Annotated in this window: 56 protein-coding genes, 1 pseudogene and 1 riboswitch (2 of these 58 cut by a window edge); of the genes and pseudogenes, 31 read left to right on the top strand and 26 right to left on the bottom strand. The window is 63.8% G+C overall.

Annotated features, from left to right (window positions below):
* Positions 1-678, bottom strand: partial view of a YihY/virulence factor BrkB family protein gene (locus EB231_RS08535; RefSeq protein ID WP_056576173.1) — the 5' portion only. It extends 174 nt beyond the left edge of the window; only the first 678 of its 852 coding nucleotides appear in the window; the start codon lies at positions 676-678; the stop codon falls past the left edge of the window.
* A 58-nt stretch (positions 679-736) separates the two neighbouring features.
* Here EB231_RS08535 and EB231_RS08530 point away from each other — a divergent pair, with 58 nt between their 5' ends.
* From EB231_RS08530 to EB231_RS08500, 7 genes are all read left to right on the top strand, one after another.
* Positions 737-1,603, top strand: a complete 867-nt coding sequence (locus tag EB231_RS08530) for an SDR family oxidoreductase (protein ID WP_172348425.1) — start codon at positions 737-739, stop codon at positions 1,601-1,603.
* A gap of 26 nt (positions 1,604-1,629) precedes the next feature.
* Complete coding sequence (locus EB231_RS08525; RefSeq protein WP_027031242.1) at positions 1,630-1,821, top strand: twin transmembrane helix small protein; 192 nt, start codon at positions 1,630-1,632, stop codon at positions 1,819-1,821.
* A gap of 19 nt (positions 1,822-1,840) precedes the next feature.
* Positions 1,841-2,422, top strand: a complete 582-nt coding sequence (locus EB231_RS08520; RefSeq protein ID WP_172348424.1) for a cob(I)yrinic acid a,c-diamide adenosyltransferase — start codon at positions 1,841-1,843, stop codon at positions 2,420-2,422.
* 31 nt (positions 2,423-2,453) lie between these two features.
* Positions 2,454-3,254 carry a rhomboid family intramembrane serine protease gene (locus EB231_RS08515; protein ID WP_172348423.1) on the top strand — a complete coding sequence of 267 codons (801 nt, stop codon included), beginning with the start codon at positions 2,454-2,456 and terminating at the stop codon, positions 3,252-3,254.
* Positions 3,255-3,488: 234 nt separating this feature from the next.
* Complete coding sequence (locus EB231_RS08510; RefSeq protein ID WP_096450679.1) at positions 3,489-4,238, top strand: electron transfer flavoprotein subunit beta/FixA family protein; 750 nt, start codon at positions 3,489-3,491, stop codon at positions 4,236-4,238.
* Between the two features lie 20 nt (positions 4,239-4,258).
* A complete protein-coding gene (locus EB231_RS08505; protein ID WP_172348422.1) occupies positions 4,259-5,188 on the top strand; it encodes an electron transfer flavoprotein subunit alpha/FixB family protein in 930 nt (309 codons plus the stop codon).
* Between the two features lie 116 nt (positions 5,189-5,304).
* On the top strand, positions 5,305-6,183 hold the full coding sequence (locus EB231_RS08500) for a 3-hydroxybutyryl-CoA dehydrogenase (RefSeq protein WP_172348421.1): 879 nt from the start codon (positions 5,305-5,307) through the stop codon (positions 6,181-6,183).
* Between the two features lie 19 nt (positions 6,184-6,202).
* Here the strand turns inward: EB231_RS08500 and EB231_RS08495 are convergent, their stop codons facing one another.
* The 3 genes from EB231_RS08495 to EB231_RS08485 all read right to left on the bottom strand — a co-directional run bounded on the left by EB231_RS08495 (position 6,203) and on the right by EB231_RS08485 (position 9,534).
* On the bottom strand, positions 6,203-8,182 hold the full coding sequence (locus EB231_RS08495; RefSeq protein WP_246740897.1) for a PAS domain S-box protein: 1,980 nt from the start codon (positions 8,180-8,182) through the stop codon (positions 6,203-6,205).
* A gap of 160 nt (positions 8,183-8,342) precedes the next feature.
* Positions 8,343-8,981, bottom strand: a complete 639-nt coding sequence (locus EB231_RS08490) for an NrsF family protein (RefSeq protein WP_172348420.1) — start codon at positions 8,979-8,981, stop codon at positions 8,343-8,345.
* Position 8,982: 1 nt separating this feature from the next.
* The gene (locus EB231_RS08485) at positions 8,983-9,534 is read right to left on the bottom strand and encodes a sigma-70 family RNA polymerase sigma factor (RefSeq protein ID WP_172348419.1); all 552 of its coding nucleotides are present in this window, start codon (positions 9,532-9,534) and stop codon (positions 8,983-8,985) included.
* A gap of 444 nt (positions 9,535-9,978) precedes the next feature.
* Between EB231_RS08485 and EB231_RS08480 the strand changes: the two genes are divergently transcribed.
* The 5 genes from EB231_RS08480 to EB231_RS08460 all read left to right on the top strand — a co-directional run bounded on the left by EB231_RS08480 (position 9,979) and on the right by EB231_RS08460 (position 16,345).
* Positions 9,979-11,025 (top strand): hypothetical protein, encoded by a 1,047-nt coding sequence (locus EB231_RS08480; RefSeq protein ID WP_172348418.1) that lies wholly within the window; start codon positions 9,979-9,981, stop codon positions 11,023-11,025.
* Between the two features lie 9 nt (positions 11,026-11,034).
* Positions 11,035-12,387, top strand: coding sequence for a hypothetical protein (locus EB231_RS08475; RefSeq protein WP_172348417.1), 1,353 nt, complete (start codon positions 11,035-11,037; stop codon positions 12,385-12,387).
* 120 nt (positions 12,388-12,507) lie between these two features.
* The gene (locus EB231_RS08470) at positions 12,508-13,515 is read left to right on the top strand and encodes an iron ABC transporter substrate-binding protein (RefSeq protein ID WP_172348416.1); all 1,008 of its coding nucleotides are present in this window, start codon (positions 12,508-12,510) and stop codon (positions 13,513-13,515) included.
* A gap of 173 nt (positions 13,516-13,688) precedes the next feature.
* Positions 13,689-15,266: an ABC transporter permease gene (locus tag EB231_RS08465; protein ID WP_172348415.1), complete on the top strand. Its 1,578-nt coding sequence runs from the start codon at positions 13,689-13,691 to the stop codon at positions 15,264-15,266.
* Complete coding sequence (locus EB231_RS08460; RefSeq protein WP_172348414.1) at positions 15,263-16,345, top strand: ABC transporter ATP-binding protein; 1,083 nt, start codon at positions 15,263-15,265, stop codon at positions 16,343-16,345. Before EB231_RS08465 ends, EB231_RS08460 begins: the two co-directional genes overlap by 4 nt.
* Positions 16,346-16,445: 100 nt before the next feature.
* Here EB231_RS08460 and ugpC read toward each other — a convergent pair whose 3' ends face one another.
* From ugpC to EB231_RS08440, 4 genes are all read right to left on the bottom strand, one after another.
* On the bottom strand, positions 16,446-17,546 hold the full coding sequence (gene ugpC / locus EB231_RS08455; protein ID WP_172348413.1) for a sn-glycerol-3-phosphate ABC transporter ATP-binding protein UgpC: 1,101 nt from the start codon (positions 17,544-17,546) through the stop codon (positions 16,446-16,448).
* Between the two features lie 11 nt (positions 17,547-17,557).
* A complete protein-coding gene (locus EB231_RS08450) occupies positions 17,558-18,472 on the bottom strand; it encodes an ABC transporter permease subunit (protein ID WP_172348412.1) in 915 nt (304 codons plus the stop codon).
* A 7-nt stretch (positions 18,473-18,479) separates the two neighbouring features.
* Positions 18,480-19,364: an ABC transporter permease subunit gene (locus tag EB231_RS08445; RefSeq protein WP_172348411.1), complete on the bottom strand. Its 885-nt coding sequence runs from the start codon at positions 19,362-19,364 to the stop codon at positions 18,480-18,482.
* Positions 19,365-19,530: 166 nt separating this feature from the next.
* Positions 19,531-20,883 carry an extracellular solute-binding protein gene (locus EB231_RS08440; RefSeq protein WP_172348410.1) on the bottom strand — a complete coding sequence of 451 codons (1,353 nt, stop codon included), beginning with the start codon at positions 20,881-20,883 and terminating at the stop codon, positions 19,531-19,533.
* A gap of 563 nt (positions 20,884-21,446) precedes the next feature.
* Between EB231_RS08440 and EB231_RS08435 the strand changes: the two genes are divergently transcribed.
* The gene (locus EB231_RS08435; RefSeq protein WP_172348409.1) at positions 21,447-23,897 is read left to right on the top strand and encodes a sensor domain-containing diguanylate cyclase; all 2,451 of its coding nucleotides are present in this window, start codon (positions 21,447-21,449) and stop codon (positions 23,895-23,897) included.
* Positions 23,898-23,959: 62 nt separating this feature from the next.
* Here the strand turns inward: EB231_RS08435 and tlpA are convergent, their stop codons facing one another.
* Positions 23,960-24,640: a thiol:disulfide interchange protein TlpA gene (tlpA, locus tag EB231_RS08430; RefSeq protein ID WP_172348408.1), complete on the bottom strand. Its 681-nt coding sequence runs from the start codon at positions 24,638-24,640 to the stop codon at positions 23,960-23,962.
* A gap of 37 nt (positions 24,641-24,677) precedes the next feature.
* Here tlpA and argH point away from each other — a divergent pair, with 37 nt between their 5' ends.
* The 6 genes from argH (at position 24,678) to EB231_RS08400 (ending at position 31,893) form a co-directional block, all read left to right on the top strand.
* Positions 24,678-26,078 (top strand): argininosuccinate lyase, encoded by a 1,401-nt coding sequence (gene argH, locus EB231_RS08425; protein ID WP_172348407.1) that lies wholly within the window; start codon positions 24,678-24,680, stop codon positions 26,076-26,078.
* 93 nt (positions 26,079-26,171) lie between these two features.
* Positions 26,172-26,378 (top strand): hypothetical protein, encoded by a 207-nt coding sequence (locus tag EB231_RS08420; protein WP_172348406.1) that lies wholly within the window; start codon positions 26,172-26,174, stop codon positions 26,376-26,378.
* A 69-nt stretch (positions 26,379-26,447) separates the two neighbouring features.
* The gene (lysA, locus tag EB231_RS08415) at positions 26,448-27,716 is read left to right on the top strand and encodes a diaminopimelate decarboxylase (protein ID WP_172348405.1); all 1,269 of its coding nucleotides are present in this window, start codon (positions 26,448-26,450) and stop codon (positions 27,714-27,716) included.
* A gap of 28 nt (positions 27,717-27,744) precedes the next feature.
* Positions 27,745-28,686: a threonine/serine dehydratase gene (locus tag EB231_RS08410; protein WP_172348404.1), complete on the top strand. Its 942-nt coding sequence runs from the start codon at positions 27,745-27,747 to the stop codon at positions 28,684-28,686.
* Positions 28,687-28,879: 193 nt separating this feature from the next.
* A complete protein-coding gene (locus EB231_RS08405; protein ID WP_172348403.1) occupies positions 28,880-31,480 on the top strand; it encodes a TIGR02302 family protein in 2,601 nt (866 codons plus the stop codon).
* 41 nt (positions 31,481-31,521) lie between these two features.
* Entirely contained in the window at positions 31,522-31,893 is a 372-nt protein-coding gene (locus EB231_RS08400; RefSeq protein ID WP_172348402.1) for a glyoxalase superfamily protein, read from the top strand.
* On the opposite strand, the gene EB231_RS08395 is transcribed toward EB231_RS08400, so the two are convergent.
* Positions 31,890-32,753, bottom strand: a complete 864-nt coding sequence (locus EB231_RS08395; RefSeq protein WP_172348401.1) for a LysR family transcriptional regulator — start codon at positions 32,751-32,753, stop codon at positions 31,890-31,892. The genes EB231_RS08400 and EB231_RS08395 overlap by 4 nt on opposite strands.
* Positions 32,754-32,976: 223 nt before the next feature.
* Between EB231_RS08395 and EB231_RS08390 the strand changes: the two genes are divergently transcribed.
* Positions 32,977-33,924 (top strand): DMT family transporter, encoded by a 948-nt coding sequence (locus EB231_RS08390; RefSeq protein WP_172348400.1) that lies wholly within the window; start codon positions 32,977-32,979, stop codon positions 33,922-33,924.
* Here EB231_RS08390 and EB231_RS08385 read toward each other — a convergent pair whose 3' ends face one another.
* The 3 genes from EB231_RS08385 to EB231_RS08375 all read right to left on the bottom strand — a co-directional run bounded on the left by EB231_RS08385 (position 33,925) and on the right by EB231_RS08375 (position 35,627).
* The gene (locus EB231_RS08385) at positions 33,925-34,296 is read right to left on the bottom strand and encodes a response regulator (protein WP_010911735.1); all 372 of its coding nucleotides are present in this window, start codon (positions 34,294-34,296) and stop codon (positions 33,925-33,927) included.
* A 120-nt stretch (positions 34,297-34,416) separates the two neighbouring features.
* Complete coding sequence (gene hpt / locus EB231_RS08380) at positions 34,417-34,959, bottom strand: hypoxanthine phosphoribosyltransferase (protein WP_172348399.1); 543 nt, start codon at positions 34,957-34,959, stop codon at positions 34,417-34,419.
* A 23-nt stretch (positions 34,960-34,982) separates the two neighbouring features.
* A complete protein-coding gene (locus tag EB231_RS08375; RefSeq protein ID WP_172348398.1) occupies positions 34,983-35,627 on the bottom strand; it encodes a hypothetical protein in 645 nt (214 codons plus the stop codon).
* A gap of 189 nt (positions 35,628-35,816) precedes the next feature.
* Between EB231_RS08375 and ftsE the strand changes: the two genes are divergently transcribed.
* The 3 genes from ftsE to EB231_RS08360 all read left to right on the top strand — a co-directional run bounded on the left by ftsE (position 35,817) and on the right by EB231_RS08360 (position 38,298).
* Positions 35,817-36,476: a cell division ATP-binding protein FtsE gene (ftsE, locus tag EB231_RS08370; RefSeq protein ID WP_010911739.1), complete on the top strand. Its 660-nt coding sequence runs from the start codon at positions 35,817-35,819 to the stop codon at positions 36,474-36,476.
* Entirely contained in the window at positions 36,469-37,461 is a 993-nt protein-coding gene (locus EB231_RS08365; protein WP_172348397.1) for a cell division protein FtsX, read from the top strand. The genes ftsE and EB231_RS08365 overlap by 8 nt, the downstream gene beginning before the upstream one ends.
* A 111-nt stretch (positions 37,462-37,572) precedes the next feature.
* Positions 37,573-38,298, top strand: coding sequence for a YdcF family protein (locus EB231_RS08360; protein ID WP_172348396.1), 726 nt, complete (start codon positions 37,573-37,575; stop codon positions 38,296-38,298).
* A 16-nt stretch (positions 38,299-38,314) separates the two neighbouring features.
* On the opposite strand, the gene EB231_RS08355 is transcribed toward EB231_RS08360, so the two are convergent.
* The 3 genes from EB231_RS08355 to EB231_RS08345 form a co-directional block, all read right to left on the bottom strand.
* On the bottom strand, positions 38,315-38,947 hold the full coding sequence (locus tag EB231_RS08355; RefSeq protein ID WP_172348395.1) for a pyridoxamine 5'-phosphate oxidase family protein: 633 nt from the start codon (positions 38,945-38,947) through the stop codon (positions 38,315-38,317).
* Positions 38,948-39,032: 85 nt separating this feature from the next.
* Complete coding sequence (locus EB231_RS08350) at positions 39,033-39,503, bottom strand: nuclear transport factor 2 family protein (RefSeq protein ID WP_172348394.1); 471 nt, start codon at positions 39,501-39,503, stop codon at positions 39,033-39,035.
* Between the two features lie 59 nt (positions 39,504-39,562).
* Positions 39,563-40,114: a carboxymuconolactone decarboxylase family protein gene (locus EB231_RS08345; RefSeq protein WP_172348393.1), complete on the bottom strand. Its 552-nt coding sequence runs from the start codon at positions 40,112-40,114 to the stop codon at positions 39,563-39,565.
* Between the two features lie 100 nt (positions 40,115-40,214).
* Here EB231_RS08345 and EB231_RS08340 point away from each other — a divergent pair, with 100 nt between their 5' ends.
* Positions 40,215-41,120, top strand: a complete 906-nt coding sequence (locus EB231_RS08340) for a LysR family transcriptional regulator (protein WP_172352845.1) — start codon at positions 40,215-40,217, stop codon at positions 41,118-41,120.
* A gap of 78 nt (positions 41,121-41,198) precedes the next feature.
* Complete coding sequence (locus EB231_RS08335) at positions 41,199-41,987, top strand: lysophospholipid acyltransferase family protein (RefSeq protein ID WP_172348392.1); 789 nt, start codon at positions 41,199-41,201, stop codon at positions 41,985-41,987.
* 19 nt (positions 41,988-42,006) lie between these two features.
* Here the strand turns inward: EB231_RS08335 and EB231_RS08330 are convergent, their stop codons facing one another.
* The 3 genes from EB231_RS08330 to EB231_RS08320 all read right to left on the bottom strand — a co-directional run bounded on the left by EB231_RS08330 (position 42,007) and on the right by EB231_RS08320 (position 44,317).
* On the bottom strand, positions 42,007-42,633 hold the full coding sequence (locus tag EB231_RS08330; RefSeq protein ID WP_172348391.1) for a LysE family translocator: 627 nt from the start codon (positions 42,631-42,633) through the stop codon (positions 42,007-42,009).
* Between the two features lie 91 nt (positions 42,634-42,724).
* Positions 42,725-43,672, bottom strand: a complete 948-nt coding sequence (locus EB231_RS08325) for an aldo/keto reductase (protein ID WP_172348390.1) — start codon at positions 43,670-43,672, stop codon at positions 42,725-42,727.
* Between the two features lie 123 nt (positions 43,673-43,795).
* Positions 43,796-44,317 (bottom strand): gamma-glutamylcyclotransferase, encoded by a 522-nt coding sequence (locus EB231_RS08320; RefSeq protein ID WP_172348389.1) that lies wholly within the window; start codon positions 44,315-44,317, stop codon positions 43,796-43,798.
* A gap of 135 nt (positions 44,318-44,452) precedes the next feature.
* Here EB231_RS08320 and EB231_RS08315 point away from each other — a divergent pair, with 135 nt between their 5' ends.
* Together EB231_RS08315 and EB231_RS08310 are read left to right on the top strand one after the other, a co-directional pair.
* Positions 44,453-45,451: a DUF2125 domain-containing protein gene (locus tag EB231_RS08315; protein ID WP_172348388.1), complete on the top strand. Its 999-nt coding sequence runs from the start codon at positions 44,453-44,455 to the stop codon at positions 45,449-45,451.
* A gap of 7 nt (positions 45,452-45,458) precedes the next feature.
* Positions 45,459-46,388 carry a sugar kinase gene (locus tag EB231_RS08310; protein WP_172348387.1) on the top strand — a complete coding sequence of 310 codons (930 nt, stop codon included), beginning with the start codon at positions 45,459-45,461 and terminating at the stop codon, positions 46,386-46,388.
* Here the strand turns inward: EB231_RS08310 and EB231_RS08305 are convergent.
* Entirely contained in the window at positions 46,385-47,320 is a 936-nt protein-coding gene (locus tag EB231_RS08305; protein ID WP_172348386.1) for a prephenate/arogenate dehydrogenase family protein, read from the bottom strand. The two genes, EB231_RS08310 and EB231_RS08305, sit on opposite strands and share 4 nt — an antisense overlap.
* Positions 47,321-47,358: 38 nt before the next feature.
* Positions 47,359-48,468, bottom strand: coding sequence for a histidinol-phosphate transaminase (gene hisC, locus EB231_RS08300; RefSeq protein ID WP_172348385.1), 1,110 nt, complete (start codon positions 48,466-48,468; stop codon positions 47,359-47,361).
* 147 nt (positions 48,469-48,615) lie between these two features.
* A riboswitch (SAM riboswitch) is annotated at positions 48,616-48,693 on the top strand.
* Between the two features lie 107 nt (positions 48,694-48,800).
* On the opposite strand from hisC, the gene metX reads away from it, so the two are divergent.
* Complete coding sequence (metX, locus tag EB231_RS08295) at positions 48,801-49,970, top strand: homoserine O-acetyltransferase MetX (protein ID WP_172348384.1); 1,170 nt, start codon at positions 48,801-48,803, stop codon at positions 49,968-49,970.
* 58 nt (positions 49,971-50,028) lie between these two features.
* Positions 50,029-50,643 (top strand): methionine biosynthesis protein MetW, encoded by a 615-nt coding sequence (gene metW, locus EB231_RS08290; protein WP_172352844.1) that lies wholly within the window; start codon positions 50,029-50,031, stop codon positions 50,641-50,643.
* Between the two features lie 12 nt (positions 50,644-50,655).
* On the opposite strand, the pseudogene EB231_RS08285 reads toward metW, so the two are convergent.
* The 4 genes and pseudogenes from EB231_RS08285 to EB231_RS08270 form a co-directional block, all read right to left on the bottom strand.
* Positions 50,656-50,739, bottom strand: a pseudogene (locus EB231_RS08285) (DUF1330 domain-containing protein); the annotation flags it as partial.
* A 141-nt stretch (positions 50,740-50,880) separates the two neighbouring features.
* Positions 50,881-51,678: a DUF1194 domain-containing protein gene (locus tag EB231_RS08280; protein ID WP_172348383.1), complete on the bottom strand. Its 798-nt coding sequence runs from the start codon at positions 51,676-51,678 to the stop codon at positions 50,881-50,883.
* 85 nt (positions 51,679-51,763) lie between these two features.
* Entirely contained in the window at positions 51,764-53,578 is a 1,815-nt protein-coding gene (locus tag EB231_RS08275) for an ABC transporter ATP-binding protein/permease (RefSeq protein WP_172348382.1), read from the bottom strand.
* A 118-nt stretch (positions 53,579-53,696) separates the two neighbouring features.
* On the bottom strand, positions 53,697-54,485 hold the full coding sequence (locus tag EB231_RS08270; RefSeq protein WP_172348381.1) for a class I SAM-dependent methyltransferase: 789 nt from the start codon (positions 54,483-54,485) through the stop codon (positions 53,697-53,699).
* 164 nt (positions 54,486-54,649) lie between these two features.
* On the opposite strand from EB231_RS08270, the gene gloB reads away from it, so the two are divergent.
* Both gloB and EB231_RS08260 read left to right on the top strand, forming a co-directional pair.
* Positions 54,650-55,417 (top strand): hydroxyacylglutathione hydrolase, encoded by a 768-nt coding sequence (gene gloB, locus EB231_RS08265; RefSeq protein ID WP_172348380.1) that lies wholly within the window; start codon positions 54,650-54,652, stop codon positions 55,415-55,417.
* Between the two features lie 22 nt (positions 55,418-55,439).
* A complete protein-coding gene (locus EB231_RS08260) occupies positions 55,440-55,880 on the top strand; it encodes a cupin domain-containing protein (protein WP_172348379.1) in 441 nt (146 codons plus the stop codon).
* On the opposite strand, the gene EB231_RS08255 is transcribed toward EB231_RS08260, so the two are convergent.
* A protein-coding gene (locus tag EB231_RS08255) for a lysoplasmalogenase (protein ID WP_172348378.1) crosses the window boundary here: on the bottom strand, positions 55,855-56,400 show its 3' portion. Its footprint extends 129 nt past the window's final position; the window shows 546 of its 675 coding nt (coding positions 130-675); its start codon lies off the right edge, out of view; it ends in the stop codon at positions 55,855-55,857. The genes EB231_RS08260 and EB231_RS08255 overlap by 26 nt on opposite strands.

Raw genomic sequence — 56,400 nt, 5'->3', positions numbered from 1 at the left:
CGTCGAGCCGATAAGCCACGCCGCCAGCGTGAAGACGATGCCCGGCACCAGCGAGACGAAGCGGCGCTTGCCGGCCGGCAGCCAGTAGTGCACGGCAAACAGCCCGCCGATGATGACGGTTGAGGCAATGACGTAGCGCCACAGTGTGATCGTGCCGGTATAGGGCTTGATCCACTCGAAATGGGCTTCCGCCAGCCGCGCCAGCAACGGCGCGAACACCAGGAGCACGCTGATCGCCAGGAACCCGGCGGTGGCGATCAGCACGAAGAAGATGCTCTGCACACGACGATAGATGATGCCGCGCGTCTCCGTGACGCGATAGGCCCGGTTGAGCGACGTGCGCAGCGCCTCGATGCCGTTCGAGGCAAAGTAGGCGGCGAGCAGCACGCCATAGGTCAACAGGTCGGTGCGCCGGACGGTCAGCACATTCAGCACCTCATGCGCAATCGGCTTGGCGATCTGATCGGGCCAGGTGTCGAAGACCAGGTGCACGGCCGTGTCGGCAAAGGCCTCGGCGCCAAGGAAGCTGCCCAGCGTCGTGGCGAAAATCAGGAACGGAAACAGCGCCATCAGCGAAGTGATCGCCAGATGGCTGGCCATCGCCCAGCCGTCATCGGTGTTGAAATGACCGAGCGCGTCGTAGAGCACGCGGCGCAGGGCGACAATATTCCGCAGCAAAACGCGCGCTCCCCTTCGATTGTCTAGACGCCGCGAATATGGGAAGTGAATGCGGCAAATGGCAACCCTTCGTCAAACCACGAATTCTCCAGCGGCGGAGTTGCGCACCGTCATCATCACCGGCGCGTCTTCGGGGATAGGTGCCTATTGCGCCCGAGCGTTGAAGGCCGAGGGCTGGCGGGTGTTCGCGACGGCGCGCAAGCCGCAAGACATCGCAGCCCTCGAAGCGGACGGCATCGAGGCTTTTTACCTCGACTACGGCGAACCGGATTCTATCGCCGCCCTGGTGACTTCAGTGCTCGAACGCACCGGCGGCCGGCTCGACGCCTTGTTCAACAATGGCGCCTACGCGCAGGCCGGTGCGGTCGAGGACCTGTCGGTGGCCGCGCTCAAGGAGCAGTTCGAGGTCAATTTCTTCGGCTGGCACGATCTGACCCGCCGTCTGGTCCCGGTGATGCGCCGCCAGGGTCACGGCCGCATTGTCCATTGCTCATCGATACTCGGCCTCGTGCCGGTGCGTTTTCGCGGCGCCTATTCGGCGTCGAAACATGCGCTCGAGGCCCTGATGCTCTGCCAGCGCCAGGAACTGGAAGGCAGCGGCATTCATGTTTCGCTCATCGAACCGGGACCGGTGAAATCGAAGATCGCCAGCAACGGCCTGCCCTGGTTCCTGAAAAACATCGATATCGAAAATTCCGTGCACGGTGCGGACTATGCCGCGCAGTTGGAACGGCTGCGGGCCGGCGGCAGCCAATCGGCGCTGAAGCCTGGGCCGGAAGTGGTCCACAAGGTTCTGCGCCATGCACTTCTGTCGCGGCGCCCGCGCCCGCACTATGTGGTAACGGTGCCGGCCAGGATCGGCGCTGCATTCAAACGCATCCTGCCGGCATCGATGCTCTACCGCCTGATGGCCAAACGCGCCTGAACGCGAAAACAACTGGAAACGCAACAATGGCAACCGTCTTCAATATCCTCGCCATTCTGGTCATGGCCGCCGTGGTGATCGTGCTGATCCGGGGCCTCATCAACATGATGCGCGGCGGTTCCGGCGTCACCTCGAACAAGCTGATGCAGGCACGCGTCATGCTGCAGGCCGTGGCGCTGGTGCTGATCCTGCTGGCGGTGTATTTCACCCGCAAATGAGGACCGTTGGGGAGGCGATGTGGTCAAGCTCAACAAGATCTACACCCGCACCGGCGATGACGGCACAACAGGACTCGGTACTGGCGAGCGGCGGCTGAAATCCGACCTGCGGGTGGATGCCTACGGCACGGTCGACGAGGCCAATGCCTGCATTGGCGTTGCCCGTGTCCACACGGCAGCGAACCACCCGGCGATCGATGCCATGCTTTCGCGCATCCAGAACGATCTGTTCGACCTCGGTGCTGACCTTGCCGTACCCGACGACGGCAAGCCGCTTGGCTATGAGCCTTTGCGGATCACGCCCGTGCAGACCGACCGTGTCGAAAAGGACATCGACCTCCTCAACAAGAATCTGCAGCCGCTCAAATCCTTCGTGCTCAACGGCGGCACGCCGGCTGCCGCTGCCCTGCATCTTGCCCGCACCGTGGCACGGCGGGCCGAACGGCTGATGGTGGCGCTCGCTCAAGATCCGGGCGAGCATGTCAATCGCGACGGGCTGAAATACATCAACCGCGTCTCGGACTTCCTGTTTGTCGCCGCCCGGGCGGTCAATGACAATGGAAATGCCGACGTGCTATGGGTTCCCGGCAAGAACCGCTGAACGGACCGAAAGCGGGAGGGGCCAGACACGCATGTTCATCCCGCTTTACGACACCAACAGGCTGCGCCACATCCGCCTGCAATATGTGACGATCGGCCTGATCGTGGTCAACGCGCTGGTCTATTGCGTCACCGCGCTCGGCGGCGAGAACTTCACCAACGCCGCCGTGCTTGGCCTCGGCTTCATCCCGTCCGTCGTCCATGACACGGCCGAACTCGACCCTCGCTTTGTCGTCATCCCCGAAAGCCTGAGCTACCTCACCTATTCCTTCCTGCATGCCGACATCTTCCACCTTGGCGGCAACATGCTGTTCCTGTGGGTGTTCGGCGACAATGTCGAGGATGCCCTCGGCCACATCCGCTACCTCATCTTCTACCTCCTGTGCGCCGTCGCCGGCGCCGCCTTCCAGAGCTTCGTCGCCTGGGACTCGCAGGTGCCGCTGATCGGCGCCTCCGGCGCCATCGCTGGCGTGGTCGTCGCCTACCTGATCCTCTATCCCAGGGTGAAGGTCTGGGTGCTTGCCTTTGCCCGCATACCGCTGCGCATTCCGGCCTTCATCCCGCTTATCCTGTGGGTGCTGTTCCAGGTCTTCATGTTCGCTGCTGGTGGCGAGGATCAGATTTCCTGGGCCTGCCACATCGGCGGCATCATTGCAGGCGCGGTGCTGGTGCTTGTCCTGCGCAGCCGCGGCGTGCCGCTTTTTGCCGGCGCCGACGAGGATACCGTGGCTCCCGCTCCCGACCAGCCACCGGTCGCGGCTCAGCCAGCGGCGCCCGAACCACCCACCACCACGGCGCGTTGGGGCCGGGGAAACCCTGCTGGCCCAAACTGAACCGATTTGACCCGCTTTCAGCGTATTGACGTCAAGGGTTGCCCCAACTACGGAAACGTCTCCGTCCGAGCCCAAGGCTGTTAAGGAGCAGTCAAAGACGGGCAAAGACCAGAATTTCCATCCGGCCAGAATTCCGTCTGGCCGGAATTCAGTCAGGAATGTCGGCTTTCGACAACTCAGAACGGGCGCAGGCTGTTATAGCGCGCCCAACTAGCGTGAAGAGGTGACAGGCAAATGAAGATCCTTGTGCCCGTGAAGCGGGTTGTGGATGCGAACGTCAAGGTTCGCGTGAAGGCTGATGGTTCGGCGGTTGAACTCGCCAACGTCAAGATGGCGATGAACCCGTTCGACGAGATCGCGGTGGAAGAGGCGATCCGGCTGAAGGAAGCCGGCAAGGCCGAGGAGATCATCGTCGTTTCCATCGGCCCGCAGCAGGCGCAGGAAACGCTCCGCACCGCGCTCGCCATGGGCGCCGACCGTGCCATCCTGGTCAAGACCGACGAGCAGACGGAGCCGCTCGGCGTCGCCAAGGTGCTGAAGGGCGTCGTTGACGCCGAACAGCCCGGCCTCGTCATCCTCGGCAAGCAGGCGATCGACGACGATTCCAACCAGACCGGCCAGATGCTGGCGGCCCTGCTCGGCTGGGCGCAAGGCACCTTCGCTTCCAAGGTCGTGCTCGACGGGGACAAGGCCAAGGTGACACGTGAAGTCGACGGCGGCCTGCAGACGGTGGAACTGAAGATGCCGGCGATCATCACCGCCGACCTTCGCCTCAACCAGCCGCGCTATGCCTCTTTGCCCAACATCATGAAGGCCAAGAAGAAGCAGCTCGACGAGAAATCGCCGGCCGACTACGGCGCCGACGTCAAGCCGCGCCTCAAGGTCATCAAGACCGAGGAGCCGGGTGGCCGCAAGGCGGGCGTCAAGGTCAAGAGCGTCGCCGAACTGGTCGACAAGCTCAAGAATGAAGCCGGCGTGCTCTGAGATCGGAAGGAACAGATAAAATGGCAATTCTCCTCATCGCGGAACACGACAACGCCACTCTTTCCGACCAGACCGCCAAGGCGCTGTCGGCAGCCCTGCAGATCGGTTCGGACGTGCATGTGCTGGTGGCCGGCAAGGGCGCCAAGGGCGCTGCCGACGCTGCCGCCAGATTGAAGGGCGTGAGCAAGGTGCTGCTCGCCGAAGCCGACGAACTCGCCGAGCGCCTCGCCGAACCGACGGCAGCCCTCGTCGTGTCGCTGGCTGGCGGCTACGACACCATCATCGCGCCGGCGACTTCGTCGGGCAAGAATGTCGCGCCGCGCGTCGCGGCGCTGCTCGATGTCGCGCAGGTCTCCGAGATCATCGAAGTGGTCTCGCCTGACACCTTCAAGCGTCCGATCTACGCCGGCAACGCCATCCAGACGGTACAGTCGACCGACGCCAAGAAGGTCATCACCGTGCGCACCGCCTCCTTCCAGGCGGCGCCCGAGGGCGGCTCTGCCGCTGTCGAGACCGTCAAGGCGGCGGCCAATCCGGGCCTGTCCTCCTTCGTCGAGAACAAGCTGTCGGAGACAGATCGTCCGGAACTGACCTCTGCCAAGATCATCATTTCGGGCGGTCGTGCTCTTGGCTCGTCGGAGAAGTTCCAGGAGGTCATCCTGCCGGTCGCCGACAAGCTCGGGGCCGCGGTCGGCGCGTCCCGCGCCGCCGTCGATGCCGGCTATGCGCCGAACGACTGGCAGGTCGGCCAGACCGGCAAGGTCGTCGCTCCCGATCTCTACATCGCGGTCGGCATCTCCGGCGCCATCCAGCACCTCGCCGGCATGAAGGACTCCAAGGTCATCGTCGCCATCAACAAGGACGAGGAGGCCCCGATCTTCCAGGTTGCCGACTATGGCCTCGTCGGCGACCTCTTTGTCATTCTGCCGGAGTTGCAGAAGGCGCTTTGACGCTCTCTGGCAAAGCGTATTAAATGCTTGGGGTGGGGTAGACGAAGTCGCCCCGCCCTTTTAGTTTGCACCGCACAAAAAGCAGGCTGCAAAGGCCTTTTGACGGGATCGGTGTAATGAGCAAGATCGAGACGATCGGCATCATCGGCGCGGGCCAGATGGGTGGGGGTATCGCCCATGTCTCCGCGCTTTCGGGCTACAAGGTGCTGATCTACGATATATCGCCCGACCGCATCGAGAAGGGCATAGCCACCATCAGCGGCAACATGGCCCGCCAGGTGGGCTCCGGCAAGCTCGACGAGAAGCTGCGCAACCAGGCAATGGCGCGCATTGCCTCGGCACCGGCGATGGCCGATCTCGCCGGCGCCGATCTGGTGATCGAGGCGGCAACCGAGGACGAAACCGTCAAGCGCAAGATCTATGCGCAGCTCTGTCCGCAGCTCAATCCCGAAGCCATTCTGGCGACCAACACCTCGTCGATCTCGATCACCCGGCTTGCCGCGCAGACCGACCGGCCGGAGCGTTTCATCGGCATACATTTCATGAATCCGGTGCCGCTGATGAAGCTGGTCGAGCTGGTGCGCGGCATCGCCACCGAGGACCAGACCTTCGAGGCCGCGAAGGCCTATGTGAAGCAGCTCGACAAGACGATCACGGTCTCGGAGGACTTCCCGGCCTTCATCGTCAACCGCATCCTGCTGCCGATGATCAACGAGGCGATCTACACGCTCTATGAGGGTGTCGGCTCGGTCGACGCCATCGACACCGCAATGCGGCTCGGCGCCAACCATCCGATGGGGCCGCTGCAGCTGGCCGATTTCATCGGCCTCGACACCTGCCTGTCGATCATGCAGGTACTGCATGATGGCCTGTCGGATTCGAAGTACCGGCCCTGCCCGCTGCTGGTCAAATATGTCGAGGCCGGCTGGCTCGGCCGTAAGACCGGGCGTGGCTTCTACGATTATCGCGGCGAGCATCCCGTTCCGACGCGCTAGAGTATCCGCCGGCCGCCGCTCACGACGCTGCGGCGAGAGGCTTGGGCGCTTCCGACCCGTGGTCGATGATACTGCCGTCCGGCGCCACGCAGACGCATCCGCGGCCGGCGGCCTTGGCCGCATAGCAGGCGGCGTCGGCCCTTGCGATGATCTCATCGGCTTCGCCGCAGTCGGCATTGATCGCCGCCAGCCCGATACTGGCGCCGATCGCGTGCGGCCGGCCATCCCAGGTGAAGTTCAGGCCGGCTATCGCATCGATGATGGAGCGCGCCGCGATCCTGGCACCGGCGGTCGAACCAGATTTCAGGATGACGGCGAATTCGTCGCCCCCCAGGCGTGCGACGATGTCCTCGGGACCAAGCACGCCGCGTACGGCCTCGGCGACCTGCTTCAGCAAGGCGTCTCCGGCGGCGTGACCGCCCGTGTCGTTGACCAGCTTGAAATGGTCGAGGTCGATGAACATGAACTGATGGCCGCCCCCAGCTGTCGTGCCGTCCTTGCGCGCCTGCTCGACCAGTTTCTCCATCGTTCGGATGAAGCTCGAGCGGTTGGCAAGGCCGGTCAATGCGTCATGCGCCGCGGCGTGGGCAAGCTGACGCTGCAGCGCGCGCGCATCGGTGAAGTCCTGGAAGACGATGACCAGCCCGCAGAATTCGTTGCGCTCGTTCATGATTGGCGACACGACCTGGCGGATGCTGCAGCGTGTGTTGTCGCGGCGGATCAACACGGCGCGGCTGTTCTGGTCGGAGGGAACCTCCCCGCTGATTGCCGGCCGCGTCACGCCGATCCTGTGACCCGTCTCCTCGTCGACCGCCCAATAGACATGGCCGAGCGTCTTGCCGAGAGCCGCCTCGCCGGAAACGCCGGTCAGCTTCTCGGCAACCGGGTTCATGAAGGTGACGCGGTTCGCCGCATCGGTGCAGATGACGGCATCGCCGATCGACTGCAGCGTCACCCGCAGCCGCTCCTTCTCATCGGCCAGCATTGCCGCCGATACGGTCAGACGCTCCTCGATCTCCTTGCGCCGGGTGATGTCGGTCAAGCTGCCGATGGCCCTGATCAGACGCCCATCCTCGTCGCGCTCGATGGCCTTGCCGCGGTCGAGTATCCAGATCCAGCGGCCGTCCTTGTGGCGCATCCTGAATTCGGCTTCGAAGAATGGGGTCTTGCCGTCAACGTGGGCACGATCCGCTTCGGCGACGGTCTCGCGGTCGTCGGGATGGATCATGGTCAGCCAGTGGTCAGGATCACCATCAAGCTCGCCCTCGTCGAAACCCAGCATCTTGACCCAGGTCGAGGAATAGGTTGTGCCGCCCTTGCGCATGTCGAGGTCCCACACGCCCTGACCGGCGCCGGCGAGCGCGAAATTCCAGCGCGTCTCAGCCTCGGCGATGCGCGCCTCGGCCTGCTTGCGCGCGTCGATGTCCTCGATCTGCGAGACGAGATAGAGCGGGCGACCGCTTTTCTCGTCACGAATGACGGAGCCGGCAAGATGCGCCCAGACCGGCGTGCCGTCCTTGCGCAGATAGCGCTTCTCGAAGTGAAACGCATGGGCGGTCCCTGCTTTCAGACGGTCCATCGTTTCGCGTCCGATCTGCAGATCGTCGGGATGCGTGATCTGGAAAAAGGTCAGCGCCTCGATCTCGTCGCGGCTGTAGCCAAGCATGGTGGCGAAGGCCGGATTGGCTTCGAGAATGCGCCCATCCAGCCCGACAATGGCGATGCCGATCGCCGAATCCTGCATGGCCCGGCGAAAGCGCTGCTCTGCCTCCGCCATCTGTCGTCGATCTTCCGAGATGCGGCCGATGGAAAGGTAGGCGAAGAAAAGCGCGCAGACTGTCACAGCTACCGATACCTGGAGACAAAGTCTGAGCGTTTCCGCGCCAAGATCCAGCCTGGACAGCACAAACGAGGCCGACACCACGCCAAAACCGGCCACAAGCAGCGCCAGCGCTGCATGCTTGTAGGGTCCCGGCCCGATCATTCCTCGCAAAGTCACGATCTGTACCACCCCCGTGGGCAATCGCTTTTTTCCGTTAAACCCTGAAGGATCGATTTTAAGGAAAGGTTGCCCCGGGGCACTGGCGACATGCCAATCGGCAAACAATTGCCGGCATGATTAAGGATCGGTATGCGCGAGGGTGGTCGCAGGTATCCTGTTACCAGCGCACGAAGAACCGCCCGCCAAGCGCGCCAAGCAAGGCGAGCGCAGCGATCGCGATCGTGTACCACGTGGCGACGAAAAGCGGCGAATCGTCGAAACAGTGCGCGGCGTAGAAGGTCGCCGCCAGTCCGCCGGCGAGTAGCCCCGCGACGGCGCCGGCAAGCACCGGCCGCGTCGGCGCGCCGTAGCGCAGCATCCACAGGAAGATCGCCAGCGGGCCAATGCCGATCAGCGGAATGAAGCTCATGCAGATCATCATGTTGGAACCGATCATGCGCGTGCCCCACAACGCTTCCGGCACCATGAAGAGCTCCAGAACCACCGCCACGGCCACCAACAGCGGCGCGGCAACCATCCCCGCCATCGCCAGACCTGTCGGGGCACCTGGCGTCGACAAAGCGCGGATCAGGGCGAAGGCACTGACCGCCAGCACGATGGTGAAAACGAATTTCGACAGGAAGCGCATCGTATGTGCGGCCACCATGAAGTCGGGGCGTGGGCCGATCGTCAGCAGGAAAACGACTGCCGCGATGACAATGGCCGCACCGGCAGCCAGCCACCAGGCCGAACGCAACGGCATCGCCTTGCTGCTTGCATCGGCGTCGAGCGCCTTGATGAGATCTTCGGTCCTCATGTCATTCCCGCCCGAATCGCCCCTGCCCAAATCGCCTGGCTATGGCGGCAAGCCCGCGATGCAGCGACACACGCACCGCCGTCTCGCTGATGCCGAATTTCGCAGCCGTCTCGCCGATCGAGCGGCCTTCCACGGATACGGCCGCGACCACGGAACGCTGTGCCGGAGGCAACCCGTCCAGGGCCCGGTTGATGTCGCGCTCACTGACGGTTTCGGTTTCCGGCTCGGCGAAGGTCTCGGCGATATCGTCGACATCGATCTCGATGCGCCGACCGCGCCGCCGGAACGCGTCGATCAGCTTGAAGCGGGCGATCGCATAGACCCAGGGCAGGACCGATGCGTCCTGGCGCCAGGTATGCCGTTTCACATGAATGGCCAGCAAGGTTTCCTGCACGACATCCTCGGGATCGACCCCACCCTGCACGATCTTTCGCCTCACAAAACCGCGGACCAGCGCGGCAATCCGGTGGAGAAAGTCGGCATAGGCCTTTTCATCTCCCGCGATCGCGGCCCGCAACAGCCGGGAAAGCTCGGCCTCGTCCTTGCCGCTCACAAGAGTTCACTCCCCGGTTTTCGCGCCTCGGCGCAGATTTGTTACGTGGCCGGCGAAATAATGTCCAAGCCAAACTATGGGCAAGTCACGAAAGTTTGCGAGGCAACCCACGAAACTCATGCGGGATTCCCAGGCTCCCGGCCGCCCTGGGTGAGAAACAGCGCGGTCAAACCCTTCGTTGACGCAACGTAAGCCCTACTATAGCGTGAAAGGATCGGAGGGAGGCCAAGATGGATTTCATAGAACGCATTTTTGGATTTTCTCCCGACAATGGCTCGGGAACTTTCGAAGGCAGCATTGTCATTGCGGTCATAGTCCTTATCGCCGCGATCTACTTCTATAGAAGACAGAGATCACCGAAAAAGTAGCATTCTAGACAGCTGGCGGCGATACCTCCGCCAGAAAAGCATCGCCTTTGCGTCCTCTCAGCGTGGGAAACACGATATGGCAGGATCTCTGGTCAACCACATTCGAATTGCCGTCCTTTTGTTGTTCGCCGCCGATTTCTGGAAGCGTCTCGCGGCCGGACTGAAGGTGCTGTTTGCTACGATACGCATGCTGCTTTGCCGGCTGGTCAAGGGCCAGCCGCTGCCGAAGCCGGCACAGAACGATTGCTGTATCCAGCTGCCGCCCGATATCTACAAGCGCGCCGATCCGCTTCTCTATGCCCAATACTACCTTATGGCGCAGGGGCTCGCCGTTACCTGGGACAATCCCGATATCGACATTTTCGACGGCGCCGCACTGGTCACCGGGCCGCTTCAGCCCGCCCATCCATATCGCGTCCGCGTCCGTGTCTGGAACGGGTCCTATGACGCCCCCGCGGTCGGAGTGGGGGTGGCGCTGTCCTATCTCTCCTTCGGCGCACAGACGGTTTCTCATCCGATCGCCAGCACTGCCGTCAATCTCGGCGCCAAGGGCACGATCGATTGCCCTGCCTATGCGGAGTTCAGTTGGACCACGCCAGCCATTGGCGGCCATTACTGTGTCCAGGCACAGCTCTCCTGGGGCGATGACGCCAATCCCAACAACAATCTTGGCCAGAAGAATATCAACATCGCCCAGATGCAGTCTCCGGCAAAGTTCGCCTTCACCGTCCGCAACGAAGCTTCGGCCGCCCGCCGCTTCCAGATCGAGGCGGACTGCTACGGCCTGCCGAAACTGCGGCCATGTGTCCCGGAGGCGCCATACGGCCAAGGTCAGGGCGATACGCCGTTGCCACGCCTGGCCGAGAGCAAGGCGCGCTGGGCGAGAGCTTTGGAAGAACAGGCCTATGGCCGGTTTCCCGTCCCGGATGACTGGTCGGTCAGGATCGTTCCGGACACGCTTTCCCTGCAGCCGCGCCAGGAGGCCGAGGTTGCTGTCGAGATCGAACCGAGGGACGCCGCCTTCCGCGGCACGAAGACCTTCAACGTCCACGTCTTCACGATCAGCGAGAGCGGATCGCGCACCATGACCGGCGGCGTGACGCTGACGGCGACGAAAGGCTGAGGCGCTCCGATGGCCTACAAGCACTATACGAGCTGCTTTCTCTATCCCGCCGGAGGCAAGCCCTACAATGAGGATGACCGGCTGGCCTTCCTCGCCGGCCAGGCGCTGCAGATCATCGTCATCACCGGGCTGGCGGCCGCCTTCGGCTTGCTGCTCGGGCCGGTCGGCGCGGCCCTTGCCGCAGCCATCGCATTCCTCTCTTCGGCCACGGCAACGATCGACAAGGCCGCCGCGGAATGGCTCAACCATCGCCTGGTCTGCCTCGACAAGGACAATCCGAAATGCGCCGTCGGCATCGTGTCCTACAATCCGTTCCGCAGCGATCTCGGCGCCTTCGACAATGACCAGTATTTCGACGTCATCCTCATGCCGCATCCGACGGCCGAAATCCTCAACGCCGAAACGAACCAGACGGCTCTTGCCGCCGCCAATCGCTACGATTCCAATGGCACTGTCGTGTCGGAATTTGCCGCCAAGGTCACGGCCCATCCGGCAAACGACATTCTCAATGACGGCTTCCAGGGCCATGAATTGCTGCTCCCACGCGATGACCTGAAGACGGATCTGGGCTATGCGCCCGCCGACGACCATGCACGCTGGGGCCTGCACTGCGAGGCCGAGGGCGACTTCTGGATCAAGATGCGCCAATGGGCGCCGGCCATCGTTATCCTGCTGACGGCGGCCCTGGTCGTGACCGCGGCTGCGGCGGCCGCCGGCGCAAGTGTCGGCGCGGCTGTCGGTTGCGCCATAGGATCGTTCTTCCTGGGTGCGGTGGGGTGCGCCATCGGCTCGTTCCTTGGGGGATTGCTCGGAGGGGCCATTGGTGGCGCCATCGGCGGAGCGGCATCCTACTTCGGTGCAGTCAAACCGGTCCTGGATGGGCTGTTCAACTGGAACCCCGGCAATGTCGAGGACGCCAATGTCGGCGACAAGGCGCTCGGGCCCATAAGGATGGGCGATCATGTCGCCGTCCTTGGCGAACATGTCTATGACGGCTACCACAAGGGGTGGCATGAGTTTCATCCCCTGATGGCGGTGGTCAAATTCGATGCCGCGCCCGGTGTCGACGCAAAGCACTATCTTCAATGGAATCCGGACTTTCCCGATACGGGCACGGTCCCGCCCAAGCCTCCGGGCGAAGCCACCGACCTCACCGCTCAGGATATGCGCGACGGACTCGGCAGCGCGGCGTTCAAGACGCGCTGTGAGAATTTGCGCAGAACCTGGTGCGCCATGCTGAATGACGCGTTCGATCCCGAGACCAAGCGGACACAGCAGGGGCTGGACCAGCGCTGGACGATTCATCCCATGATCGACGGCTGTATCCCGGAGCCACGGCCGCCGGGCCCACATATCGGGTGACATGTCGCCATCAATGCCGCGAAGCGCAAAACCGTAATGAACGGAATTCAATCTTGACTAGTGCATTCATGAATTGATACTCGGTCGCATCCGCAGCGCGGACAACCCGAGGAGTACCTTATGAAATCCCCCCTTCTTGCCCTTGCCGGTGTCGCCGCATTTGCAATCAGCCTGGCTGCCGGTCCGGCGATGGCCGAGGATGCGGGCATCATCGTCTACAACGCCCAGCACGAAAGTCTGGCCAAGGAATGGGCCGAAGGTTTCACCAAGGAAACCGGCATCAAGGTCACGCTGCGCAATGGCGGCGACAGCGACTTCTCCAACCAGATCGTCGCCGAGGGTGCCGCCTCGCCCGCCGATGTGTTCCTCACCGAAAACTCGCCGGCCATGGTGCTGGTCGAGAATGCCGGCCTGTTCGCGCCGGTCGACGCCGACACGCTGGCTCAGGTGCCGCAGGACTATCAGGCGGCCAGCGGCAAATGGGTGGGCGTGGCCGCGCGCAGCACTGTCTTTGCCTACAACACCACCAAGCTCAAGTCCGACCAGTTGCCCAAGTCGCTGCTCGACCTTGCCGACCCGAGCTGGAAGGGCCGATGGGCGGCCTCGCCCTCGGGCGCCGATTTCCAGGCCATCGTCAGTGCGCTGCTGCAGCTCAAGGGTGAGGCCGCGACGGCGGACTGGCTGAAGGCGATGAAGGAGAACTTCACTGCCTACAAGGGCAACAGCACCGTGATGAAGGCGGTCAACGCCGGCGAAATCGAAGGCGGCGTGATCTACCACTATTACTACTTTGGCGATCAGGCCAAGACCGGCGAGAACAGCAAGAACGTCGCGCTGCACTATTTCAAGAACCAGGATCCGGGCGCTTTCGTCTCGGTCTCCGGTGGCGGCGTGCTCGCCTCGAGCAAGCATCCGAAGGAAGCCCAAGCTTTCCTGAAGTGGGTGACGGGCAAGGGCGGCCAGGAAGTGCTGAAGAACGGAACCTCCTTCGAATACGCGGTCGGCAAGGGCGCGGAATCCAATCCGAAACTGGTGCCGTTGGCCGATCTGCAGGCACCGAAGGTCGACGCCGCGACGCTGAACTCCAAGAAGGTCACCGACCTGATGACGGCAGCCGGCTTGCTTTAGTTTCTGTTCGTCCTAATAAGGACAAACCGACCGAGCTCCCGCGGGACTTCGCCTTCCGCGGGAGCGTTTGTTTTCGAAATGGCATTCGTCGATGACGACACGCTGCGTTCCTGACCGCGATCGTGGTCCCTTTATTTCCGCCGCCGCGCCGCAACCGTGGGGTGTCTGAGCCGATGCAGCCCGCGGTCGATCTCGCGCGCGCTGGTTCGCCGCCGACGATGCGCCGAAAGGCGCGGCGGGCGGCACCCTGGCTTGTCACCGCCGCTGTTCTCGTCTCGCTGCTCGCCCTTCTGCCGCTCGCCTTCATCATCTGGACTGCGGTGCAGACCGGCTGGGAAACCGTTTCGGCGCTGGTCTTCCGGCCGCGCGTCGGCGAACTGTTGGTAAACACCGCCCTGCTGGTCCTGCTGGCCGTGCCGATCGCCATCGTGCTGTCTGTCGCGCTGGCCTGGCTCACCGAGCGCAGCGACCTGCCTGGCGCCAGGCTTTGGGCCTGGCTGTGCGTGGCGCCGCTCGCCATTCCGGCTTTCGTGCACTCCTATGCCTGGATCACCATGGTTCCCGGGCTGCACGGCCTGTGGGCCGGCGTACTGGTATCCGTGATCGCCTATTTCCCCTTCCTGTATCTGCCCATATCGGCGGCGCTGCGCCGCCTCGACCCTGCCCTGGAGGACGCGGCCTCAGCCCTTGGCCTTGGGCCCTGGCGCGTGTTCTGGCGCGTCGTGGTGCCGCAGCTCAGGCTCGCCATCTGCGGCGGCTCGCTGCTGGTCGGACTGCATCTGCTGGCCGAATATGGTCTCTACGTGTTCATCCGCTTCGATACCTTCACCACGGCGATCGTCGACCAGTTCCAGTCGACCTTCAACGGACCGGCCGCCAACATGCTGGCCGGCGTCCTGGTGACCTGCTGCTTCGTGCTTCTGGGCCTCGAAGTGCTGGTGCGCGGAGAAGAGCGCTATGCCCGAGTCGGCTCCGGCGCGGCGCGCTACCAGCAACGCACGAACCTCGGCCGCGCCACGATCCCGAGCCTGGCCTTGCTTGCCGTCACCACGCTGCTGGCGCTTGGCGTGCCGTTCGTGACCATCGGCCGCTGGCTCATCGCCGGCGGCGCCGAGGTCTGGCGTCTCGACGAGATCGGCCCGGCGCTCGGCCAGACACTGCTCCTGTCGCTTGCCGGGGCCTTGCTTGCCACCGTCGCCGCCATGCCGATGGCCTGGATCTCGATCCGCGCGCCGGGACCGTTGCAGCGCCTGCTGGAGGGTTGCAACTACATCGTCGGCTCGCTACCGGGTGTCGTCATCGCGCTGGCGCTGGTCACCATCACCGTTCGTATCGCCCTGCCGCTTTATCAGACGCTGTTCACCATTCTGGTCGCTTATGCACTCATGTTCCTGCCGCGTGCCCTGGTCAGCCTGCGCGCCTCGATCGCCCAGGCCCCGGTCGAGCTCGAGCGCGCCGCGTCCAGTCTCGGCAGGCCGCCGCTCAACGCGCTTTGGTCGACGACCATCCGCCTGTCGGCGCCCGGTGCCGCGGCCGGCATGGCGCTGGTGGCGCTCGGCATCATGAACGAACTGACCGCGACCCAGATGCTGGCGCCAAACGGCACCCGCACGCTGGCAATGGCGTTCTGGTCCTACAGCGGCGAGATCGATTACGCCTCGGCGGCACCTTACGCCTTCATCATGGTGGCGATGTCTCTGCCGCTGACATGGCTGCTCTATGTCCAGTCGAAACGGATGGCGGGACGATGAGCTTTCTCGAAATCAGCGGCCTGAAAAAGCATTACGGCTCGGTCGCGGCCCTTGCCGGCATCGACCTCAGTGTCGCCAGCGGCAGCCGGACCGCAATCGTCGGCCCCTCCGGCTGCGGCAAGACGACCTTGCTGCGGCTGATCGCCGGCTTCGAGGCACCGGACCAGGGCCGTATCATGCTCGACGGCAAGGTTCTGGCCGATGGGGGCGCCGCTGTCCCGGCACATCGCCGCGGCATCGGCGTGGTGGCACAGGACGGCGCCCTGTTCCCGCATCTGACCATATCGGACAATATCGGTTTCGGCATGGACCGGGGCGAGGACAAGCGCGCAGAGCGCATTGTCGAGCTCGCTTATATCGTGGGGCTGGACAAGGCGATCCTCAAGCGCCGCCCGCATGAACTCTCAGGCGGCCAGCAGCAGCGCGTGGCGCTGGCCCGCGCCATGGCGATGAAGCCGCGGCTGATGCTGCTCGACGAGCCGTTCTCGGCGCTCGACACCGGCCTGCGCGCCTCGATGCGCAAGGCGGTGGCCGAGCTTCTGGAGGCGGCCGGCATCACCACCATCCTGGTGACGCACGACCAGGCCGAGGCGCTGTCCTTCGCCAGCCAGGTGGCGGTGATGCGCGACGGCATATTCTCGCAGGTCGGCACGCCGCGCGATCTCTACCTCAAGCCGAAGGACCGTATGATCGCGGAGTTCCTCGGCGATGCCATCATCCTGCCGGCGAGCATCTCGGGGGGCTTCGCCAGCTCGCCGCTGGGTCGCATCGCCGTCGACACGTCGGACAGCCGCGATGTCGCCCGCATCATGCTGCGGCCGGAGCAGATCGGGCTGAAACGGACGTCGCGCGAAGGCATGTCGGGCACGCCGGACATGTTGTTCGGCGAGGTGACGGAATCGGAATTCGCCGGCGCGACATGCACGATCGCGGTGCGGCTCCTGAACAACGCCGATCCGCCGGACGCCGCCGCGATAGGCAACACGCCGCTGATCCTGCGCAAATCGGGCATGGACGCGCCGGCGGTCGGCGAAATCGTGCGGCTCACCGTGTCGGGAAAGGCGCATGTGTTCGCCTGAAGGGCGACGGCACTGCCGGCGCGCAATGGACAGTTCAGGCGGCGATGCGTTCGCCGATATCGGCTGAACAGATCGGCCACTGCTAAAGGAGGCCTGAAAATCAGAGCGCCGGCTCGGGCACGGACGCCTTGAAGACATCGAGGCGGCTTCCCGTCTCCGACGAGAAGAAATGCATGTCCTCGGGCAAGAACTTCAAGCCGACACCACTGCCGGGCTCGGGGCGGACCGCCTCCGACGTCATCACCGAGAACGGCGCGCCGTCGAGATCGACATAGATCACCCGCCCCGCACCCAGTTCCTCGACCAGGTCGACGGTGGCGTCGAGCGCACCGGCCGTGCCCGGTGCAACCAGCCGAACGGCTTCCGGCCGGATGCCCATCGCCACCTTCGTGCCGACCGGCAGGCCGGCGCGAGCGATAGCCAGGCGCCGACCGCCGCCGAGCAGCGACAGCCCGTCGAGTTCGACCGTGCCTTCCAGAATGTTCATCGCCGGCGCGCCGACAAAGGTGGCGACGAAGCGGCTGGCCGGGCGGGTGTAGATTTCACCGGGTGTGCCGACCTGTTCAACGCGTCCGCCATTCATCACCACCAGCCGGTCGGCGAGCGTCATCGCCTCGACCTGATCGTGCGTGACGAAGACGGAGGTGGCGTTCAGGCGGCGATGCAGCTTGCGGATTTCCGAGCGCATCTGCACACGCAGCTTGGCGTCGAGATTGGACAGCGGTTCGTCGAACAGGAACACCTTCGGTTCGCGGATCATCGCGCGGCCCATGGCGACGCGCTGACGCTGGCCGCCGGAAAGCGCCATAGGCTTGCGGTCGAGCAGATGTTCGAGCTCCAAAGTGCGGGCGACCGCCTGGATCCGCTGCATGCGCTCAGCCGAGGGCACGCCGGCGACCTTGAGTGAATAGCCGATGTTCTGGGCCACGCTCATATGCGGATAGAGCGCGTAGTTCTGGAACACCATGGCGCAGCTGCGCTCGCGTGGTTCCAGCCTGTTGACGACAGTGCCGTCGATCGCGATCTCGCCATCGGAAATCTCTTCCAGCCCCGCGATCATGCGCAGCAGCGTGGACTTGCCGCAGCCGGAAGGCCCGAGGATGACGACGAATTCGCCCGAGGCGAAGTCGAGGTCGACACCGTGCACGACCTGCGTCTTGGCGTAGTTCTTCTTGACGCCGCGTATTGCGATGGAGGCCATCTTGTCTCCTCTTATTTCTCGGTGGCGATCAGACCGCGCACGAACCAGCGCTGCATCAGCACCACGACGATCAGCGGCGGCAGCATGACGATGAGCGTCCCGGCCATCGCGATGTTCCATTCCGGAATGCCGCCGACATTGGGGATCAGTTGCTTGAGCTCGGTGACCGCCGTCGCGTGCGACTGGTCGGTGGTGATGAGCAGCGGCCACAGATACTGGTTCCAGGCCCACAGGAACATGATGGTGCCAAGTGCCGCCATGTTGTTGCGCGACAGCGGCAACAGGATATCGATGAAGAACCGCAGCGCCCCGGCGCCGTCCATGCGCGCCGCCTCGGTCAGTTCATCCGGCACCGTCAGGAAGAATTGCCGGTAGAGAAACGTGCCGGTGGCCGTGGCGATCAGCGGCATGATCAGCCCGGTATAGGAATTGAGCAGCCCGAGGCTGAGCGAGACCTGCACGCCCGACACCTTCTCGATCAGCCAGCTCAGGCCGGTCACGTCCAGAATGGCCTGATAGGGCGACAGCACATTGGCAACGACCGCGTAGGTCGGCACGATGCGCACCTCCAGTGGCAGCATCAACGTCACGAAGATCAGCCAGAAGATGAAGGTGCGCCCAGGATAGCGGAAGTAGACGATCGAGAAGGCGGTGAGCGCCGAGATGATCACTTTGCCGGCGGCCACGCCTGCCGCCATGATGAAGCTGTTGAGCAGCTTGGGGCCGAGGTCTGCCGTCGTCCAGGCGGTCTTGATATTGACCCAGAAGTCGCTGCCCGGCAGCAGCGACATCGGCACATCGTTGACATCCCGGAGATTGTGCGACGCGGCGATCGCAACGACCACGAACGGCGCGATGCAGAAGACGAAGCCGATGAACAGGATCAGGTGCGTGAAGACATTGAGGAACGGAGTGCGCTCGACCATGGCGATCTCACCTGTAATGCACGCGCCGCTCGATGAAGCGGAACTGGAAGATGGTGAGCACGATGATGAGCAGCATCAGGATGATGCTCTGCGCGGCGGCGCCCGAATAATCGAGGCCTTTGAAGCCGTCTGAATAGATCTTGTAGACCATCAGATTGGTGGCGTTCGCCGGGCCGCCAGCGGTCATGATGTCGACGATGCCGAACGAATCCTGGAAGCTTTCGGTAATGTTGATGACCAGCAGGAAGAAGATCGTCGGCGTGATCAGCGGGAACTGGATGTCCCAGAAACGCCTGATGACGCCCGAACCGTCCATCGCGGCGGCCTCGATCAGCGAACGTGGGATGGCCTGGAACGCGGCCAGGAAGAAGATGAAGTTGTAGCCGACATATTTCCACGAGAAGGCGATGATGATCGAAGCCATGGCGTCGGCGCCATCGAGGCCGGGATCCCAGAAGCCGGGCCAGACCCGGTTGACCACGGCCATGAAGCCGGCTTCCGGCGCCAGGATGAAGCGGAACGCCAGCGCCAGCGCCGGCGCGGCGATGCCATAGGGCCAGATCAGCACCACGCGATAGAGACGCGAGCCGGCGAGTTGCCGATCGGTCAGGGCCGCGAGCACCAGCGCGATGGACATCGCAAGCCCGGTGCTGAGCCCGGCAAAAACCAGGCTGGCGGTGATGGAGTTCCAGTAATCGGCGTTGGACAGGATCGAGCGGAAATTGTCGAGCCCGACCCAGATGTTGCCGCCGCCCCAGGGTTGCTGCAGCGTCAGCGACCAGTAAACGGCCTGGCCGGCGGGCCAATAGAAGAACGTGAAGATCAGGAGGAGTTGCGGCACCGCGAAGAGGATGCCGATCGTCCATTTCCCGAAAGTGACGCGTTTTTCCATCGATCCGCCGATGCCGTTGAACCGCCAGTCCGCTTTCTCGGCGGAAGACTAAAGCATGTCTCCCGAAAGTGGGCCCCGGTTTCGGGATAAGAACATGCGTAAATCAAAACCTGTACGAAATGGCCGCCCGTCGAGTCTCGACGGACGGCCGCTCCGCTATCCGGGATTAGGGCAGGGTCTTGCCCGGATAGGTCTGCTGGAAGCGGTCGAGGATGGCATCGCCATTCTTGACCAATGTATCGAGGCCTTCCTGGACGCTGACCTTGTTGGCGAAGATCGCCTGCATCTGCGTACCGAACTCGGCGCGGATCTGGGTGAAATTGCCCAGGCGCACACCGCGGGTGATTTCGGTCGGTTCGGAAGCGGTCAGGCTGGCGATCGCGACTTCACGGCCCTTGTAGGGAGCCTTGTCGTAGAACCCGCTCGACTTCATGTAGTCGAAGCCCGACTTGGTCACCGGGATGTAGCCGGTGTTGGTCGACCAGAACAAGGCGGTCTTGGGGTCGTGGATGAAGTTGAGGAACGCGGCCGCGCCCTTGTATTCCGCATCCGACTTGCCGGAGAGAACCCACAGCGAAGCGCCGCCGACGAGCGAATTCTTGCGCTCGGTGCCGGCATAGACGGGCAGTTCGGCGACGTCCCAGTTCATGCCTTCCTTCTGCGTCTTGCCGACGGTGCCGTGGTCGCCGACCGAGGTCAGGATGACCTGGCAAGTGCCCGAGGCGAAGGCCTGGACCATATCCTGGCCAAGATCCTTGGACTTGATCTTGATGAGACCGGCGTCATACCACTTCTTCAGGTCGGTGACGTACTGGACGAATTTGGTCTTGTTGACTTCCAGGCGCGCGTCGAGGCCATCATAGCCGTTGCTCTTGGTGGCGATCGGCTGGTTGTGCAGCGCCGAGAACTGTTCCATCAGCTGCCAGCTTTCGTTGGCCGAGATGTTGATCGCCATCGGGCACTCGTAGCCGGCGTCCTTCATCGCCTTGAGGTCGGCGCCGACATCTTCCCAGGTCTTCGGCGCCTCGGTCTTGCCGATCTTGGCGAAGGCGTCCTTGTTCCAGTACATCAGCGCGGTCGAGGAATTGAACGGAAAGGACAGCATCTCGCCCTTCGACGTCGCGTAGTAGCGCGCGATGCCGGGGAAATAATCCGCGTAGTCGATCTTGTAGCCGTTTTCTTCCATCAGCTTGTCGGCGGGCTTGTAGGCGCCCGACAGCATCATGGTGGCGGTACCGACGTCATAGACCTGGACGACGGCCGGCTGCTTGCCGGCGCGGAAGGCGGCAATGGTGTTCTGCAGCGTGGCGTCGTAGTTGCCCTGACTGGTGCAGACGACTTCATAGTCCTTCTGCGATTCGTTGAAGTTCTTGCACAGCGTGTCGACGACGCGGGCGAGGTCGCCCGAAAGGCCGAACCAGAAATCAAATTTTACCGGCTCCGCAAAGGCAGGCATCGCCAGCGCGGTGCTGAGCGCACCTGCGGCAAGGGCAGCAAAGCCCCGCTTGATCATGGTCATGGTTTTTCCCTCTTGAGTGGCTGGTGACAAGGGTCTTGCGCAAGTCCTTGCCCGCTCTCTTAGAGAACGTATGTGACAGTTCTGCTGTGGCGCTCAGGCCTTTGCACAGCTGCTCGCTCCTCTCCCTCGGCGGCTTGGCCGGCATCAAAACGTCACACCGGCGCCTTGGATAGCTAGGGCGACCGCGGAGGACGTAAAGACTGCGAAGCCACCATGATTATCCGGCTAAGGGAATGATGAAATGCCGTGCGGCAACCGACGCAACGCCCACGGGCACCCGATGCCCGTGGCCTTGGCGACAGCGCTATCCATTTGCGGCATGCCGCCATCATTCCGACCCTCGGTCCGATCGAAATCGACGGCCCGGCGTCGCCAGAATTTGAACCATGAAGCCCTGGCGGTGGCCGCTCGCTGGTTTCCGCCGGAAGATATCCTGTCATGCTGCGGCCTTTCCACGCCCGAAAGGCACGCTACGGTTGCAGGCGGCTTCATCGATCCTTCAACAGCCAAGCATTAATCAGTCATATTTCGTTTTTTATTTCCGATGGGCTTGGGGAAATAAGATGTTGACGGTCTATAATTGTATCGTGAACCAGCACGATCTGAGATTGGTCGCACTCGCTGCACTGATCTGCGGAATTTCCTCTTTCTCCGCTGTCAATCTGCTTCACCACATCAGCCGCTCGACGGACCGGAACCGGCTTGCCTGGCTGATGATCGCGGCCACCTCGACCGGCTTCGGCATCTGGGCAACGCATTTCATCGCCATGCTTGCGTTCACGCCGGGCATACCCAGCGCCTACGATCCGGGGCTCTCCGTGCTCTCGCTCGCCGCCTCGGTCACACTGACGGCGGCAGGTATGTGGATCGCCACCTTGCGGGACGAACTTGACTATCATCTCGTCGGCGGCGCCGTTCTGGGTGGTGGCATCGCGGCCATGCACTACATCGGCATGGCTGCATTCGAGGTTCAGGGCCGGATCGAGTGGAACCTGTTGCTTGTCGCCGTTTCCCTGCTGGCGGGCGTAACGCTTGCGGCGCTGGCGCTGCGTGTCGTGCTGCGCCGCCCCTCCCTGCCGGCGACGTCCGTCGGCGCGGTGCTTCTGACGCTGGCGATCTGCACCTTGCATTTCATCGGCATGGGCGCCGCCTCGATCTTTCCCGATTCCTCGATCACCATCTCCGAATATACGATCGCCCCGACCTCGCAGGCTTTCGCGGCCGCAGCCGCCACGCTGGTCATCCTGGTGCTGTCGGCATCGGCACTGTGGATCGACCTGCGCTTCCGTCGCCAGAAGCTCGAGGTCGACCGCATGCATGGCCTGGCCAATGCCGCCGTGGAGGGACTGATCGTCTGCGACGGCAACCGCATCGTCAGCGCCAATGACAGCATGGGCAAGCTGACCGGCACGCCGGCCGCGGCGCTGAACGGCAAGGAACTGGGCGAGCTCTTCGACGAACGCACCGCAACCGACGCGGCCAGCCTGGAAGGTCAGCCGCGAGAGGCCGAGTTGAGGAACCGCGACGGCACGCAAATTCCCGTCGAGCTGATCGCCCGAAGCATCGACTATTGCGGCAAATCCCATAACGTCATCGCCGTCCGCGACATCCGCGAACGCAAGAAGGCCGAGGAGGAAATCCTTCGCCTCGCCCATTTCGACCCGCTGACAGGGCTTGCCAATCGCCGCAGTTTCTCGAGCCGCCTCGACGCGGAAATCGCATCCATGAACCGGACGGCCAATGCCGAGACGGCCGTCAAAGGCCGGCATCTCGCACTTCTGCTGTTCGACCTCGACCGTTTCAAGGAAGTGAACGACCTCTACGGACACGGCGCCGGCGATGCGATGCTGCAGAAGGTGGCAAGCTGCGCGGCGGGCGTTCTGCGCCACGGACAATTGCTTGCACGCCTTGGCGGCGACGAATTCGCCATCATCGCCCCCAACCTGCCCGACCCGCAGGCTGCGGGCCGTATCGCAGGCTCGGTTCTTGCCGCCATGCGTGAGGAAAACCGGTCAGCGGCCGGTGGCGGGCTGGTCTCGGCCAGCATCGGCATCGCGATCTATCCGCTCGATGCCGAGGACCAGACCAGCCTGATCAGCCATGCCGATACGGCACTCTACCGGGCCAAGACCGAAGGCAGGGACACTTATCGTTATTTCGAGGCGTCGATGGGCACCGAGGCCCGCGACAGGCGCGTGATGGAGCACGAATTGCGCCAGGCCGTCGCGCGTGGCGAATTCTACCTCGTCTACCAGCCGCAGAAGGAGATCAGCAGCGGCAGGATGGTAGGCTTCGAAGCCCTGATCCGCTGGCGCCATCCCGAACGCGGCGACGTTTCCCCGGCCATATTCATCCCGGTCGCCGAGGACAGCGGCGCCATCGGACAGATCGGCGACTGGGTGCTCGACGCGGCCTGCGAGGAGGCCGCCCGCTGGGAAAATCCGCTGACGGTCGCAGTCAACGTCTCAGCAGTACAGCTTCACAATCCCAATTTCAGCCGCAAGGTCCACGAGACCCTGCTGAAGACAGGCCTTGCCCCGACACGACTGGAACTCGAGATCACCGAAACCGCGCTGGTGAAGGACATGCCGCGCGCACTGGCAACCCTGCGGCAGGTCAAGGCGCTTGGCGTGCGCGTGGCCATGGACGATTTCGGAACTGGCTATTCCTCTCTCTCCAACCTGCGCGCCTTCCCATTCGACAAGATCAAGATCGACGCCTCCTTCATCAAGGCGGTCGACACGAACGGCCAGGTCGCCGCGATCGTGCGCGCCGTGCTGGGGTTGGGACGTGGGCTCGGCCTGCCGGTCCTTGCCGAAGGCGTCGAGACGCTTGGCGAGCTCAAGTTCCTGGACGCGGAAGCCTGCGAGATCGGCCAGGGCTACTATCTCGGCAAGCCGGCACCGATCGAAGCGTTTGACGATCTGACCGGCCATGGCAAGCGCACTCCGGCTCGCATCGACCGCCAGGACGACAATCTCGTCTTGCTCAAACCAAACGTGCGCTCGGCGTGAACAATTCCAGGAAAAGGGTAAAACGGTTTTCCCCGAGGAATTGCGTCAAAACACGCTGATGTTCACGATCCGAGCGCTGTCTCGACCAGCCGCTTGGCGTCGGGCCCCGACCATTCCGCCGGACCGTTCATATGGGCGATCAGGCAGCCTTCGTCATCGATCAGCAGGGTGACGGGAAGGCCGAGTGCCAGGCCGCGTGCCTTGAGATCGTTGAACAGCGCCACCGTCGAATCCCGGTAATAGCCGAGCGCCTCGACGCCGGTATCCTTTAGGAACTTCTTCGGCTTCACATCGTCGCCGGCATCGACATTGACGGCGACGACCTGGAAGGCGGCGCTGCCTTTCTCCTTCTGCAGCGCATCGAGCGCCGGCATTTCGGCGCGGCACGGCGCGCACCATGTGGCCCAGAGGTTGAGCAGCACCGTCTTGCCGGCATGGTCGGCGATCGTCATCGGCTTGCCGTCCGGGCCATTGAAGGCGAGGCTCCTCATGGATTGCGGCGGATCGGCGGGCAAAAGTGCGGCGACCTCGCCGGTGGCCGAGGCCGCTACCTTCTTGGCGCGGTCGTTCTTGGCGGCGCAGGCGATGTCGTCCTTGCTCTCGCCGACCGCCACTTGGGGCGCGGCGTTGTTGCCAGACCGGCTCTCGCTGACATATACCGCGACCGCGCCGGCCAGCGCTCCCGCCACCAGGGCGGCGAGGATCAGGCGCGGGGCCGGGAAAAATCTGTTTCCGTCTGCCATTTTCTCAAAACTGCTCCGAAGCACGGGTTTTATAGCGATGAGCGACAAGAAGACCAGCAACCAGATGTGGGGCGGACGATTTGCCTCGGGTCCGGCCGCGATCATGGAAGCGATCAACGCGTCGATCTCGTTCGACCGCAAACTCTACGCGCAGGACATACGCGGCTCCATCGCCCATAGCGAGATGCTGGCGCAAACGGGCATTATTTCGGCGGCCGATCAAGAAAAAATCGCTCACGGCCTGAACACGATCCTGAAGGAGATCGAGGCCGGCAGCTTCGAGTTTTCGACCAAGCTTGAAGACATCCACATGAATGTCGAGGCTCGCCTCGCCGAGCTGATCGGCCCCGCCGCCGGCCGCCTGCACACCGCCCGCTCGCGCAACGACCAGGTGGCGGTGGATCTGAGGCTGTGGGTCAAGGACGAGTGCTCTCGCGTCGCCGAGGCGCTGAAAGGGCTGATCACCGCGCTGCTGGAGCGGGCCGAGGAGCACGCGGCGACCGTTATGCCGGGCTTCACCCACATGCAGGCAGCGCAGCCCGTGACCTTCGGCCATCACTGCATGGCCTATGTCGAGATGTTTTCGCGCGACCTGTCGCGCGTGCGCGATGCGATCGAGCGCATGGACGAGAGCCCTCTCGGCGCCGCCGCCCTGGCCGGCACCAGCTTCCCCATCGACCGCCATAAAACGGCCAAGGCGCTCGGCTTCCGCGAGCCGATGCGCAATTCGCTGGACAGCGTTTCCGATCGCGATTTCGCACTGGAATTCCTCGGCATGGCGGCGATCTGCGCCACGCATCTGTCGCGGCTGGCCGAAGAGATCATCATCTGGTCGACGCCGCAATTCGGCTTCATCAGGTTGTCGGACAGTTTCTCCACCGGCTCCTCGATCATGCCGCAGAAGAAGAACCCCGACGCCGCCGAACTGGTGCGCGGCAAGACCGGCCGCGTCAACGGCCATCTGGTCGGCCTGCTGACAGTGATGAAGGGCATGCCTTTGACCTATGGCAAGGACATGCAGGAAGACAAGGAATCGGTCTTCGATGCCGCCGAGACGCTCGACCTGATGCTGGCGGCAATGACCGGCATGGTCTCGGACATGACGGTCAACGCCGCCGCGATGAAGAAGGCCGCCGGCTCCGGCCACGCGACCGCGACCGATCTCGCCGACTGGCTGGTGCGTACTTTGGGCCTGCCGTTCCGCGAGGCGCATCACGTCACCGGCCGTGCGGTGGCGCTTGCCGAGGGCAAGAAGGTGGGGCTGGAGAAGCTCTCGCTGGAAGAGCTGCAGTCGATCAATCCAGGCATCACATCCGATATTTTCTCCGTGCTGGCTGTGCAGAATTCGGTCAAGAGCCGCACCAGCTTCGGCGGCACCGCGCCGTCGGAGGTGAGGAAGCAGATCCGCTATTGGAAAAAGCGACTGGCGAAGGCGTGATGCCCAATATTGCGATCGCAATATCCGGGGTGCAATACACAGAGAACTCGGCTAAAAGCGGCGGCTGACAGAACGTTTCGGACGGATGGATCGATGACCGGAAGCAGGATTTTGGTGACGCTGACGCTTCTGGCGACGATGGCCGTCGTGACCGCCTGCGGCCGCAGGGCCGGTCTCGACACGCCCTACGAGGCGGCCGTCCAGGCGCGCAAGGATGCCGAGAGGGCCAAGCAGCCCCTGCCGCCGGAGCCGGAAAAACCGGTCAAGGACAAGAAATTCATCCTCGACCCGCTGATCTAGCACCGATCGGACCGGGTTTAGTCTTCTGAACCCGATCTCATCGTGCTCCAACTTTCCGGAACCACTCTCGTGAACCATTTCGACTACCGCGACGGCGTGCTGCATGCCGAGGACGTGGCAATCCCAGATATCGCCGCTCAGGTCGGCACGCCGTTCTACTGCTATTCCACCGCCACCTTGACCAGGCACTACCGGGTGTTCGCCCAGGCCTTTGCCGGCCTCGACACGCTGGTCTGCTACGCCATGAAGGCCAACTCCAACCAGGCCGTGCTGCGGACGCTGGCCAAGCTCGGCGCCGGCGCCGATGTGGTTTCGCAAGGCGAATTGCGCCGGGCGCTGGCCGCCGGCATTCCGGCGAGCAAAATCCTGTTCTCCGGCGTCGGCAAGACCGCGCGCGAAATGGACTTCGCGCTCGAAGCCGGCATCCTTTGCTTCAACGTCGAATCCGAACCGGAGCTTGACCTCCTCTCGGCCCGCGCCGTGGCACTCGGCAAGGTGGCGCCGATCTCGCTGCGCATCAATCCCGATGTCGATGCCAAGACCCACAAGAAGATCTCCACCGGCAAGGCCGAGAACAAGTTCGGCATTCCGTGGCAGCGCGCACGGCAGGTCTATGCCCGCGCCGCAACGCTTCCGGGCATCAAGATCACCGGCATCGACACCCATATCGGCAGCCAGATCACCGAACTGCAGCCCTTCGACGATGCCTTCGCCCTGCTTGTCGATCTGGTCGGCGTGCTGCGCGCCGATGGCCATTCGATCGAGCACGTCGATCTCGGCGGTGGGCTGGGCATTCCCTACCGCGTCGACAACAACCCGCCACCCCTTCCCGACGCCTATGCCCAGATCGTCAGGAAGCATGTCACCAAGCTCGGTTTGAAGGTCATGTTCGAGCCGGGCCGGCTGATCGTCGGCAATGCCGGTATCCTCGTTTCGGAAGTGATCTTCGTGAAGGAAGGCGACGCGAAGAATTTCCTCGTCGTCGACGCCGCCATGAACGACTTGATACGGCCGACGCTCTACGATGCCTTCCACGACATCAGGCCGGTCGTGCAGCCGCCGGCCGATACGCCGCGCATGATGGTCGATGTTGTCGGCCAGGTCTGCGAGACCGGTGACTATCTCGGCCTCGACCGTGACCTGCCCAGGCTGAAGGCCGGCGATCTGGTCGCTATTTCCACGGCCGGCGCCTATGGCGCCGTGCAGGCCGGCACCTACAACACCCGCCTGCTGGTGCCCGAGGTGCTGGTCGACGGCGACCGCTTCCACGTCGTGCGTCCGCGCCTGACCTATGACGACCTGATCGGGCTGGATTCGGTCCCCGATTGGCTGGCATAAGGCGGAATCTCACGACGAGGAGCAAGTCATGGCGCAGGGCAACACCGTCACCCGCGAACGTATTGCCGCGATGGAACCGCGCATCCGCCCCTATGTGCGCCACACGCCGGTGCTGCGCGTCGACATGGCCGACTTCGACCGGGCGCCGCTGGCCATCGACCTCAAGCTCGAATGCCTGCAGCATTCCGGCTCGTTCAAGGCGCGCGGTGCCTTCACCAATCTGCTCGAGCGGCAGGTTCCGGCGGCCGGTGTCGTCGCGGCATCGGGCGGCAATCATGGCGCCGCCGTCGCCTATGCAGCCATGCGGCTCGGCCACAAGGCAACAATCTTCGTTCCCGAAGTAAGCCCGCAAGCCAAGCTGGACCGCATTCGCTTCTATGGCGCCGACCTTGTCGTCGGTGGCGCTCGCTATGCGGAAGCGCTGGCCGCCAGCGAACGTTTCGCCCAGGAAAGCGGCGCCTTGCAGATCCATGCCTTCAACCAGGAGGAAACGCTGGTCGGCCAGGGCACGCTCGGTCTCGAAATCGAGGCGGACTTGCCAGAGATCGACACGCTGCTGGTCGCTGTCGGCGGCGGCGGCCTGATCGGAGGCATCGCCGCCTGGTATGCCGGCCGCATCCGCATCGTCGCCGTCGAGCCCGAGGGTGCGCCGACGCTTCATCGCGCCTTCGAGGCCGGCCATCCAGTCGATGCGCCGGCCGAAGGCATCGCCGCCGATTCGCTGGCGCCGAAACGCGTCGGCGAAATGATGTTCCCGATCGCCGAAGCCTTCGTCGAACGCTCCATCCTGGTCAGCGACGACGATATCATTGCTGCCCAAAAGGCCCTGTGGAACCGTGTGCGCATCATTTCCGAGCCGGGCGGGGCGGCAGCCTTCGCCGCGGTGCTGTCCGGCCGTTATGTACCGTCGCCGGGCGAACGGGTTGCCGTGCTGGTCTGCGGCGCCAACGCAAACCCCGCCAATTTCTGATTGCAGCCGTTTCGGCCGGGTTCACGTTTTTTCAAACTGCCTCGCCTTTGCCGTGTTTGCTGGTATTCTTCGAGTCGTGAGGCTTGGGCTATCCTGCCCCGCCTCACGACATGATCCCGAAAACCGATCATGCTCAAAGAGATAGAGCCCCACCCCGGTTCTTTCGGGATGGAACAGGCTCCAGGAAGGGCCGATGACCGAACGACCCACCTTCAGCAACGACCGCGGCCTGGCCGGGCGCCTTGCCTTGAGCCGGCTGGCGACACGGGTCTCGATGATGGTCGAGCGCGGCTGGCCGCTGCTGCTTCCGCTGCTTATTGTCGCCAGCCTGTTCCTGAGCATGTCCTGGTTCGGCATCTTCTCCCGGCTGCCGGATATCGCGCGCATCGGCCTCGTCGCGGCATTCGGCCTGGCAGGGCTGGCTGCGCTGTATCCGCTGCGCTTCTTCCGCATGCCCTCGGCCGCCGAGGTCGATCGCCGCATCGAGGCCGCCAACAGGCTGCTGCACAGCCCCGTGCTGGTGCAGACCGACCGGCCAAGCGGCCGGGAGAGCAGCTTCTCGCAAGCGTTGTGGCGCGAACATCAGAAGCGCATGGCCGCAAAGCTCGACAGCCTCGGCGCCGACCTGCCGCGCACGCGCGTGCCGGAGCGCGACCCCTGGGGGCTGCGCGCCGTGGCGGCCCTCCTGCTGGTCACCGCCTTTGCCTTCTCCTTCGGGCCGACCGGCGGCAGGGTAACTGACGGCTTCAGCGCCCACGGCGCGCATGATGCCGTGCCGCCGCGCATCGATGCATGGGTGACGCCGCCGGCCTACACCGGCAAGCCGCCGGTCTTCCTGACCGCCGACGCCAACCAGGCAACGCCGACGTTTCATGTGCCCGAGGGTAGCGATGTCTCCTTGCGCGTCACCGGCGGCTCGGGCGAAGAAACGCTTGCCTATGCCGACAAGGATGGCAATTCGCGCGCCATCGACCCGGCTGCCGCGACGGCCAAGCCTGCCGCAAACCCCGCGGCGCCGTCCACCAGTTCACCTTCAAGGGTGCGCCAGTTCACCGGCAAGCTGACCGGCGACGGCACGCTGACGTTGAAATCGGGCGAGGATCAGCTTGGCCGCTGGGCCTTCGCGGTGATCCGGGACAAGCCGCCGCAGATCCGCTTCGTCGGCGAGCCAAAGCGCGCCGCCAACGGCGCCTTCGAACTCAACTACCAGATCGACGACGACTATGGCGCCGCCACCGCCAAGGCGGTGTTCGCGCTGGCCGACCCGCAGGCGCCGGATGCGCATGCGCTCTACGGCCCGCCCGAAATGCCGCTGACGTTGCCGCGCCGCGGCGGCAAGTCGAATGCCGCCAAGACGACAAAAGACCTGACCGAACATGTCTGGGCCGGCAGCAGCATCAAGCTGACGCTGGTCGCCACTGACGATGCCGGACACACCGCGTCCAGCGAAACCAAGACGCTTGTTATGCCCGAGCGCCCGTTCGCCAACCCGCTGGCGCGTGCGGTGATCGAACAGCGGCGCCTGCTGGCGCTCGACGCCAATGCCAAACCGCGCGTGCTCGACCTGATCGACGCCATTACGCTGCGGCCGGAAGACACTTTCGACAACATGTCGCACTACCTCGCCATCATGAGCGCGCGCAGCCGGCTGAAGCTGGCCGGGAACGACGATCAGCTGCGCGGCGAGGTCGGCTATCTCTGGGAAATCGCGCTTGGCATCGAGGAGGGCAATCTCTCGGCGGCCGAGAAGCGGCTGCGCCAGGCACAGCAGGCGCTGCAGGACGCCATCAAGAACGGCGCCAGCGACCAGGAAATCGAAAAGGCGATGAAGGAACTGCGCGAGGCGATGAACCAGTTCCTGCAGGAATTCGCCGAACGCGCCAAGCAGAACCCGAACGCGCCGCAGATGCAGCAGAATGGCCAGGAACTGCGCCAGAGCGACATCGACCGGATGATGGACCAGATCGAAAACCTGGCAAAGTCGGGCGATCGCGACAAGGCGCAGCAATTGCTGTCGCAGTTGCAGGACATGATGAACAATCTCCAGGCCGGCCGTCAGCAGCAGGGCGGCGAGCAGGACAGCCAGATGCGCCAGCAGATGGACAAGCTTGGCGAGATCCTGCGGCGCCAGCAGGAGATGATGAACGACACCTTCCGCATGGACCAGATGCAGCGCGGCGAACGCCAGCGGGGACAGAACCGCGACGAGCAGCTTGGCCAGGACGGTGGCGAGGACCAGGACCAGCCCGGCGTCGGCCAGGACCGCGACCCGCTCGCCAGGCAGAAGCCGATGACGCCGCAGGAATTCGCCGATGCGCTGAAGCAGCTGCAGGAAGGCCAGGGCCAGCTGAAGAGCGATCTCGAGCAGCTGAAGAAGAGCCTCGAAGGCATGGGCATGGAGCCCAATGAAGGATTTGGCGAGGCGGGCAAGTCCATGGGCAGCGCCGAGCAGGCGCTTGGCGAGGGCCAGGGCGACGAAGCGGTCGGTCACCAGGGCCGGGCACTCGAGGCGCTGCGCAAGGGCGCCAAGGACATGATGAAGCAGATGCAGGCCATGCAGGGCGACCAGGGCGGCAGCCAGGAGGGTGGCCGCCAGCAGAATGCCGACCGCGACCCGCTCGGCCGGCCGCGCGCCAGCCAGGGTCCCGATTTCGGCGATTCGGTGAAGGTGCCCGACGAAATCGACGTCCAGCGCGCCCGCCAGATCCTGGAAGCGATCCGCAAGCGGCTCGGCAACGCGCTCAGCCCCGATATCGAGCGCAGCTATCTGGAACGGCTGCTTGAGCTGAAATAGGAACCGCCGCCCCCAAATCCCGCCCGAACGGTCGCAACACCATGCCGAAGCTCGGTACTGTCACGCCCATCTTGCGCATCTTCGATGTTGCCAAGGCGCATGAATTCTACGTCGGTTTTCTGGGTTTCGAAGTGCAGTTCGAACACCGTTTCGAAGACAACACGCCGCTTTACACAGGCGTTTACCGCGACGGCTGTGTCTTGCATCTGAGCGAACATCATGGCGACGGCGCGCCAGGTTCTCACGTCCGGATCGAGACGACCGACATCGCCAGGCTCCACCATGAGTTGACCGAAAGAAAGTACCGCTTTGCCAGGCCGGGGTTGGAGGAGACGCCTTGGAAGACGAAGGAGGTCACGGTCAACGACCCGTTCGGCAACCGCCTGACCTTCTATGAGGATGTAAGAGACTAACCTTGCCGGTTGACGAACGCTTCGCGGATCGCTTCCTGCATGCCGTCGATCGCCTCGCCCGATGCATTCGAGTTGCGATGCATCACCACATTGGAGGAATCGATGTCGCCGAATCCATCGGCGGAGGTCAGTTCGCGGCAGCCGTCCGGAATGTTGCTGCGCGAGATCGGGGCAATCGCCAGTCCCGACGTGACGGCAAGCTTCAGCCCGCCCGTGGTGTCGCTGGTATAGGCGACACGATAGGCAAGCCCGCGCTGCTCCAGCGACTTGATGGCGAAGTCCTTGCACCAGCTGACTCGGTTGTAGAGCGCGATCGGCACCGGCCGTTCCTCGTGCATGTGATGCACGGCCGACGTCACCCAGACGGTCGGGTCGTGCATCAGCACTTCGCCGCCGGCCGGGTCCTGCCATTCAAACACCACGCACAGATCGAGTTCGCCGGCGGCGAGCGCCGCCAGCTGCGCCTCCGAATGCGCGTAGCGCACGGTGACCTCTACCTTGGTGTGGCGTTTCGAAAATGCGCCGAGCGCGCGCGACAGGATGGCGTGGCCATATTCCTCTGGAATGCCGATGCGCACCGGTCCGCCGAGCGGCGCGGCCGCCATCGACGCCGCCGTTTCGTCGAGCAGCGAGACGATGCGGCGGGCGTTGACGATGAGTTCGCCGCCGCGCCGCGTCAGCGCGACGCCGCGCGAGCCGCGCTCGAACAGGCTGTCGCCGATCAGTTCTTCGAGCTTCTTCATCTGCATCGACACGGCCGACTGGGTGCGGCCGGCCTGCTCGGCCGCCCTGGTGAAATTGCCGGCCTCGGCGATGGCGACGAAGGTGCGCAGGAGATCGCTGTCGAGGGTCGGGCGCATGATTTCCATCATAAGAAAATTTGATTGCTGATATCATTCCAATTCGTTTGCAACATGTCAAACGCCGGATAATAGTCGCCATACCCATTGGATAAGCGGCCGCGAAATCGGCCGCGGACCAATCAAAGAGTCCTCACTCGTGCCCGCTGCCCGAAACGGTGGCGGGTTCTTTTTACTCCGCAGGCGATAGCTTCGGACCATACGCGCAGGAGCCGGAAACCAGATGCAGAATAGGATGGTGCGCGGCATCCTGAGCCTGTGCCTGGGCGTGCTGGTTTTCTCGCTGCAGGACCCGCTCGTCAAAGCCGTGTCGAGCTCCTATCCGGTGACTGAAGTGATGGCGATCCGCTCGATCGTCGCCTTGCCCATCCTGATCATCCTCGTCCACGCCGATGTCGGGCTGCCGGCAATCCTGTCGAAGCGGTTCGGCCTGCTGACGATACGCGCCTTCATCCAGTTCACCTCCTACACGGTGTACTATCTGGCCATCGCCGCGCTGCCGCTGGCTGACGCCGTGGCGCTCTATTTCATGGCGCCGCTGTTCATCATGGCGCTGGCCGGACCCTACCTCGGCGAACGCGTGTCCTGGCGGACGCTGGCGACGGTGCTGATCGGACTGCTTGGCGTCATCGTGATGGTGCGCCCAGGCGCGGGACTGTTCGACTGGGCGGCGCTGCTGTCGCTGGGCTCGGCCCTGCTCTATGGGTTCTCGCAGTTGATGGCGCGCAAGATCGGCGACACCGAATCGTCCACGGTCATGGCCTTCTACCAGAACGGCGCCTATCTCATCGGTGCGGCCGTGGTTGCCGGCACATTCCACCTGGCCGGCATAACCCACGCCGTCCACCCGAGCCTTGAGTTCCTGGTGCGGCCATGGATATGGCCGACGCTGCCGGATTTCCTCAAGATGGCCGCCTGCGGCTTCGTCGCCTCCGCCGGCATGATCCTTCTGTCGCAGGGCTACAGGCTGGCACCGGCCAATCGGGTCGCCACCTTCGAATACACCGGCATTCTATGGTCGCCGCTCTGGGGCTTTCTGTTCTTCGCCGAGGTGCCCAGGTCGACGACCGTGATCGGTGCGGCCCTCATCATCGGCGCCGGCCTGCTGGCGCTCAACACGGAACGGCGCAGGAGCCAAGCCCCCGGGCTGGCAACTGCCGATCCGGCGTGATCAGGCGAAGCAGATCAGCGCCCGTTCGACGCGCGAGCGGATTTCGGCCAGTGTGAAGGGCTTTTGCACGACGTCGAGGATGATGCCGTTCAACTCCTCGGCGCGCTCGCGCTGGTCGGCGTAGCCGGTCATCAGCATGATCTTCATCGCCGGGAAAAGGGCCGCCGCCGCGATCGCCATCTCGATGCCGTCCATCTCCGGCATGCGGATGTCGGAGACGACGAGATCATAGCCGCCATGCGCGGCTCGTATCAGCGCCAGGCCTTGAGCGCCGTCCGCCGCGATATCGATTGCGTGGCCGGCGCGTTCGAGCGCGCGGGCTGCGAGGGTGCGGACGGATTCATCGTCCTCGACGATCAGAAGCTTTGCCATGGCCGGCATATTTGGCGGGCAAAAGTTGACTTTTCCTGAAAGCCCCGGCGCTCGACAGGGGCTAATTTTCCTGACGCCGTTAAGGCCTTTTCAAGAATTCGCCGACGCGAGGCGCTCGCCTCACGCATCGCCTTTCACAACACCGACAAACGGCAATTCACGGAAGGCGTGCGCGACATCCATGCCGTAGCCGACGACGAAGTAATCGGGGCAGTCGAAGCCCACATAGTCGGCGGTGAGCGCGGTCTGGCGGCGCATGCGCTTGTCGAGCAGCACGGCGATGGAACAGCTTTTTGCGCCGCGCGACAGCATCAGGTCGCGGGTGAAGGTCAGTGTCTTGCCCGATTCCAGGATGTCGTCGATCAGCAGCACGTCGCGGCCGGCGACCTCATTGTCGATGTCGCGCAGCACCCTCACCTCGCCGCTGGTGGTGCCGGCGCCATAGCTGGAAATGAAGATGAACTCGACCTCTGGTGACAGGCCGACATCGTGCATGGCGCGGATCAGGTCGGCGGCGAAGATGAACGAGCCCTTGAGCACCGAAATCACCAGCAGATCGTGATAGTCGTGCCCGGCGATCTCCTTGGCGAGCTCGAGATTGCGCCGCGCGATCGCCGACGCCGAAAACAGGACTTCGATGTCCTTGCCACGTACGATGGGCATTGATGGTCTTCCCTGGTGATCGCCTATTCGGCGAAAGTAACCAAAACGGTCCTTACGCCGTTCTTAGGCACGTCGAGCCGGCTGGCAAAGCCGAATCTTTCGCCCGATGCCAGCGAATGGCCGGATGTCCCCAACGTATAGCGGGTTGTGCGCCCATCATTGCCCGTCACGCGGATTTCAAGCGGCGGCATTGTCGCCGGCCCCTTCCCGTCATTGGCGGCCTCGCCATCGACGAACAACACCGGATTGGCTCCCGAGGCATCGACGCGTGAGGTGACGCTTGAAATGGTCAGCGCCGATGCTTGCGCATCGGGCAGGAACGGCGCCTGGCGCACCAGCGCATGCCCGCCGGAGACCCAGAAGGCGGCCAACGCGGCACCGATGCCGGCGATCCAGAAGATCGGCCCACCACGCACGGCCGGCGGCCGTTCCGCCGGCGCTTCCGGCTTGCGCAGCATGTCCATGCCCTCGATGGACGGCGTGACGATCAGGCGCGGCGGCGGTGAAACGCTTTCCATGGCAGGGACAAAGCGCGGCATCACTTCATAGTCCGCATCGACGATATCGGCCGCCGGACCGCGCACGATCCGGTCCGCCACGGCAATTGCCGGGGGATCGGTCATGATTTCGCCGGAAACCGGGCGCGCGGTTCGTTCGTCAGCCATCATGGCCCCAGTATTGCGCGTGTTCGCTTTTCGTTTCTTTTGCGTAAACATAAATGGTTAACGCTTCCCCACCGGAGCCCTCGTGACGCGCCGAAACAAGCCAGGAATTAACCGCCGGTTAACCATGCCGGCCGATGGTCTTTTCCCAGAACGGGATGGTTCGCCGCAACCCGGAACTTCAGGTCGTCGAAATTGATTCGCTTCGAAAATGTCGGCCTCCGCTATGGCATGGGTCCGGAAATCCTCCGTGACATTTCCTTGCATATACCGGAGCGCTCCTTCCAGTTCCTGAGCGGGCCTTCGGGTGCCGGCAAGACGACGTTGCTGCGCCTGCTGTTCATGTCGCTGAAGCCGACACGCGGCCTGATCACCATATTCGGCAAGGACCGCTCGCGCATCTCGCGCACCGAGCTGCCTCATCTGCGGCGCCGCATCGGCGTGGTGTTCCAGGATTTTCGCCTGCTCGACCACATGACCACTTATGAGAACGTCGCACTGCCGCTGCGCGTGCGCGGGCGCGAGGAGGCGAGCTACCGCACCGATGTCACCGAGCTGTTGAAATGGGTGGGGCTGGGCGAGCGCATGCATGTGCTGCCACCGGTCCTGTCGGGTGGCGAGAAGCAGCGCGCCGCGATCGCGCGGGCGCTGATCGAGCAGCCCGAGATACTGCTGGCCGACGAGCCGACCGGCAATGTCGATCCCCCGCTGGCGCGGCGGCTGCTACGGCTGTTCATCGAACTCAACCGTCTCGGCACCGCCGTGGTGATCGCCACCCATGATCTTGGCCTGATGGAGCAGGTCGACGCGCGCCGCATGATCCTGGCCGGCGGAAGGCTGGATATCTATGACTGACCTGTCCGCCGAACATTTCGAAGAGCAAGAGCAGGAAACCGAGGCAACTGCGGCACGGCCGCGTGCCCAGCGCCGGATGGCACCGATCGTGCCGGCACAGAACATTGCCGGCCGGGCGCTGGTCCTGGTCATCGCCATCATGACCTTCCTGTCCTGCCTGACCTTCGGCGCGGTGACACTGGTGCGCGACACCGCCTCGGTCTGGGAAAACCAGATCTCGCGCGAGGCGACGATCCAGATCAAGCCGGTCGACGGCCTCGACATGGAGGCCGCCCTCACCCAGGCATCGCAGATCGCCGGCGAATTCCCCGGCGTGAAGTCGACAAGGATCATCGATCGCGATGCGACCGCCAGGCTGCTGGAGCCATGGCTGGGTTCGGGCCTCAACATCGACGACCTGCCGGTGCCGCGCCTGGTCATCGTCACAATCGACGAGAACAGCCCCCCCGACTTCGCCGCCATGCGCGCCGCGATCACGCCGAAGCTGCCAAGCGCGTCGCTCGACGATCACCGAACCTGGGTCGACCGACTGGTGGCGATGGCGCGCACCACGGTGACCATCGGCATTGCCGTGCTGGCGCTGATGCTGTCGGCGACCGTGCTGACGGTGGTGTTCGCCACGCGCGGCGCCATGGCCGGCAACGGCCACATCATCGAGGTGCTGCATTTCGTCGGCGCCGAGGCGCGCTTCATCGCGCGCGAATTCCGCCGGCATTTCCTGGTCACCGGCATGAAGGGCGCTGCCGCCGGCGGCGCGGCGGCGGTTCTCGTCTTCATCGTCTTTTCCTGGTGGTCGTCGCGCAACATGGCAACGCCGCAGGCCGACCAGGCAACCGCCTTGTTCGGCAATTTCGCCATCGGCTCTGCGGGTTATCTCGGCGTCGTCCTCATGGTGCTGGTGATCGGCGCGCTGACGGCGGCAACCTCGCATGCCACCGTCGTCGCCTATCTCAGCGACATCGACGTTCGCCAACCCGACGCGTGAGAAGCGAACATGCTTTGGCGAGGTCGAAAGCAAGGTGATCACGGATGGAGAAACGGCGTAACGCAAAGTGCGTCTTTTTCCTACCAAAGGCCGCATTTCAGGATTAACCATATGGCCATGGACGTGCGGGACTCGACCGGGACGGCTGGACAGATGCCAGTGGTGGTTGCTCGTTTGCGCGACCACGGCCGGATTAGCCGTTTAAAGACCGCACTTCGGATATCCGCACTCTCTCTTCTCGTCCTCGCAACCCTATTTGCCGGCGGCTTCGGCTGGTTCGCCAACAAGGTCAGCCATCTGACCACGCCCGCCAATCCGGCCAAGGCCGACGCCATCATCGTGCTCACTGGCGGCCAGTCCCGTCTCGACGCCGCGATGGAGCTGCTGGCGTCCGGCAAAGGCGAGCGCCTGTTGATCAGCGGCGTGCATCCCTCGGCGAGTCGGCGCCAGCTCCAGGTAGCGACCGGCGGCGACAAGAAGTTGTTTTCGTGCTGCGTCGACATCGACCGCGCCGCGCTCGACACGATCGGCAATGCCGAGGAAAGCGCCAAATGGGTCGAAAGCCACGCCTACAACACGGTGATCCTCGTCACCAACAACTACCACATGCCGCGCAGCCTGCTTGAAATGAGCCGGCTTCTGCATGGCGCCAAGCTGGAACCCTATCCGGTGGTCAATTCCAACCTCGACAATGGTGGCTGGCTGACCAAGCCGCAGGCCTTGCGCGTACTGTTCACCGAGTACAACAAATATCTGCTGGCGCTGGCACGCGGCATCGTGCCGGTGAAACCGACCCCGGACGGCATCGCACTGGCCGAGACCGCCGCCGGCGGCTGACCCCTCGACTGAACCGTCATTCCTTGTCTGTCCCCGTCGACGCCTGCTTCAGGCGCGCGATTTCCTGCTCGAGGTGCTGGATACGCTTGTCGCGTTCACCAAGCGCTGCCGCGACATCGGCGGCCTCGAAACGCTGCGGAATATGTTGCGGGCAGTTGGCATCCCATGCCGAGACTGTGAACAGGATGACCTGCTCGGGCCGCGCCTTGTAATCCTGCGGCATCAGCTTGGCCATCAACTCGGCATCGTCTTCTACGACGCGCGCCGTACCCCAGATCTTGATACGCTGGCGCAGCATATAGTCGATCAGGAACAGAAAGGCGCGTGGGTTGTCGGCCAGGTTGCCCTGCGTGATGAACTGCCTGTTGCCGGAAAAATCCGCGAAGCCGATCGTCCTTTCGTCGAGCACCTTGAGAAAGCCGGCCGGCCCGCCGCGATGCTGGATATAGGGCTGGCCATCGCCATTGGCCGTCGACAGGAAGACGCTGGTCTGCATCTCGATGAAGGCGGCAAGGTCCGGCGTGATCACCGATTTCCAGCCACCGCGCTCCTCGACGCGGGAGTAGGACTGGCGCGAGCCCTTGCGTGTCTGGATCGCCTTGACGGTCGGCGTGAAGGCGACGTCGCTGGCAAAAGCATGTGCGTTCATCGAAAGCCTCCTTGCATGGGGCGGGGCTTGCGGCGGTTGGCGCAATTCCTGTGGGAAACCGTTTCGCACTTTTCCCGGAATTGGTCTAAAGCCCGAGCTCCGACAATGTTGGGTGGTCATCCGGGCGGCGCCCGAGCGTCCAGTGATATTTGCGGTCGGCTTGCGCGATCGGAAGATCGTTGATGCTCGCGATGCGCAGGCGCATCAGCCCGTGCTCGTCGAACTCCCAGTTCTCGTTGCCGTAGCTGCGGAACCATGAACCGCTGTCGTCGTGCCATTCATAGGCGAAGCGCACGGCGATGCGGTTACCGTGGAAAGCCCAGACTTCCTTGATCAGTCGATAGTCGAGCTCGCGGCTCCATTTGCGCGTCAGGAAAGCCTGGATGGCATCGCGGCCTTGCAGGAATTCGGCGCGGTTGCGCCAGCGGCTGTCGGTCGTATAGGCAAGCGCGACCCGTGCCGGATCACGCGAGTTCCACGCATCCTCGGCCATGCGCGCCTTCTGCGCGGCTGTTTCGGCGGTGAAGGGCGGAAGCGGCGGGCGGCTTTCAGACATGGGAATCCTCTGCGACATGAAAGGTGGGGACCGGCGGACACCGCCTGCCCTTTCCGGATTCAGGCAGCATCGCGGACAGAAACAACCGGAAAATCGATCTCGGTCTGGGCAACTTCATTGATATAGTTGGTCCAGACGTTCAGGGCGACATGCTGGACGATCTCGATGATCTCTCCATCGTCGTAGCCTGCCAGCCTGACGGCGGAGAGATCTTCGTCGCCGACATGGCCGCGACTGTGCGCAACCTTGGCGGCAAAACGCACCGCCGCGGCCGCCTTGGGGTCCGTGGAGCCACCGTGGCGGTTGGCGAGCATCTCGGCATCGTCGAGCCGGGCGAGGTTCTTGCCAAGGTAGGTGTGTGCGGACAGGCAGTAGCTGCAGCCATTGATCTCGGCGACCGCCAGCGCGATGCGCTCGCGCGTCGGTGCAGGCAACCGACCCTTGGCCAACGCCCCGGACATGCCCAGATAGCCTTCGAGCGCGGCTGGACTGTTGGCGACCATGCGAAACAGGTTCGGCACGACGCCGAGCTGCTTCTCGACAGCCTGCAGCACGGGTTGCGTTGCTGTGGGAGCAGCGGCGATGGACGATGGCGTGGCGATGCGCGGCATTGCGATTTCCCTGTTGGTCACGCCGCTTATTTGCACTCTTCCACTTGCCGGATGTAGATGGCATATTTGCAATCAATCCTTCCAATTTCTGGAAGAACTGATGGATCGCCTGGAGGCCATGTCCCTTTTCGTCGCGACGGTGGAGGCCGGCAGCCTTTCCGCCGCCGCACGCCGTTCGGGCGTTCCGCTTGCGACCGTCAGCCGCAAGGTCTCCGATCTTGAACGGCATCTCCAGACACGTCTGCTGAACCGCTCGACACGCCGGCTGACGCTGACCGACGCGGGCGACGCCTATCTTGCCGCCTGCCGCCGCATTCTCGACGAGGTCGGCGAGGCCGAACGCGTTGCGGGCGGCGAATACAGCGCCCCGACCGGCGAACTGATCATCACCGCGCCGATCGTCTTCGGCCGACTTCACGTGCTGCCGATCATCACCGCGTTCCTCGCCACATACCCGCGAGTGGATATCCGCCTGACGCTCGGCGACAGGATAAGCCAGTTGGCGGAAGAGCATATCGATGTCGCCATCCGCATCGGCCGGCTGCCGGACTCGCGCATGGTTGCCCTCGGAGTCGGCTCGATCCGTCATGTTGTCTGCGCGAGCCCCGCCTATCTGGCCGAGCACGGCACGCCGAAGACCCCAGGAGATCTCGAGACACACAGTTGCATCACCTTCGAGGGTCTAGGCTCGCTCGCCACATGGACCTTTGCAGCGGACAAGGCCGACTTTGCTGTCCCGGTCCGCTCAAGGCTCCGGGTCAATACCGCGGAGGCGGCGATCGATGCCGCGATTGCCGGCCTCGGGATAACGCGCGTGCTTTCCTACCAGATTGTCACCGCTGTGCGCTCAAGGACACTCTGCCCGGTACTCAGGGACTTCGAACCGGAGCCGTGGCCGGTAAACCTGGTGCATGCCGGCCAGGGCCGGCTGCCGGTGAAACTGCGCGCGTTTCTCGACTTCGCCGCCCCACGCCTGAGGGAACGTCTAGCGCAGGCGACTTGGTAGCAATGAGCCGCATCGCTCTGTTTCCTTTTTCCCCTCGCTTGGTGTAACCAACGCACAATTCCCCACCGGACCTCCCCCATGCTCTATGTCAGATCGCTGGCGTTCAACTTCGTCTTCTACGTCAATCTGATCGTCCAGATGATCCTCTGGACCCCATACTATTTCCTGTCGCCCCGCCACCGCGCCTGGTTCGTGCCGAAATTCTGGTCGCGCAGCTGCATGTGGCTCTATGACAAGATCGCCGGCACCAAGAGCGACATCACCGGGCAGGAAAACCTGCCCCAGGGTTCCTTCATCCTGGCGCCCAAGCACCAGTCGTTCTGGGACGCGATCGCCTTCTTCCCCTTCCTTCAGGACCCGCTGTACATCCTCAAGCGCGAGCTGACCTGGATCCCGTTCTTCGGCTGGTACATCATGAAGATGCGCATGATCCCGGTCGATCGCGGCAGCCGCTCCAAGGCCTTGAAGGCGGTGGTCGCGGCGACCAAGAAAGAGATGGCGCGCAACCCACGCCAGTTGATCATCTATCCCGAGGGCACGCGCCGGGCGCCGGGCGACGAACCGGCCTACAAATACGGCATCGTCGAAATCTATGCGCAGCTTGGTGTTCCCGTGGTGCCGGTTGCCCATGTCGCCGGCCTCTACTGGCCGCGCCGCAAGTTTTTGCGCTATCCCGGCACCATCAAGGCGCGGTTCCTGCCGCCGATTCCACCGGGCCTCGGCAAGGACGAATTCATGGCGCGGCTGATCGGCGAGACGGAAGCCGCCTGCGACCAGATGCTCGTCGAGGCATCGCGCGCATCCAACCCGCCGGCACTGCCGCCGACGGCGGTGAAGCGGTTGCGGGAACTGGGCGCGAAAGTCTGAAGTCCCTCCGGCTAGGCAATCAGCCGTAGACAGCCAGCAGCGTGGTCAGCACCAGCGCCGCGGCGAAGACCAGATTGGTGATGCGCGAGGCGACAGGCCTGCGCAGGAAGCGGGCGAACGCCGCACCGGCAAGAAGCCACGCGGCGTGGATGACGACGATCATCGCCGCAAGCACCGTCAGCTTCAGCCATAGGCCGAGTTCCACACCGCCCTGGCTCGAAGAGGCGCCGGCGAACACGGCGGCGATCGCCACATAGGCTTTGGGGTTGGCGACCGCCAGCAGAAACCCGGCCAGCCAGGTCGGACGCGAAGCCTCGTCCGTGCGCGCCGCCAGCGGCGGCGCGGTGGCGATCTTGACGGCAAGATAGAGAATGTAGGCCGCGGACGCGACAACCAGCAACGGCGCCAGCCTCGGCATCGACCCAAGCACCGCCATGATCCCGGTCGCCACGACCAGCAGAACAGCGATCGTGCCCAGGACGATCCCCAAGGTGTAGCGCAGCGAATCGCGCAGGCCGAAGGCGGCACCAACAGCGGTGACGCTTATCGTTGCCGGCCCTGGACTGCCCATAACGACGGTCGCTGCAAGCACCAGTGCGAGCAGCGGTCGCCAAAGCTCCGGCTGCGAAAGAAGCGGCTCAGTCATTGCACCCTCTGTCTTGCCACGAGCGCAGGACGCTATGGCAAGACAGGAGCGTGGGTCTTGGATGTTCGTGCGTACAGCGACGGCCGAAACCTCAGCCGCTAACTCTGTCGAGCTCGGCCATGTCGTCGGCCGTCAGCTTCAACGATGCCGCCTTGATCAGGCTGTCCATCTGACTGGGCTTGGTGGCGCTGGCGATCGGCGCGGTGACACCTGGCCGCGCGATAACCCAGGCAAGGGCGACTTCCGCCTGCTTCGCCGAATGCTTGGCGGATATGGCATCAAGAGCGGCCAGAATGCGCATGCCGCGCGCATTGAGGTAGTCTTTAACCCCGCCGCCGCGCTCGCTTTGGCCAAGATCGGCCTCGCTGCGGTATTTGCCGCTCAGAAAACCCTTGGCCAGGCTGAAATAGGTGATGACGCCGATATCCTCGGCCACGCACAGATCGTGCAACGGCCCGTCGAAGGAGGAACGATCGTAGAGATTGTATTCCGGCTGCAGCACCTCGTAGCGCGGCAGGCTGCGTAGGCTCGCCACATCGAGTGCGGCGCGCAATTGGCCGGCGTCGAGGTTCGAGCAGCCGATATGGCGGACCTTACCCTTGGCAAGCAGCTTCTCGTAAGCGCCGAGGGTTTCCTCGTAGGGCGTGGCCGGGTCCGGCCAATGTGACAGATAGAGGTCGATGCAATCGGTTTGCAGCCGCTTCAGCGAGGCTTCGACAGCCTTTTCGATATAGGCGGCGGACAGATCCTTGTGGCCCTGCCCCATGTCCGAACCGACCTTGGTGATCACCACGACCTTGTCACGGTTACCACGGTCCTTCATCCATTTGCCGATGATGGTTTCCGATTCACCGCCTTCGTTGCCCGGCACCCAGCGCGAATAGGCGTCCGCCGTATCGATCGCGTTGAGTCCGCCGCCGACGAAGCGATCAAGCAGGTCGAACGAGGTCTTCTCGTCGGCGGTCCAGCCGAAGACGTTGCCGCCCAGAACCAGCGGCGCGATGGAAAGGTCGGTGCGACCGAGACGGCGTTTCTGCAAGGCGAATCTCCGTTATGATTGGGGCCGGGCGGATGCCGCCCGCTGGCTGGGTTCGGAGCCTAACCTAGGTCTTGCCTCGTCGAGATCAAAGGCCTGGCCGCCTCTTTCCGCAGAGCCAGCGCTTCACAAAGGCGCTATCCCCCGTGCCACCTCCTCCAGCCAATGGTCGCGAATGCCAAGTGCTTCCAGATGCTTCAGCGTGCTGAGAACATAATCCTCATTGTTGCCGGATTGGCCGACAGCGCCGCGCACCACCGCCGCCGCGTCCGCCGCGTCCAGCGCGCCGGCATATTGCTCATGTTTGCGGTCGACGATGTAGGCCACGGCTTCGACCCCATCGCCACCGTCGAGCCGGACCTTGAGGGTGCGCTCGAGATAGACTGATGTGACGAGTTCACGCTCGCGCAGATAGGCGATGACCTCGTCGCGCAATTCCCCGGGCACACGGAAAGCCAGGCCGACGCAGGAACCGCCATGGTCGAGGCCGAGCACCAGCCCGGGCCGCTGGCGCGTGCCGCGGTGCACGAAGGAATAGACACAAAGTGAGCGGCGATAGCCGTGCAGTCGGGCGCGTCGTGTCTCGACATGCGCGAAACCCGGTCGCCAGATCAGCGAACCGTAGCCAAACACCCAAAAATCGCCCATATCGCCGCGCCTGATTGCAAAAGATTGCCGACACCGCATCCGAATCGGTGTTTTTTCCGTCCGTGTCTGTCTACCTATTGTTGTCGGAATCGAAGCTCCGTCCACCAATACCCATGCGTTAATGAGAGCCAAAGCATGACGTCAAGTGACGAAGGCCAACCAAAGTCCCGCCGCGGCCTGCTCTGGCTCGTGGCGTTGATCGTTGTGCTGTTTGCCATCTACAGCGGCGGCTGGTTCTACCTGGCCAACAGGGTCAGGGCTGAAGCCGACAAGGCGGTTGCCACGCTCAACAAGAGCGGCGTCGAGGCCGGCTGCGCCAATCTCCAGGTCAGCGGCTATCCGTTGAACTTTACCGTCTCCTGCGACAACCTCGCCTACGAGGACGATGCCAAGAACATCGCCGCCTCGGCCGGCTCCTTCAACGCCGTCGCCCAGATCATCCAACCCCTGTCCCCGGTTGCCAATCTGCGCGGACCGCTCAGAACCTCCGTCCCGGGCATGATGCCGCTGTGGATTGACTGGGACAATCTACAGGCCAACGTCAAATTGTGGTACCCGCTGCCGCACCGTATATCCCTGCAGGCCGACGGCCTGTCCGGCCAGACCGATCCGGCTGACGACACCGATCCGGTTGAACTGTTCAGCGCTGGCAAGGCCGCTGCCCAGTTGCAGCCGAATGGCGGCGATCTCGACTATGTCGGCAGCTTTGGTGATCTCGAGATCGACCCGGATGCGATCGGCGGGCGCGTGCTGCCGGCGCTCGATGCCAGCGGCGATGCCACGCTGAAGAACGGCGTCGCGCTGATCGGCACGCAGGTGAAGAGCCTGCGCGGCCAAAGGATAGAGATTCGCAACCTCGATTTGTCGTCGGGCACGGCGAGGGTTACCGTTTCCGGGCCGTTGTCGGTCGATGCCGAAGGCCTGGTCGATGCCGATCTGATGATCCGGATCAAGGATCCGAAGGCCGTAGCATCTATCCTTGCCGGCGCCATACCCGAGCAGAAGAATGCGATCCAACAGGGCTTTGCCGCCCTCGCTTTGCTCGGCAGCGAACCGTCGATGCCGCTGAAGGTGGTCAAGGGCAAGGCCTCGCTTGGCTTCATTCCGCTGGGCAAGATCAAGCCGGTTCAATAGCGCTGCCGTGGCAAGACCCCCGAGACTCCTGAGTGTCGGCGCGCTGACGCTGGACACGATCCTGCGTGTCGAGACGCTGCCCGCGCATCAGGGAAAATTCATCGCCTCCGACGGCGTCCAGATCGCCTCTGGCATGGCCACCAGCGCTGCCTGCGCCGCGCATCGCCTGGGCGCCAACGTGTCGCTGTGGGCAAGTGCCGGCGATGATCCGGTCGGCGACCAACTGATTGCCGGGATCGGGGCCGAAGGCGTCGACTGCAGCTACGTGCGCCGCGTTAGCGGCGCCCGCTCGGCGCTGGCATCCATCCTGGTCGACGCTCATGGCGAACGCATCATCGTGCCTTTCTATGACAGTTTGGCCCAGACCGATCCCGATTCTTTGCCTTTCGCCGACATCGCGGCGTTCGATACCGTGCTGGTCGACGTGCGCTGGCCGGGTGCCGCGGCCCTTGCCCTCAAGGCGGCGCACGCCGCCAACCGGCCTGCGATTCTCGATGCCGATACCGCGCCGCTGGCGGTGCTGGAGCAGCTGTTGCCGCTGGCTTCGCACATCGTCGCCTCCGAGCCGGCGGTCCGCATCATATGCGGCCAGGCCCTGGATCTGGAGAGTGCTTGCACCGACCTCGCCTCCCGCACCGACGCCTTCGTCGCGGTCACCGGTGGCGCGGCAGGCACCTGGTGGTTCGATCGCGCGACGCAATCATCCCGTCATGTCGCGGCGCCCAAAATCAAGGCGGTCGACACGCTGGCGGCGGGTGATGTCTTCCACGGCGCCTTTGCCGTCGGGCTGGGCGAAGCCATGCCGGTCGAGCAAGCCTTGCGCTTTGCCAGTGCCGCCGCCGCGCTCAAATGCCAGCGCTTCGGCGGCAGGCTCGGTGCGCCGGACCGGGCCGAGACACTGGCCATGGTCGCGGCGACATGGCCTGAAACAGCCTAATTCTTCGACGGGTGCTCGATCGCCTGACGGCCGAAATCGGGCACATCGATGTCCTGGCCCGCCTCGATGATCGAGCGGCGCACGGCCCGGGTGCGGGTGAACAGGTCGAACAGCTTGTCGCCGTCGCCCCAGCGGATCGCGCGCTGCAGGAACGCCAGGTCTTCGGAAAACCGCGCCAGCATTTCGAGGATGGCATCCTTGTTGTGCAGGCACACGTCCCGCCACATGGTCGGGTCGGAGGCGGCCAGGCGCGTGAAGTCGCGAAAGCCGGAGGCGGAATATTTGATGACTTCCGTCTTGGTTACCGATTCCAGATCGTCGGCGGTGCCGACGATGTTGTAGGCAATGATGTGCGGTAGATGCGAAACAATGGCGAGCGTCATGTCGTGATGCTGCGGGTCCATCGTGTCGATGTTTGCGCCGCAGCGGCGCCAGAATTCCGACAGCTTCTCCAGCGCGTCCGGATCGGTGCCCGGCAGCGGCGTGAAGATGCACCAGCGATTGTCGAACAGGTCGGCGAAACCCGCATCCGGACCGGATTTTTCGGTACCCGCCAGCGGATGGCCGGGAATGAAATGCACGCCGTCAGGCACATGCGGCTGCATCTGCGCGATGACGGAGGCCTTGGTCGAGCCGACATCGGTGAGGATCGCGCCCTTCTTCAGCGCCGGCGCGATCTCCTGCGCCACCGCGCCGGACGAGCCGACCGGCACCGAGACGATGATCAGATCCGCATCGCGGACCGCTTCCTTGGCATCGGTCGTGTAGGAATCACCCAGCCCAAGCTCCTGCGCCCGCGCCAGCGTCGCCGTGCTGCGGGTCGAGATGGCAACGTGGCCGGCAAGGCCCTCGCGGCGGATGACGCGGGCCAGCGACGAGCCGATGAGGCCGATGCCGACCAGCGCGATCTTTTCAAACATCGGTGATGTCATGTCGTTACAGCTTTCGGGCGTTACAGCTTTCGGGCGTTCTAGCTTTTCAGGAATGTCGCGAGCGCGGCGACGACGCCGCGATTGGCCTCTTCTGTGCCAACGGTCATGCGCAGCGCGTTGGGGAAGCCGTAGCCGGAAACACGCCGCAATATATAGCCGCGCGCGGTCAGGTAATCGTCCGCCGCCGCCGCTGAATGCTTCTGGTCGTCGGGAAAATGGATGAGGAGGAAATTGCCGACGCTGGGCGTCACCCGCAGTCCGAGCCCGGTCATCTCTGCGGTCAGCCAGGTGAGCCAGGTCTCGTTGTGCGCCACGCTGCGCTCGACATGGGCGCGGTCGCGGATCGCGGCGATGCCAGCCTCGATCGCCGTCGCATTGACGTTGAAGGGGCCGCGCACGCGATTGATGGCGTCGACGATGTGCATCGGCCCGTACATCCAGCCGATCCGCGCCCCGCCAAGGCCGATCTTGGAGAAGGTACGCGTCATCACCACGTTCTCGGCGCTGCCGACCAGCTCGATGCCGGCTTCATAATCGTTGCGGCGGACATATTCGGCATAGGCCGCGTCGAGCACCAGCAGCACGTTTCGCGGCAGGCCGGCATGCAGGCGGCGCACCTCCTGGAACGGCACATAGGTGCCGGTCGGATTGTTGGGATTGGCGAGGAAGACGATTTTCGTGCGTGGCGTGACGGCGGCCAGCATCGCATCGATATCGGCACGCTCGTCGGTCTCCTTGACCGCGATCGGCGCGGCGCCGGCAGACTGGATGTAGATCTTGTAGACCATGAATGCATGTTCGGTGAAAATCGCTTCGTCACCGGGCGCGAGATAGGTTTGTGCCAGCAGGCCCAGAATCTCGTCGGAACCGTTCGAGCAGATGATATTCTGCGCATTGAGCCCATGCACCTCGGCGATCGCCTCGCGCAGCCGTTTGGCGGTACCGTCGGGATAGATGTCGAGTTTGGCGGCAACCTCACGCGCGGCTTCGATCGCCTTAGGTGAGGGGCCGAGCGGGTTCTCGTTCGACGACAGCTTGTAGACCTTGGCGACACCGGCCGGCGCCGTGCTCTTGCCGGGCACGTAGGCGTCTATGTCCATGATGCCCGCGCGCGGGGTTGGACGTGCCTGATCCGGTGTGTGGTTCATTTTTGCAAAATCCGTCGAAAATGCCTCCATCCGGAGGCCGCAGCGGAAATACAAGCCATGGACGGCAATGTCGAGAGGCGGCGGTGGGGCCAGCGCCGGCACAGCCTCCGGCATTGACGGCGAGGCGGGCGAGTTCTAGAAGGACAATGACAGTTCCGTGGTGATTTGGCCGGTCGGCTTGCAGCCACGTTAAACAATTCGCTAAAGGGCCGTTTGCGTGACGTAACCGGCTTTGCGAAGGCAATGCCGGTTTTTTATTGTCCGCGGCCGGCCGGACAAAACGCGTCGGCGGCGATTTTTCGTCGGGCACGATGCAGCAAGTGAGTACGTGAATGGCCGCTCTGCGCGCAGGAAAGACCAACAACGAGGCCGACCAGCCGTCGAGCCCGGTGTTGCGCTTCGGGCCCAATAAGCCGCTCAAGCTCGACGCCGGCACGCTTTTGTCGCCATTCCAGATCGCCTACCAGACCTATGGCACGCTGAACGATGCCCGCTCCAATGCCATTCTCGTCTGCCATGCGCTGACCGGCGACCAGCATGTCGCCAACACCAACCCGGTAACCGGCAAGCCGGGCTGGTGGGAAGTGCTGATCGGCCCCGGCAAGATCATCGACACCAACCGCTTCTTCGTCATCTGCTCCAATGTCATCGGCGGCTGCCTCGGCTCCACCGGCCCCGCCTCGACCAATCCCGCCACCGGCAAGCCCTATGGGCTCGACCTACCGGTCATCACCATCCGTGACATGGTGCGCGCGCAGCAGATGCTGGTCGATCATTTCGGCATCGAGAAACTGTTCTGCGTGCTCGGCGGCTCGATGGGCGGCATGCAGGTGCTGGAATGGGCGTCGAGCTATCCCGAGCGTGTCTTTTCAGCGCTGCCGATCGCCACGGGTGCCCGCCATTCCTCGCAGAACATCGCCTTCCATGAAGTTGGCCGGCAGGCCGTCATGGCAGATCCGGATTGGCATGGCGGCAAATATTTCGAGCATGGCAAGCGCCCGGAAAAGGGCCTGGCGGTGGCGCGCATGGCGGCCCACATCACCTATCTGTCGGAAGCCGCGCTGCATCGAAAATTCGGCCGCAATTTGCAGGATCGCGACCACCTGACTTTCGGCTTCGACGCCGACTTCCAGATCGAAAGCTATCTGCGCCACCAGGGCATGACCTTCGTCGACCGCTTCGACGCCAACTCCTATCTCTACATGACGCGGTCGATGGACTATTTCGACCTCGCCGCCGATCATGGCGGCAGGCTGGCGGATGCCTTTGCCGGCACCAAGACCCGTTTCTGCCTGGTGTCGTTCACTTCGGACTGGCTGTTTCCGACCGAGGAGAGCCGCTCCATCGTGCACGCGCTCAACGCCGCCGGCGCCTCGGTGTCCTTCGTCGAGATCGAGACCGATCGCGGCCACGACGCCTTCCTGCTCGACGAGCCGGAACTGTTCGCCGCCATCAACGGCTTCATCGGCTCGGCGGCCCGCGCAAGAGGGCTGAGCGCATGACCCCGCAAAGTTGCAGACTTTCAGGATCGGGATCATGCGCCACACAGGAGGCGACATCATGAGCGTCAACGGCAGCCAGCGCGTCGACCTCGAGGTCGTCGCCAACCTCATCCCGCCACGGTCGCGCGTGCTCGACGTCGGTTCGGGCGACGGCTCCTTGCTTGAATTGCTGCAGGAAACCAAGCAGGTCGACGGCCGCGGGCTTGAACTGTCGCAGCGCGGCGTCAACGAATGCGTGGCGCGCGGCCTCTCTGTCATCCAGGGCGATGCCGACAAGGATCTCGAATTCTATCCCGACAAGGGTTTTGACTTCGTCGTCCTGTCGCAGACCTTGCAGGCGACCCGCAACCCGAAGCTGGTGCTCGACGAACTGCTCAGGATCGGCAACAGGGCGATCGTCTCTTTCCCCAATTTCGGCCATTGGCGGGTACGCCTGTCGCTCTTCATCAAGGGCCGCATGCCAGTGACCCAGGACCTGCCCTACTCCTGGTACGACACGCCCAACATCCACTTCTGCACCATCCGCGACTTCGTCAACCTGTGCGATGAGCTTGGCGCGACGGTGGAAAAGGCGACCGCGCTCGACGCCGCCGGCCAGAAGATCGGCCTGTCGATGCCCTGGTGGTTCTGGAATTTCTTCGGCCAGCAAGCGGTGTTCTTGCTGAAGCGGTAAGGCACGGAACGTCTAGCCCAGGACATCCGTGGCCTTGTGCGGATGCTCGACACCGTCGGCGAACACCACATCGGATTGGGAATTGTCCGTGCGCACCTTGCTCACCAGCCAGTTGCAAGAAAGCGGACATGACTTCGTCCGGGTAGATGCCCGAGCCATGGCCGGCGTTGGCGCCGCAATCTCTACAATGAGTTTCGCAACCGGTTCGGCGCCCGGCCGGCTTAGGTGCCGCCAGACCTACCGGTCGAGTTCCGGGAAATAGGGATCCGACAGGAACCGCCTGTCCCGTTCGCCCTTCAGGCAGTCGATCGGCGCGTCCGTGTCGACGGGAATGATCTCGGCCTTGTCTTGAATACCGCTCACTTCGAGGATCAGCTTGCGTCGGATGGCGGTGGAAAATTCGGCGGCCGCATGGATCGGCAGCACGAAGGAGCCGGGCCCGCCGGTGACGCACTGCGCATAATATTGGTCGAGATGGCTGAAAGTCGGCGACGGGTTGATCAGGATCGGCAGGCCGTTGATGACGATGCCTTTGGCGATGGCCGCGTCGCGCGTCGCGGTGACCGGCGGCCCGATATTGTTGGGACCATCGCCGGATATATCGATGACGCTGCGTTCGCCGGCGAAGTTCGTCCTGTCGAAAAGCCCGGCACCGAAGGCAAGCGCGGTGGAAATCGAAGTGCCGCGAAAACTCCGGAACGGGCGCGCCGCCACCTTGTCGGCAAAGCTGTTGGCGCTTTGCGCGCCGTCGATGATCTGCCAGCCGATGATCGCGTCATCGCGCACGGTGCCCGCCCATTCGAAATAGGCGAGCGCGATGCGGCCCGTATTGCCGGAACGGACGGCCTGGATGAAGTCGGGATGCCGCAGTGCCTCGACATAGCCGGCGCGTTGCAACGCGAACTCCTTCTCGTCCATCGACAACGAGATGTCGACCGCCAGGACCAGTTCGACGTCGACGGCCAGCGCCGGTGGCGAGGCAATGGGGGCAGCCTGCGCGCAGGTGAGACAGGCAATCAGAAGAGCATCAAACATGGCGGCGCCAGGGTTGTTTCCCCGGGAAATCTTCCATCGCGATCACGGCAAAATAAGGTTTTGCGCACGCAACCGGAGAAACAGCCTACTTCTTGCGGCGGACGGCGGGTGGCGGATCGATGGCGCCGGCCCTGACGCGGGCGGGCTTCAGCGCCGGCGCACCGGAATCCTTCACGATCGTCAAACCGCGCGGAAAGAACTGGTTGTTGTGCTGGCCGCGCCCGATATTGATGATCGTGGCTCCCGTCAGATGCTTTTCCAGCATCGCCAGCACGCGGCGTAGCGCGGGTCCATCGAACGCATCCATCGCTTCGTCGATGATCACCCATTTCGGCCGCCGCAGGGCGAGCCTGGCCACGCCCAGCAAGCGCTGTTCGTCATCACCCAACTCATGGTCCCACCGCCCGACACGGTCGAGCGACGACGACAGCCGTTCAAGACCAACCTCGGCCAACATCGCCGACATGTCGGCATCGCTCGCGGGCGCATGCCCGTTCGCATGATTGAGCACCTCGCGCAGGGTGCCGGTGGGCAAATACGGGACACGTGGCACGAAGATGAGGGTTTCTCCCTCCGGCAGGCCGATCTTTCCGCTGCCCCAGGGCCAAAGCCCGGCGATGGCGCGGAAGAATAGCGTCTTGCCGGCGCCTGGCTCGCCGGTGATCATGACGCGCTCGCCGGCGCGGATTTCGACATGTTCGTCGGAGAGTTTTGTGCAGCCCTCCGGCGAGGCCACTTCGAGCTTCTCGAAGGTCAGGCTGCCATTGGCGTTTTGGTCGAAGGTGATGCGCTTTTCGGTGTCGTGCAGCACATCGGTTTCATTGAGCGCGATGCGGAAATCGGCGACGCGCATCAGCGTGGCGCGCCAGTCGGCGATGCTGCCGATATTGTTGATGAACCAGCGCAACGACGAGTGGACCTGGTTGAAGGCGCCGACCGCCATCATCAGCCCGCCGAAGCTGATATCGCCCGAGAAATAGACAGGCGAGGCGACCAGGATCGGTGCCACGACGGTGATCCAGCCATAGGTATCGGTTACCCAGGACAGGTTGATCTGGGCGGTATAGATGCGCCGCATGGCGCCCAGCACCGTGCCGAGGTCGAGTTCGAGCCGTCGCCTGGCATCCTCCTCGCCATGGTAGAGCGCGATGGCATCGACATTCTCGTTGACGCGCACCATCGAGGAGCGCAGCTCCGCTTCGCGCGTGTAGCGGTCGCTGTTCAGGCTGATGAGCGGGCGCCCGACCAGCCAGCTCAGCCAGGAGGCGGTGCCGGCGTAGAGGAACGCGGCCCAGACCATGTAGCCCGGTATGGCCAGCGACCAGCCGTTGACGTGGAAGACGAAACCCGAAGACAGTTCCCACAGCACACCAACGAACGACACGAGCAGGATGAGCGACTGCAGGAGCCCGACGCCGAGGTCCGTCGACAGGTCCGACAGATGCGCCGCGTCCTGCTGCATGCGCTGATCCGGATTGACGCCGATGGCGCCGGCATTGGCCAGGCGGAAGGCGCGCGCCGGCCGCATCCACTGGTCGATCAGGTCCAGCGTCAGCGCCTCGCGCAGCTTCAGCCGGATCATCTGGTTGAGCCAGGTCTGGCCGATATTGAGCACCAGCAGCCCACCGGCGATCACGGCAAAGACAAGGAGCTGGTGCAGGAAGGCCGCCATGTCGCGGCGCGCCAACGCATCGTAGAAAGGCTGGTTCCAGCGATTGAGCAGGACCTGGCCGATCGATGTCGCGACGATGACGGCCATGATGCCGACCGATGTCCACAGCAACCACTTGCGAACCGGCGACACCACCAGCGCTTGCTTGATCGTCGCGACCTGATCACGCAGGCTGCTGGCCACGGCGACCGGCTGAACGGTGGCCTGATTGTCCAGTTGATCAGCCATATCAGAAGTCCTTGCGCTCAGATGCGATGCTGAAACCGGATGAAGAGGGCCGACGGCCGCCGCCCGTGCACGACAGATAGGTCGGAAAAATGCCGCGCGGGGAGAGTTTCCGCACCGATCACGAAGGTTTCACCTGGCGAGTCGACGGTGCCGCGCCTCCGGCGTCTGCCCGGCGGCCGAGCCGTGTCGCGCCATGCGGCGACAGCACCGGCACGAAGACGCGGCGAGACGCGCGCTGGACCACCGGCACGCCCTGGTAGAGCCGCTTCTGCGCCTCGACGACGATGACACCGGAAAAGATCGGCCACAGCCGCCGGCCGAAGCGCTCCAGCACGTTGTGGAAGCGCATCATGAAGCGTCGCCGCGATGGCGGGAAGAACAACGCATCCGACCACGCCGCGGGCGTGAAATTCGCCTCGCGCAGCAGTTCCGTCAGTTGTCCGCGCGAGAAAGGCCGGCCATTGCCGAACGGCGTGTGCTCGAAGCGCGCCCAGACCCCGCGCCGGTTCGGCACGACTATGACGACACGCCCGGCGGGCGACAGCACCCGCCAGATCTCGTTCAGCGTCTCGCGCGGGTTTTCGACATGTTCGAGCGAATGGACGAGCAACATGCGGTCGATACAGGAATCGACCAGCGGCAGTTCCTCGTCGAAGACCAGCGCGGTCGCCGTCGGCCCTGTTGCCGGCCAGACCACGGCGCCCTGCGTCGCCGGCATGAAGGCGAAGACCCGCTCGGCGTCAGAGCCGAAACGCTCCAACCAGGGCAAGGTATAGCCGAGACCGACCAAGCGTTCGTTTGGCACGGCAGCCCATATCGAGGACAGCGCCATGGTGATCGAGCGTTCGGCGAACCGGCCGAGCGTTGTCGAGTAGAACGAGCGAAGGTCGACGATGTCGGAATGCATGTCAGGGATGTAGCCGTGATATCGGCAGGTTTCAACAAAGGGTCCTGAGGGGGGCCGGCACATCCCCCGGATGACATTGGTCTTCCCGGGGATGACATTCGTCACCCCTAGATGACATCCGCCCTCTGGCGCCCTATGTCTGCGGCGACAAATGGAGAGACGCGATGGCGATCGAAATCGAACAGTTCATGTGCCGCACCGACAATTTCGGTGTGCTGGTGCATGACCCCAAGAGCGGTCAGACCGCGATCATCGACGCGCCCGAGGAGGCGCCGATCCTGGCCGCGATCAAGCGCACCGGCTGGACACCGACGATGATCCTGACCACGCATCATCATATGGATCACGTCGAGGCGAATCTGGCGCTGAAGGAGCGCTTCAAGCTGCGCATCGTCGGCCCGGAAGCGGAAAAGGCCAAGATTCCCGGCATTGACGAGACGGTCGAGGAAGGCTCCGTCCTCCATCTCGGCGATGAGCGCATCGAGGTGATCGCCACCCCCGGCCATACCGCCGGGCACGTCTCCTATCATCTGCCGGCATCGCAGGTGGCGTTCACCGCCGATACGCTGTTCGCGCTCGGCTGTGGACGGCTGTTCGAATGCAAACCGCCGGTGATGTATGATTCTCTGAAGAAACTGGCCGCGCTTCCCGCCGCGACGACAATCTATTGCGGCCACGAGTATACGCTCGCCAACGCCCGTTTCGCGCTGACCGTCGATCCCACCAACTCGGCCTTGAAGGAGCGCGCCGGCAGGATCGAGGCGCTGCGGAGCGACAACAAGCCGACACTGCCAACGACGATCGGCGAGGAATTGTCGACCAATCCCTTCCTGCGCTGGCACGATCCGGCGATCCGCAAGCATCTCGGCATGGAAAAGGCCGGGGATGCCGAGGTGTTCGCCGAGATCCGCAAGCGCAAGGACAATTTCTGAGCCTGGTGGTATCGTCGACCCCATGACGAGTTCCGCGGAAATCATCGCTTTGCTTGGTCTGAAGCCGCATCCGGAAGGCGGCTGGTACGCGGAGACATTTCGCGACGAAGCCGGCGGTGCGCGTGGCCATTCGACCGCGATCTACTTCCTTTTGGAACAGCACCAGCTTTCGGCATGGCATCGGGTCAGGGACGCCGCCGAGGTCTGGCATTTCCACGCCGGCGCGCCGCTGGCGCTGTCGATGTGGGAAGAAGGCGCAGCCGTGATCGAGCAGGTGCTGGGCATCGAACTCGCGGCGGGCGAACGGCCGCAGATCGTCGTGCCGGCAGGCTGGTGGCAATCGGCGCGCAGCCTGGGCGACTGGACGCTGGTCGGCTGCACCGTCGCGCCGGGGTTTGATTTCGCCGCCTTCGAACTGGCAGCGCCGGGCTGGCAGCCTAGCCCAGCAGGAAACCAAGCGTGATCGCGAGCTGGGCAGCGTAGTACAAGACCCAGACGGCGAAACGCATCCAGCCGCGATGTGGCGAGATGGCCGCGACCAGGAATTTCTCCGTGGCCAGCAGCCCGTCCGATGCCATGAACAGCACTGCGCCGCCGATGACCCAGGCATTGCTTGTCGTCAGTGCCGCCATGCCCATCGCCAGGATCGCCACGACATAACAGGTGATCGGAACACGCAGGCTAGGGCCGACGCGGCGCCAGAGCGCGGCCAGCATGACGATCACGAATACCGCCAATGCCAGGGCAATCGCCCCGCGCCAGGATTCTGCGCCAAGCAGCGCCAACCCGCCACCGCTACGCAGGAACAGCGCGATATAGACGATGTGGGCGACGAGAAAGCTGGCCAAACCGCCGAGAAACGCCTTGTCGCCGTCGCGCGACAGGAACGCGTCGCCAATGGCGCTCAGCGCAAGAGCGGCGACCAGCAGCAGTGGGCCACCTTGCAGCGCCGCCAGCACGGCAAGCATCGCGACGGCGAGCGT

This window comes from Mesorhizobium sp. NZP2298, from assembly GCF_013170825.1.
Lineage (GTDB): Bacteria > Pseudomonadota > Alphaproteobacteria > Rhizobiales > Rhizobiaceae > Mesorhizobium.
This window is presented reverse-complemented; position numbering and strand designations above follow the sequence as displayed.

Coding starts and splice junctions, on each gene's coding strand:
- EB231_RS08365 (WP_172348397.1), top strand. CDS start 36,469: ATGACTGACCTGTCCGCCGAACATTTCGAAGAGCAAGAGCAGGAAACC.
- metW (WP_172352844.1), top strand. CDS start 50,029: ATGAGCGTCAACGGCAGCCAGCGCGTCGACCTCGAGGTCGTCGCCAAC.
- EB231_RS08440 (WP_172348410.1), bottom strand. CDS start 20,883: ATGACCATGATCAAGCGGGGCTTTGCTGCCCTTGCCGCAGGTGCGCTC.
- EB231_RS08490 (WP_172348420.1), bottom strand. CDS start 8,981: ATGAGGACCGAAGATCTCATCAAGGCGCTCGACGCCGATGCAAGCAGC.
- EB231_RS08475 (WP_172348417.1), top strand. CDS start 11,035: ATGGCCTACAAGCACTATACGAGCTGCTTTCTCTATCCCGCCGGAGGC.
- EB231_RS08530 (WP_172348425.1), top strand. CDS start 737: ATGGCAACCCTTCGTCAAACCACGAATTCTCCAGCGGCGGAGTTGCGC.
- EB231_RS08330 (WP_172348391.1), bottom strand. CDS start 42,633: ATGACTGAGCCGCTTCTTTCGCAGCCGGAGCTTTGGCGACCGCTGCTC.
- EB231_RS08385 (WP_010911735.1), bottom strand. CDS start 34,296: ATGGCAAAGCTTCTGATCGTCGAGGACGATGAATCCGTCCGCACCCTC.
- EB231_RS08280 (WP_172348383.1), bottom strand. CDS start 51,678: ATGTTTGATGCTCTTCTGATTGCCTGTCTCACCTGCGCGCAGGCTGCC.
- EB231_RS08505 (WP_172348422.1), top strand. CDS start 4,259: ATGGCAATTCTCCTCATCGCGGAACACGACAACGCCACTCTTTCCGAC.
- EB231_RS08525 (WP_027031242.1), top strand. CDS start 1,630: ATGGCAACCGTCTTCAATATCCTCGCCATTCTGGTCATGGCCGCCGTG.
- EB231_RS08320 (WP_172348389.1), bottom strand. CDS start 44,317: ATGGGCGATTTTTGGGTGTTTGGCTACGGTTCGCTGATCTGGCGACCG.
- EB231_RS08410 (WP_172348404.1), top strand. CDS start 27,745: ATGGCGCAGGGCAACACCGTCACCCGCGAACGTATTGCCGCGATGGAA.
- EB231_RS08275 (WP_172348382.1), bottom strand. CDS start 53,578: ATGGCTGATCAACTGGACAATCAGGCCACCGTTCAGCCGGTCGCCGTG.
- EB231_RS08360 (WP_172348396.1), top strand. CDS start 37,573: ATGGCCATGGACGTGCGGGACTCGACCGGGACGGCTGGACAGATGCCA.
- EB231_RS08400 (WP_172348402.1), top strand. CDS start 31,522: ATGCCGAAGCTCGGTACTGTCACGCCCATCTTGCGCATCTTCGATGTT.
- hpt (WP_172348399.1), bottom strand. CDS start 34,959: ATGCCCATCGTACGTGGCAAGGACATCGAAGTCCTGTTTTCGGCGTCG.
- EB231_RS08355 (WP_172348395.1), bottom strand. CDS start 38,947: ATGAACGCACATGCTTTTGCCAGCGACGTCGCCTTCACGCCGACCGTC.
- EB231_RS08270 (WP_172348381.1), bottom strand. CDS start 54,485: ATGCATTCCGACATCGTCGACCTTCGCTCGTTCTACTCGACAACGCTC.
- argH (WP_172348407.1), top strand. CDS start 24,678: ATGAGCGACAAGAAGACCAGCAACCAGATGTGGGGCGGACGATTTGCC.
- EB231_RS08350 (WP_172348394.1), bottom strand. CDS start 39,503: ATGTCTGAAAGCCGCCCGCCGCTTCCGCCCTTCACCGCCGAAACAGCC.
- EB231_RS08345 (WP_172348393.1), bottom strand. CDS start 40,114: ATGCCGCGCATCGCCACGCCATCGTCCATCGCCGCTGCTCCCACAGCA.
- EB231_RS08340 (WP_172352845.1), top strand. CDS start 40,215: ATGGATCGCCTGGAGGCCATGTCCCTTTTCGTCGCGACGGTGGAGGCC.
- EB231_RS08335 (WP_172348392.1), top strand. CDS start 41,199: ATGCTCTATGTCAGATCGCTGGCGTTCAACTTCGTCTTCTACGTCAAT.
- EB231_RS08390 (WP_172348400.1), top strand. CDS start 32,977: ATGCAGAATAGGATGGTGCGCGGCATCCTGAGCCTGTGCCTGGGCGTG.
- EB231_RS08420 (WP_172348406.1), top strand. CDS start 26,172: ATGACCGGAAGCAGGATTTTGGTGACGCTGACGCTTCTGGCGACGATG.
- EB231_RS08515 (WP_172348423.1), top strand. CDS start 2,454: ATGTTCATCCCGCTTTACGACACCAACAGGCTGCGCCACATCCGCCTG.
- EB231_RS08435 (WP_172348409.1), top strand. CDS start 21,447: ATGTTGACGGTCTATAATTGTATCGTGAACCAGCACGATCTGAGATTG.
- metX (WP_172348384.1), top strand. CDS start 48,801: ATGGCCGCTCTGCGCGCAGGAAAGACCAACAACGAGGCCGACCAGCCG.
- tlpA (WP_172348408.1), bottom strand. CDS start 24,640: ATGGCAGACGGAAACAGATTTTTCCCGGCCCCGCGCCTGATCCTCGCC.
- EB231_RS08260 (WP_172348379.1), top strand. CDS start 55,440: ATGACGAGTTCCGCGGAAATCATCGCTTTGCTTGGTCTGAAGCCGCAT.
- EB231_RS08395 (WP_172348401.1), bottom strand. CDS start 32,753: ATGCGCCCGACCCTCGACAGCGATCTCCTGCGCACCTTCGTCGCCATC.
- EB231_RS08500 (WP_172348421.1), top strand. CDS start 5,305: ATGAGCAAGATCGAGACGATCGGCATCATCGGCGCGGGCCAGATGGGT.
- EB231_RS08305 (WP_172348386.1), bottom strand. CDS start 47,320: ATGACATCACCGATGTTTGAAAAGATCGCGCTGGTCGGCATCGGCCTC.
- EB231_RS08465 (WP_172348415.1), top strand. CDS start 13,689: ATGCAGCCCGCGGTCGATCTCGCGCGCGCTGGTTCGCCGCCGACGATG.
- EB231_RS08510 (WP_096450679.1), top strand. CDS start 3,489: ATGAAGATCCTTGTGCCCGTGAAGCGGGTTGTGGATGCGAACGTCAAG.
- EB231_RS08460 (WP_172348414.1), top strand. CDS start 15,263: ATGAGCTTTCTCGAAATCAGCGGCCTGAAAAAGCATTACGGCTCGGTC.
- EB231_RS08450 (WP_172348412.1), bottom strand. CDS start 18,472: ATGGTCGAGCGCACTCCGTTCCTCAATGTCTTCACGCACCTGATCCTG.
- EB231_RS08315 (WP_172348388.1), top strand. CDS start 44,453: ATGACGTCAAGTGACGAAGGCCAACCAAAGTCCCGCCGCGGCCTGCTC.
- hisC (WP_172348385.1), bottom strand. CDS start 48,468: ATGAACCACACACCGGATCAGGCACGTCCAACCCCGCGCGCGGGCATC.
- EB231_RS08480 (WP_172348418.1), top strand. CDS start 9,979: ATGGCAGGATCTCTGGTCAACCACATTCGAATTGCCGTCCTTTTGTTG.
- gloB (WP_172348380.1), top strand. CDS start 54,650: ATGGCGATCGAAATCGAACAGTTCATGTGCCGCACCGACAATTTCGGT.
- EB231_RS08375 (WP_172348398.1), bottom strand. CDS start 35,627: ATGATGGCTGACGAACGAACCGCGCGCCCGGTTTCCGGCGAAATCATG.
- EB231_RS08470 (WP_172348416.1), top strand. CDS start 12,508: ATGAAATCCCCCCTTCTTGCCCTTGCCGGTGTCGCCGCATTTGCAATC.
- ugpC (WP_172348413.1), bottom strand. CDS start 17,546: ATGGCCTCCATCGCAATACGCGGCGTCAAGAAGAACTACGCCAAGACG.
- EB231_RS08405 (WP_172348403.1), top strand. CDS start 28,880: ATGACCGAACGACCCACCTTCAGCAACGACCGCGGCCTGGCCGGGCGC.
- EB231_RS08445 (WP_172348411.1), bottom strand. CDS start 19,364: ATGGAAAAACGCGTCACTTTCGGGAAATGGACGATCGGCATCCTCTTC.